This is a genomic window from Arthrobacter sp. 2RAF6, from assembly GCF_052115205.1.
Lineage (GTDB): Bacteria > Actinomycetota > Actinomycetes > Actinomycetales > Micrococcaceae > Arthrobacter.
Map to the genome: position 1 here is coordinate 1 of NZ_JBFRGF010000032.1, position 54,748 is coordinate 54,748.

Here is a 54,748-nt window from a genome sequence, read left to right on the forward strand (position 1 = left end):
GTGGTGCCGGTGCAGGTGTCGTCCGCGGTGTGGGGCTGGTACCAGAAGGACAGCGTGGACGTCCCGGCAGCCGGCATGGTGATGGTCTGGGCCAGGTTGCTGTCCCCGAGCGGTTCGGCCCCCGATGCCAGGCCCAGGAGCGCGGAACCCGTGCCCGTGTGGGCGGCGGTGGAGGGCACGGGTGCCCTGACGCCGCCGGTGGTCCAGGACGCCAGCCCGGATTCGAAGCCGCCGTTGGTGACGCCGGGAGGCGGGGCCGCCGGCGTGACGGGGGCCGACGCCGCAGACGGTGCAGACGTTCCGACGGCGTTGCTCGCCGTCACGGTGAACGTGTAAGCCGTGCCGTTAGTCAATCCGGTGACGGTCGCCGTCGTCGAGGGCGGACTCCCGGAGACCGTCACCGGAGCCAAAGCCGTGCCACCGGACGAAGGCGTCACGGCATACGAAGTGATCGCGGAGCCGCCGTTGGCCGGCGCCGTCCACGACACCACCACCGAGGCGTTGCCCGCCGTCGCACTCACCCCGGTGGGTGCCGCAGGCGCGGTCGGAGCCGTGGGCGTGACCGGAGCCGACGCCGCAGACGGCGCGGACGTCCCGACGGCGTTCGTCGCCGTGACGGTGAACGTGTAGGCGGTGCCGTTGCTGAGCCCGGTGACGGTCGCCGTCGTCGCGGGCGGATTCCCGGACACCGTCACCGGAGCCAGGGTAGTAGTGCCCGCATGCGGCGTCACGGCATAGGAAGTGATCGGGGAACCGCCGTTGGCCGGAGCCGTCCACGACACCACCGCCGAGGTGTTGCCCGCCGTCGCGGTCACCCCGGTGGGAGCGGCAGGCGCCGTCGCGGTCACCGGGGTCACGTCGATCATCGAATAGTCGTCCGTGGTGATCGACCCGTTGGATTGGATGTTCAGTCCGTAGCTGATTCCCGAGGCGCCTGCCGGAAGGGCCGGCGTGGTCCAGGTTATCTGGGTCCAGTTACTGCTGGCGTTGAACAGCGGGCTCGCCGTCCAGTAGGTCCAGTACCCTGTTCCTGTGCGGTAATAGACCTCGAATTGGGTGATGACATTGGATTTATACCAGGCGCTGAGCTGATAGATATGGCCTGGAGTGCCCGTCGGTGAGCAACCGCCAAGGTCCAAGGCGGGCAGGAGCTTCGCGTCACCGCTGACATAACCGCTCATTGTCAGCCGTTCTGCGTTGTTGCCCGTGTGGCCCGGCGAGACCACAGAATAGCTGGGCGTGTTGGTGCCGTATCCACCTGCTGCCCAGCACAGCGGAATTCCGCTGGTGAGCGTCTCCAGGCTCGGGTTCTGGATCATGTTGGTCCCCTGTGGAGGCGGGGGCGGCACCGGCGGGCCGGAGACCAGGGGCTGGACCGCGCCACCGATTACCTGGTCAACCGTCTTCACGACAACGCTGCCCGCCGTCTGTTGTTGCGCTAGCCACGAGGCGAATTGGTTGAACAGACTGGGGCTGATGGTGAGGGTCGGATCGGTCCCCACCGCGATGTGATGGAACGTCAATTGAACCCAGCCACCGCCAGCCGCCTGCGCCCTGGTCACGGAGTTTTCAAGGTTGGACAGCGTCCATGTGCTGTCCACTTCCTCCGGCGCCGCGGTGTCATAGGGGTTGGCGGGCGGGATGGTCTCGGCAGCCGGGAGCCCGGGATCGTCCTTGCTGTAAAGGTCCCCGAGCCCGCGTGCGCTGTTGAAACCGCAATTCTTCACGATGGTCTGAACAGCAGGGTCCAAGGAAGCAAAGGGGTAGGCAAAGCTGGTGACCTTGAAGCCCATGTTTGCCAGTGCGACCCTGCCGTTGCACACCTGCCGCGTCACTTCATCCGAGGTCAGGGTGACCAAATCGGGGTGGGTGACCGTGTGCCCGGCGATCTCATTGCCGTCCGCATAGAGTTGCTGCAGGTTCGCCGACGTGAAATAGCTCGGCTGATCTATCCATCCGGAGGGGACGAAATAGGTGCCGTGAAGTCCGAGGTTCTTCAGCGTGGTTGCGGCCGTCAGCTGGTCGGCGTTGCCGTCATCGAAAGTCAGTGTAATGACGGTGTTTGCAGCCGCATGCGCCGGCAAGGCAAAACCGCTGAGCAATGCCAGGACCATCGCGGCGCACGCTCCGACCGCGGCCCAACGGGTCCCAAAGCGCCGTGTGACCGCCTGCTCATGCGTCGAGAGTTTAGCCACTCCACTCACCGTCCATTCGATGCCTGGGCAACCGTCAAGGATGGGAGCATTCCCACCCTAGGTCTTCGGCCGATGATAGGGCGTTGAAACCGGCCGCGTCTTGAGTGGGCTCACCCGGCTGGGCAGCAGCTGCGGGTCGCGATCCTGAGTGTGCTCACCCGGTTAGGCAGCATGGATACCCGGCGAGCACCCCAGGGTTGGTTAACTAAGCTTGAGCGCCTTGACCGCACTCAACACTTTGCCGAGTGATTCCTTGGCATCGCCAAACAGCAGCGTGGTCTGCGGCTCGTACATGAGTTCGTTCTCTATTCCCGCGAAACCCGGCCGCATGGACCGCTTCAGGAAGACCACCTGACGGGCGTCAGCCACTTCGAGGATGGGCATGCCGTAGATCGGCGAACCCGGAGTGGTTTTCGCGGCTGGATTGACGACGTCGTTCGCGCCGACCACCAGCGCGACGTCGGTCGTCCGGAATTCCGAGTTGATCTCGCCCATTTCCTTGAGGGACTCATAGGGCACATTGGCTTCGGCGAGCAGCACGTTCATGTGCCCGGGCATTCGACCGGCCACCGGGTGGATCGCGAAATCCACGTCGATCCCCCGCGCCTCGAGTGCGAGTGCCAGCTCCGCGGCCGTGTGCTGACCCTGCGCTACCGCGAGCCCGTAACCAGGAACGATGATGACCCGTTGCGCGTAGCCGAGAAGCACGGCGACGTCTTCCGCGCTGGAGGAGCGCACCGGGCGGTCGCTCACCGTCGTCGACCCCGCCGTCGAGCCTCCCTTGAACGCGCCGAAGAGGATACCCGCAACGCTGCGGCCCATGGCCGCGGCCATGGCCCGGGTGAGGATGGTGCCCGAGGCACCTACCAACGTGCCAGCCACCACCAAAAGCACATTGCCGAGCACCAGGCCGGAGGCTGCCACGGCCAGGCCCGTAAAGGCATTCAGCAGCGAGATAACGATCGGCACGTCCGCGCCGCCTACCGGCAGCACCAGCAACACGCCCGCTGCCAGCCCCAGCACCAAGAGCAGCAGCGCGAGCGCTAGGGAACCACTGAAAACGACGGCGACGGCGGCACCCACCGCCGCGAGCAGCACCGCTCCCATGAGGGTCGGCAGGCCAGGGAACACCACCGGGCGCGTGGTCATGAGCTCCTGCAGTTTGGAGAATGTGACGGCGGAACCTGCGAACGACACCGCCCCCACCAGCAGCGTGAAGACAATGGCCACGCGCACCCAGGGGTCCTCAGTGTGCGCGAGTTCCAGGAGTGCAACGAGCGCCGCGGCACCGCCACCCACGCCGTTGAACAGCGCCACGAGCTGTGGCATCTGCGTCATCTTGACCTGGCGCGCGACCGGCACGGCCACGCCCGAACCAACCACCATCGCGCCCAAGATCCAGGGAACGTTGTCCATTTTGACGGACATAAAGACCGTGGCGACGGCGAGCGCCGCGCCGAATGCGCCCACCAGGTTGCCCCGACGGGCGGTACGTGGCGAACTGAGTCCCCTGAGCGCGAGGATGAAACACACGGCAGCCGCGAGGTAGAGGAGCGAGGTCCACACCGGATCGATGAGGGTCATCGCGTGCGCTCCTTGGACTCGGCCTCGACGGCCGCAGATTTCCCGTCTGGGGGCACAATGCGTTTACGGCCGCGGAACATCTCCAACATGCGGTCGGTCACTACGAATCCGCCCACCAAATTGGCGGTGGCGAGGACCACGGCGAGCAAGGCGACAGCGAGGACCCAAGGGTCCGAGGCCTGCCCGGCGACGATGATCGCGCCCACCAGGATGATTCCGTGAATGGCGTTGGCCCCGGACATCAAGGGCGTGTGTAGCGTGCTTGAGACCTTGGAGACAACTTCGAAGCCCACGAAGATCGCCAAGACGGTGATGGTAAGCAGGGCGATGCCGTCCATCAGGAGACCCCCTCGTTCGCGGAGCTCACAGATTCCGCCGTCTCGGCGGAGAGCGCAGCAAGGGCCTCAGCCGTCGGACCGTGCCGCACCTCGCCGTCGTGCGTCAAGCACGCGCCCGCCACCACCTCATCGCCGAAATCCGGGACGACGGCGCCATCACAAGTCATGAGGGCCAGCAAGTTCGCGACGTTCTTCGCGTAGAGGCGCGAGGCGTCCGCTGGCATGGCAGAGGCGACATCCTTCATCCCCACCAGGGTGACCGTGCCCTGGCCGTCCGCCGTCGGTACTTGAAGATCCAGGCCAGGCACCGAGCCTTCCACATTGCCGCCGGACTCCGCGGCGAGGTCGACGACCACCGAGCCCGGGCGCATGTGCTGAACCATTTCGCGGCTCACCAGGAGAGGGGCCCGCCGTCCGGGGACCGCCGCCGTCGTGATGAGCACGTCCGCCTGGGCCACGTGCGGGGCGAGCAGCTCACGCTGCAGGGCGCCGCGGTCGGCGCTGAGCTCGCGCGCGTAACCGCCGGACGATTCCGCCGTCTCCACGTCGAGCTTGATGAAGGTGCCGCCCATGGACGCGACCTCGTCCGCCGACGCCGGCCGGATGTCGTTGGCGGACACGCGTGCACCCAGCCTCTTCGCGGTGCCGATGGCCTGCAGGCCGGCCACGCCCGCACCCAACACCAGCACGCGGGCCGGGGGAATGGTTCCGGCGGCCGTCATGTAGAGCGGGAAGAAGCGCGGGAGGCGCATTGCCGCCTCGAGCACGCAGCGGTATCCGGCCACGAGGGCCTGGGACGTGAGCGCGTCCATGGATTGTGCCCGGGAAATGCGTGGCACCAGCTCCAGTGCGAAGGAGGTCACGCCCGCCTCGGCGAGCGCGCGGACGGTGGGAAGCTCCGACGACGGCGAGGCCAGCCCTACGGTGACGGCGCCCCGGCGCAGCGCGGCCGCCGTCGCGGGTTCGAGGGGGCGGACGTGCGCGTAGACGTCCAGTCTGGCCAGATCCAAGGCGGGGACGATGAGGGCACCGGCCTGGCGGTAGTCCTCGTCGCTGTGGCCCGCGGCGGTTCCAGCTCCGCTTTCGACGACGACTTCCAACCCGAGTCCAGCCAACTGAGTGACGGTCTCCGGCGTCGCAGCCACACGACGTTCACCCTCCACGCGTTCCCGCGCTATGCCAAGTCTCACCCGCGCTCCTTTTCTGAAACCCCGTTGTCCTTCTGAACATCATTGCCCCGAGCCGTTGTTGGCTTGAGTCTAGGACGCGGAAGGCCTTGGCGGGAGTAGGGATGACGCCCCGGGCTCGATGTATGAATATCCAGACTCTGTGCGGTGTTGGCATATCCATGCATCGGAGCCGGCCATTCCCATCTTCGGGCTGCTCTAATAAGCTCGCTGTGGGCTGGGAGCCTCCAGTTGAACGCCCCGGAGGCCTACATCAAATTCAATCCGGTGTCCTATTACGAGGACGGATCGGTCAGGGACGAAGGCACGGCATCCATCCTGCGCCATTATGTGGAGGAATACTGTGCGTTCGTCGAGCGCGTCCTGGCCGCCAACGCTCCCGGGCACATCGGCGACCACCATCCGGACCACGCCAAGCTGACGCGGTAGCGGGGCGGGCGCCGGTTCGCTACGCGGCCGCGGGCTATTCCCCGGTGACCCCGTCCACCGATTCGCGGAGGAGATCTGCGTGGCCGTTGTGTCGCGCGTACTCCTCGATCATGTGCAGGACAATCCATCGCAGGCTGGGTGCCCGGCCATCGGACCAGGTGCGCGCTGCCAGCCGGCCCAGGCCGCCGTCGGCCATTGCCTCCGCGGTCAGCGAGCGGGAGCGGGACACCGTGTCCTGCCAGAGCGCCCGGAGCTGATCGGGTGAGTCCTCGGCGGCCGAGTGCCATTCCCAGTCAGGGTCGGCTTTCCAATCCACCGAGTCCCACGGGGGCTGCCGGTCCCGGTCGTGAAGGCATTGGGAAAACCAGTGCTCCTCAACGTAGGCCAGGTGCTTGAGCAGCCCGCCCAGGGTCATCGATGAGGGACCCACGGTCGTTCTCAAGCCGGGTGCATCCAGGCCCGCACATTTCCACTCGAATGTGGCTCGCTGGTAGTCCAGGAAGCCCAGCAGGGTAGCAGCCTCGTCGGCTGCGAGGGGAGGTTCCGTGCGTCCTTGCTCATCCACGTCGGTCATGGGCCGCGAGCCTACGTGCTTCAACGCGCCGTGGCAACCACGCCGGGATCCCGCAATGTGGTAATTTTCGCGAGGATCAATAGCGGCTTGCCCGTCATCGGGAGCCATGTCCTTCGGAGATTTCATGGGGTCTTTGCGTGCATGGCTGACGCGGGGTGCCACTGGTGTGGCTGGCGCAATGGGCGTCCTGCTGATGTTGTCCGGTCTTGCGGCTCCCGGCGCCGGGGCTGCCGTTACAGGCGGTTCCGCAACAGCGCCGGTCGCCGTCGTAGGGACCTCGGCGAGGCCGACGGCGGCTGGCGCTTTCATTCCGATCTCACCCGCACGGCTGCTGGACACCCGAACCGGCACGCCCGTGGGTCCGGACGGGACCGCGTCCTTCCAAGTCGGCGGGGTCAACGGGATCCCGGCATCGGTTTCGGCGGTCACCTTCAATCTCACTGTCACCGGCCCGCAATCGTTCGGCTTCATCACCGCCTACGCCTCCGGAGCCACTCGGCCGAACTCCTCCAACGTGAACTTCGCTGCCGGCCAGACCGTGCCGAACTCCGTGACAGTGCCTGTCGGCGCCGACGGCAAAGTCACCCTCTTCAACCGCTCCTCCGGCAGCACCCAGCTGATCGCCGACGTGTCCGGGTACTACCTGACTGGGACGCCGACCGTACCCGGCGCCTTCGTCCCGATAACCCCTGCCAGGCTGCTCGACACCCGCGGCAGCACGCCCGCAGGCCCGGACGGGACGGTGTCTTTCCAGGTGGGAGGCGTGGGCGGGATTCCCGCTATGGTCTCCGCGGTGAGTTTCAACCTCACCGTGGCGAATCCGACGTCGTTCGGGTTCGTTACGGCCTACGCCTCCGGAACCACGCGGCCGAACTCTTCAAACATCAACTTCGCCACAGACCAAACGGTTCCGAACTCCGTGACGGTTCCAGTCGGCGTCGACGGCAAAGTCACCCTCTTCAACCGCTCCTCCGGCAGCACCCAACTGATCGCCGACGTCGCCGGCTATTTCCTCGCCGGGACCCCGAGCGCTCCCGGCGCTTTCGTCCCGGTGACGCCGGCGCGACTCTTGGATACACGGGGCAGCTCGCCGGCAGGTCCGGACGGGACGGTGTCCTTCCGGGTGGGGGGCGTGGGCGGGATTCCCGCCAACGCCGCGGCCGCGGTTTTCAACCTCACCGTCACCGGCCCGCAATCGTTCGGGTTCATCACCGCCTACGCCTCGGGGAGCATCCGGCCGAATGCGTCCAATGTGAACTTCGCGAGCGGCCAGACTGTTCCGAGCTCCGTCACCGTCCCCGTGGGGGCCGACGGCAAGATCACCCTCTTCAACCGTTCCGACGGCGCCACCCAGCTGATCGTCGACGTCGCCGGGTACTACCTTCCCGCCGCGTCAAGCAGTTCAGCGGTCACCTGGGGCAATAACCAATCCAGCCAACTAGGCAACGGGACCACCCCTTACCTCGCCAGTCCTGCCGCCGTCGCCGGCCTCTCCGGGGTCAAATCGTTCGCCGGCGATGGATCCACCAGTTACGCCCTGCTGGCCGACGGGACCGTCCGCGCCTGGGGCAGCAACCAGTCCGGCCAGCTCGGCAACGGAACCATCAACGACAGCAGCATTCCTGTGCAAGTCCAGGGCCTCACCGGAGTCACATCGATCACGATCAACGGACGCACAGCGTATGCACTCCTCGGTGACGGGACCGTACGCGCTTGGGGCGAAAGTTCCAGCGGACAACTCGGCGGCGGGATCACCTTCAGCAGCACGCCCATCCAGGTTCAAGGCCTCGCCGGCGTCACTGCGATCACGGCCACTTATTACGGAGCATACGCCTTACTCAAGGACGGAACTGTCCGTGCTTGGGGTTCCAACTTCGTGGGTCAACTCGGCAGCGGCACCACAGGCAGCGGAAGCAGCACACCGGTCCAGGTCATCGGCCTCACGGGGGTCGCCGCCGTCATAGCCAGCGACTTCAGCGCCTACGCACTGTTATCCGATGGGACCGTCCGGACTTGGGGCGACAATTCGAGCGGGCAGCTAGGCAGCGGAACCTCCGCCAACAGCAGCAACACCCCGGTTCAAGTCCAAGGCCTCAACGCCGTCATCTCCATGGTGGCCAGCAACTACAACGGGTACGCGCTGCTGGCCGACCGAACCGTGCGTTCCTGGGGCGCGAACGGGAGCGGCCAGCTCGGAAACGGGACGACATCAGAGAGCTACACCCCGGTCCGCGTCCAGGGCATCAGCAACGTCTCGTCCATCGCGGCTGGCAAAGGCAGCGCCTACGCCGTGCTGGGCGACGGGACAGCCCGGGCGTGGGGCCTCAACCATTCCGGCCAACTCGGCAACGGGACCACCACCAACAGCACCACTGCCGTACAGCTAAGCGGCCTCACCGGAGCTGCCTCCATCACTGCTGACAAAGGGGATTCCAACAATCCGGTGGCCTATGCCGTGCTGCGTGACGGGACGGTCCGTGCCTGGGGCGCCAACCCGACGGGACAACTCGGAAACGGCACTAACGCCAACAGCAACGTCCCTACCCAAGTCACGGGTCTCACTGGAGCCACATCCATCACAACCGCAAGAGGCACCGCGTTCGCAATGCTGGCCGACGGAACCATCCGCGCCTGGGGCGACAACTACAACCACCAACTCGGCGTCACGGGCACAACGTCCTTCAGCAGCTCGCCGGTGGCCATATCGGGCTTGACCGGGGCCTTCATGGGAGCCCAAGGCCCGGGCACCATGTACGCGGCGCTAATCAACGGAACAGTGTGGGCCTGGGGCGGAAACAGTTTTGGCCAGCTCGGGAACGGCACAACAACCGATAGCAGTGTGCCCGTGCAAGTCAGCGGGCTCTCCGGAGTCGTGTCCATCACCGCCAGCGGAGGCACTGCCTACGCCTTGCTGGGCAATGGAACGGTGTGGGCGTGGGGCGACAATTCCTCCGGCCAGCTCGGCAACGCAAGCACCGGCAACAGCAGCATCCCCGTTCAAGTCCAGGGGGTCACCAGGGCCAGCTCAATCACAGCCAATGGGGACTCCGCCTACGCGGTACTGAATGACGGGACAGTCCGCGCCTGGGGCAGCAACCAGTCCGGGCAACTCGGCAACGGCACCAACGCCGACAGCAACACCCCGGTCCAGGTCCAAGGCCTCACCGGCGTCTCCTCCATCACGGCCAGTTACGGCACGGCCTACGCAGTCCTGACTGACGGGACAGTCCGTGCCTGGGGTTACAACGGCTATGGCCAGCTGGGCAACGGCACTCAGGCCAACGGAAACACCCCGGTCCAGGTCCAAGGCCTCACCGGCACCGTGTCCCTCGCAGCCAACGGTGGCACGGCATACGCGGTGATGGGCAACGCGACTGTCTGGGCCTGGGGGTTCGGCGCGTACGGCGAGCTAGGCAACGGCACCACTAGCAACAGCAACACCCCGGTCCAAGTCCAGGGCCTCACCGCAGTCACGAGCGTCACCGCGAGTGAAATCTCGGCGTACGCGGTGCTCAGCGATGGAACGGTCCGCGCCTGGGGTGCCAATTGGTATGGGCAGCTCGGGAACGGCACCACCGACAGCCGCACCCCTGTCCAGGTCCAAGGCCTCACCGGAGTGAGCTCGATGGCGTGCAACATCTACGACGCCTTCGCTGTGCTCAGCGATGGAACGGTCCGCGCGTGGGGTTACAACGCACAGGGTCAGCTCGGAAACGGCACCACCACCGACAGCAACACTCCGGTCCAAGTCCAAGGCCTGACCGGGGTGACGAGCTTGTGGCTCTAGGAGTGCGCTGAAGCCAATCGAGGGCAGCGCTCAGTGCTTAGCGGCGATATCCGCCGAAATCAACCGCGCGGTGTGAATAATTCTTTGCCGGACCGAGTCGATGTATGCCGCGGGATCAGGCTGTGCGGCGACGTTTTGAGCCTGGAGCGAGACGTTGACGGCGGCCACCACCTTGCCGGCAGCGTTGCGGACGGGCGCTGCAACGGACATGAGCCCGAGTTCCAGCTCCTGGTCCAAAACACACCAGTCCTGCCTGCGCACCCGGTCCAGCTCGGCCACCAGCTCTTCGGGGGACGTGATGGTCCGTGGCGTCAGGGCCTTGAACTCCACCGAGGACAGGTACTCATCCAGTTTCTGCTGCGGCAGGCCCGCCAGGAGCACCCTTCCCATGGACGTGGCGTAGGCGGGGAAGCGGGTGCCCACCGAGATGCCGACCGTCATGATCCGGCGCGTGGTCACGCGGGCCACGTAGAAGATGTCCGCCCCGTCCAGCACCGCGGCCGACGTCGACTCCCCCAATTTCAGGGAGAGTTCTTCAAGGTGCGGCTGCGCGAGCTGGGGCAGTGACAACGCCGACAGGTACGAATAGCCAAGTTGCAGCACCATCGCGGTGAGCGCGAAGGTCTTACCGTCCGTGCGGACATACCCCAGCTCCACCAGGGTATGCAGGAACCGACGGGCCGTGGCACGCGTCAGGTTGGTGCGCGCCGCCACTTCGCTGAGCGTCATGACGGGGTTGGCCGCGTCGAAAGCACGGATCACGGACAATCCGCGTGCCAGCGATTGCACGTACTGGTCACTGGCCTGGGGAGTTCCGGCTACTGCTGCGTCGGTCATGGTTACCCATCTTATTGGCGCGAACTGGCAGCAGGTGCCCCGTGGATGGCTTCCGGAGGGCATTTGCTGCCAGTTCGCGCTGCGTTTTAGACGCCGACGACGGCGCCAGCCGCCTTCTCGTCGAACGGCACCAACGGGACGGGGACCATCGCTTGGAGTTCTTCAAAGGTGCCGCCGAACGTCTCACGCACGGTCACGCCGTCGGGCCCTATCAGGAAGACCGCTTTGTCCGTGTACACGCGCGTCACGCAGCCCACGCCGGTGAGCGGGTAGCTGCAGTGCTCCACGAGCTTGGACACGCCCTCGCGGGTCAGGAGCGTCATCATAACGAAAACGTCCTTCGCCCCGGTGGCCAGGTCCATTGCCCCGCCGACGGCCGGGATCGCGTCCGGCGCGCCGGTGTGCCAGTTGGCGAGGTCGCCCGTGGCAGACACCTGGAACGCGCCGAGGACGCAGATATCCAGATGGCCGCCGCGCATGATCGCGAAGGAATCGGCATGGTGGAAATACGAAGCGCCGGGGAGCTCGGTGACGGGGATCTTGCCGGCGTTGATGAGGTCGCCGTCGATCTCCTCGTCCTTGGCCTCCGGGCCCATCCCGAGCATCCCGTTCTCGGTGTGGAGAGTGATGTTCTGCTCTTCTGTGAGGTAGTTGGAAACGAGCGTAGGCTGACCGATGCCGAGGTTCACAAACGAGCCCGGAGCGATGTCCCGCGCCACGAGCCGCGCGAGATCATCACGGCCCAACGGCGTAGCCGAAGTTTGCAGAGAGGTTTGGATGCTCATGTCAGGCCACCTTCACGATGCTGTTGACGTAGATTCCGGGAGTTACCACGTTCTCCGGGTCCAGGGCGCCGGTCGGGACGATCTCCGACACCTGGACGATGGTGTGCTTGGCCGCGGCGGCCATGATGGGGCCGAAGTTGCGCGCGGTCTTGCGGTAGACGAGGTTGCCCTTGCCGTCGGCCTTGAGCGCCTTGATAAGCGCGACGTCGGCGTGGATGGGCGTCTCGAACACTTGCCATTTGCCGTCGAGGAAGCGCGTGTGCTTCCCTTCCGCGAGCATGGTGCCATAGCCCGTGGGTGTGAAGAACCCGCCGATGCCGGCCCCGGCAGCCCGGATGCGCTCGGCCAGGTTGCCTTGCGGCACGAGCTCCAGTTCGATTTCCCCGGCCTTGAACTTGGCGTCGAAGTGCCAGGAATCGGACTGGCGCGGGAAGGAGCAGATCATTTTGCGGACCCGTCCTTCCTTGATGAGCAGGGCCAGGCCCTGGTCGCCCTGCCCGGCGTTGTTGTTCACCACGGTGAGGTCTGTGGCGCCGGAATCGAGCAGCGCGTCAATGAGTTCGAACGGCTGGCCCGCGTTTCCGAAGCCTCCGATCATGACGGTGGAGCCGTCCTTGATGCCGGCGACTGCTTCGCCGACCGTGTCAATGAATTTCAGCATTGCCCTAGCCCTTCACCGATTGTGCCGAAATTCCGGCAGTGACGTTCTCAAGCACCACGGCCAGGCCCTGCCCGACGCCGATGCAGATCGCCGCGACACCCCAACGCTCACCGGAAGCCTGCAGGCTGCGGGCCAAGGTGCCCAGGATCCGGGTGCCGGAAGCGCCCAGCGGGTGGCCCATCGCGATCGCGCCCCCATGCCGGTTCACGATGGAAGGATCGATCCCCCACGCATCGATGCAGGCCAGGGACTGCGCGGCGAAGGCTTCGTTGAGTTCGACGGCGCCCACCTGCTCCCAGCCGATGCCCGCCTTCGCGAGGGCCTTGTTGGCCGCTTCCACCGGCGCGTAGCCGAAGAACTGGGGGTCGTTTCCGTGCGCGCCTCTGCCGGCGATGCGGGCGAGCGGCTCCAGCCCGAGCAGCCCGGCCGCGCTTTCGCTGCCGATCCAGGCCGCGGAGGCGCCGTCGTTCAGCGGGGAAGAGTTACCGGCGGTGACCGTGCCGTTCTCGGGCCGGAACACCGTCTTGAGCCCGGCCAGCTTCTCCGCCGTCGAACCCGCCCGGATGCCTTCGTCACGGACCAACTCCGTGCCGGGAACCTGGCTCACCAACTGGTCGTAGAAGCCTTCGTCCCAGGCGGCCGCGGCGAGGTTGTGCGAGGCCGCCGCGAACTCGTCCTGCCGCTCACGGGTGATCCCGTACTTCTCGCGCAGCCGCTCGGTGGCCTCGCCCAGGGAAATGGTCCAGTCCTTGGGCATGGCCGGGTTCACCAGGCGCCAGCCCAGGGTGGTGGAGGCCAGGGTCATGTCCCCGGCCGGGTACGGCTTGGAGGTCTTGGGCAGCACCCAGGGCGCGCGGGACATGGATTCGGCGCCGCCCACCAGCACCAGCTCGGCGTCGCCGGCGTTGATCTGGCGGGAGGCGATGATCGCCGCGTCCAGGGAAGAGCCGCAGAGACGGTTGACCGTGGTGCCCGGGATCGACGTCGGGAGCCCGGCCAGGAGGGTGGCCATGCGGGCGATGTTGCGGTTCTCTTCGCCGGCGCCGTTGGCGTTGCCGAACACCACCTCGTCAATCCGCTCGACGTCCAAATCCGGCGCGCGCTTGACGGCCTCACGCACTACGTGGGCCGCGAGGTCATCCGGCCGCACCCCGGCAAGACCGGAGCCGAACTTTCCGAAAGGGGTGCGTACGGCGTCGTAAACATATGCCTGGTTCATGGGGTCTCCTCTAGGTTCTGCAGTCCCAACTAGTCCCCACCGCCACCCTTGCCTCGCAAGCTCGGCCAGGGAACCCTGGCGGCGTGGGCCCACGCATTAGATGTCGTTATGAGGGCTCAAAACGACATCTAATGCGAGCTAGTTGGGTGGGGTGGGGGTTTCGTCGAGTTCCGCGAAAACGCCTTGCGCGGTCTTGAATGCGGTGTTGGCGGAGGGGACTCCGCAGTAGATGGCGGTCTGCAGCAGGATTTCCTTGATTTCGTCCCTGCTCAGACCGTTGGTGATGGCTGCGCGGATGTGCATGGCCAGTTCTTCCCAGTGCCCATGCGCCACCATCGCGGTGATAGTGACGGCCGAGCGCATCTGTCGCGTCAGGCCCGGGCGGGTCCAGATGCCGCCCCAGGCGATGCGGGTGATCATGTCCTGGAAGTCACCTGTGAATTCGTCCTTCTTGGCGTTGGCACGGTCCACGTGCGGATCGCCGAGCACTTCGCGGCGGACCACCATGCCGGCGTCGTAGATTTCCTGCGAGGTGGCGTCGCGCTGAACGGCGCCCTGTGAAGAATCAGTGCTCATTTTCCGGCCTCCGTCATGAACGTCCGCATGAGGTCCGCGACGACGGCGGGCGCCTCCGCGGGCGCGAGGTGCCCGACTCCGTCGAGCGCAATAGCGATAGCGGTGCCGCCAGCTGTGTTGAATCTGGAGTTGATGCCCGCGGCAATTTCTTCAGCGAACGACGGCGGCGCAACAGTGTCCTCGACGCCGGCCAGTGCCTGCGTGGGGACGGTGATGCTGCCGAGTTTGGAGCGGACGTCGAATCCGGCGAGGGCCTCGCAGCAGAAGGCGTAGCTGAAGCGGTCTGCGTCCCGCAGTGCGTACAGGAGGCGGCTGCTGACCACGGGTTGGCGATCCATGAAACCGGGAGCGAACCATCGCTGCGCCGAACCCTGGATCATCACCGCGGTACCTTGTGCGCGAACGGTTTCAGCCCGTTCCAGCCACCCCTCGGGAGTACCGAGCTTCGCTCCGGAGCATTGCACGGACAGGGACTTGAGGCGTTCTCCGTGTTTGATGCCGAGCTGCAGTCCTGTGGCGCCGCCCAGGGAATCCCCGGCGTAATGGAAAACGGCGCCGGGCGCGATCGAGTCCACCAGGTCCACCACGGCGGCCGCCAGTTCGGCGACGCTGAACGTTTCGGAAGCTGCGGGCGAGACGCCGTGGCCGGGAAGATCCCAGCCGACGACGTCGAACTCACCGCCGAGCAGGGCTGCCGTCTCGGTCCAGAGCACCGTAGACGTTCCCAGCGATGGCCCCACCACCAGGAGCGGCTTCTCCCCCAAGGTGCGCTGTGGGGACAGCAACACCGCCTTGACGATGGGCTTAGCCACGATCGGCTCCCTTCTGGTTGGTGTGTGTGAATCCCGGGTACGCGGCGAGGATGCGACGGCTGATCTCGGCAGCCTCACCCACGTAGTTCGCAGGGTCCAGAAGTGCATGCAGTTCCTCATCGGACAGCTTGCTGGCCGGGACGACCTCACGAATGAGCTTGGTGTAGATCCGGGCCTGCTCCGCCAACGGAGCTTGCAGGGTCTCGTCGACGACGGCTTGCAGGCGGGCCTTCGCTTCACCCTTGTCCGCGCCGAGGAGCGGAGCAACCGAGGATGCAACGGCTTCGCTGAGCAGCAATGGCCCGGAGATTTCCAGGTTCCCGCGCATCGCCTCGGGGAAGACACGGAGCCCTTCGGCAAGCTCGCGCAGCTGGGTGGCTGCACCAAGGCTCAGGCGGAGCAAACCCCGCAGGGCAGGCCATTCGCTGTGCCAGGCGCCGTCCGGGCGTTCGTCGTTGAAGTTCGCGGCTGCGAGGTGCAGCTGCGCGGCCAAGCCAGGGGCCTGGAGCGCCGCGCTGCGGATCAGCACGGACAACACGGGGTTCTGCTTTTGCGGCATGGCCGAGGAGACACCTCGCCCTGCGGCAAGCGGCTCACCCAACTCAGCAACTTCGGGACGGCTGAGGAACAGCAGGTCCGAGGCGATCTTGCCGAAGGAATCCGTCAATGCCGCGAGGGCGTCACCGAGTCCAGTGACGGCAAGGCGGTTCGTGTGCCAAGGAGCCGGAACGGGAGCGAGGCCCAGCTTCCCGGCCAAAGCATCGGCCAAGTCAAAGGGGCTCGACGGCGAGCCTTCCGTGAGCGCGGTACCGGCGGCCAGGGTGCCACCGGCTCCGCCGAACTGCACCGGCAGCTCCACGGCTTCGAGGCGACGGGCCGCGGCGGCCACTCCATGGAACCACTGCGCCGCCTTGAGCCCGAAGGTGAACGGAAGCGCATGCTGCGTCAGGCTCCTGCCCACGCACAGCGTGTCCGCATGCTGCTCCGCAAGGGCGGCGAGCGCCGTCGTCGCGCCTCTTACTTCGGCAAGAAGCGCGGACACCACGCGGTGCGCGAGCAGCATCAGGGCCGAATCCAAGACGTCTTGGCTGGTCAGGGAGGTATGCACGGCGGCAAGCGCGCCGATGGCCCCGCGGGGATCTCCAGCCTCGAGCTGCCTGACCCTGCCCCTGAGATCGGCCAGCAGCGGAATGACCGGGTTGGCGCCACCTTGTGCGCGTTCGGCGATGGAAGCGGCGTCGTAGGCCCAGGATTCCGCGGCCTCGGCGACGACGGCGGCAGAACCGGCGGGCGCGAAGCCCGCCTCTTCGAGGACGGATGCCCAGGCGGCCTCGACGTCGAGGATGGCCGCGATCACCGCACGGTCACCCGTCAGCGCCACCACAGCGGGAGACGCCGAAACCGGGCTGAGCAGCCCGAAATCGCCGTCGCCACTCACTGGGAGGCGCCTTCGAAGTCGAGAAAGACGGTCTCGTTCCCGCCCTGCAGGCGCAGATCCCAGGTGAGTCCGCCATCCGCGTCGCGGCGTGCGATCAGGGTGCTGCGGCGCTCGGGATCGAGGGAGTTAAGCAGCGGATCGGCCGCGAGCGCTTCCTCGTTTTCCGGCAAGTAGATGCGGGTGAAAAGGCGGTTCATGAGGCCGCGGGCAAAGACGGCGACGGAAATGAACGGTGCCGCTCCCGCTTCGGTGGCTCCTGGGTTGACCGTGGTGAAGGTGAAGACACCGGAGTTGCCTACCGCGGCGCGGCCCCAGCCGGTAAACGTGTAGCCATCGCGGACCAGGGAGCCCGTACGCTGGACCACCTTGCCTTCGGCATCCGGCTGCCAGATCTCCAGGATGGCGTCCGGGATGGCTTCTCCGGCGCCGTCGTACACAGTGCCCTGGAGGCGGATGCTTCCGGCGCTGCCGGGCGCGAGGAGCTCGTTGTCCTTATTAAAGGGGAGGGCATAGCCGTAGAACGGGCCAACAGTCTGGCCGGGCGTGGGGATCAACTTGCTCATCTTCTACTCCTCATCTCCCGCGTCGCCAAAGGCTTCGTTTTCGGTCCAGGTCCGCTTCGACCCGCTCAGCACAATGTCCCAGTTGTAGCCGAGGGCCCACTCGGGGCTTGTCAGCTCGTGGTCGTACTTGGCGACGAGCCGGTCGCGGGCGTCCTGGTCCACGATCGATTGGTAGATGGGGTCCAGCGGGAACAGCTGGTCACCGGGGAAGTACATCTGGGTGACAATGCGCTGCGTGAAATGCGTGCCGAACATCGAGAAGTGGATGTGCGCTGGCCGCCAGGCGTTGAGGTGGTTCTTCCACGGGTAGGCGCCGGGCTTGATGGTGGTGAAGCGGTAGGAGCCGTCCGGTCCGGTGATGCAGCGTCCGACGCCGGTGAAGTTCGGGTCGAGCGGGGCGGGGTGCTGGTCGCGCTTGTGGATGTAGCGGCCGGCGGCGTTGGCCTGCCAGATCTCCACGAGCTGGCCGGCAACCGGGCGGCCGTCGCCGTCGAGCACTTTGCCTTGCACGATGATCCGCTCGCCCTGGGGTTCGCCGTTGTGCTGGATGGTGAGGTCCGATTCCAGGGCGTGCACGTCCTGGTGCCCGAACGCCGGCGAGTACAGCTCGATGGTCTCCGGATCCGCGTGGTGCAGGCTCTTGGTGGGGTGGCGCAGGATGCTGCTGCGGTACGGCGCGAAGTCCAGGCGCGGCTGGGTCTCCGGCGCGCCGCCGTCCTTGAGCGCCTGGGCGTACGCTTTGCCGATGGCCTTGATCTCGGCGCTGAGATCCGCTTGGGTTTCGACGGCGGCGTCCGACGGCGCGTGGGCGGCATGCGGTTCGGCCGCCGGTACGAGCTCGTCGTCGTCTTGGTAGTGCCCGGCATTTGCGTCTAGCAGCACGGCCGGCTCCTTTCGGGTGGTTGCTTTCCTGGTTTCTGCTTGCGATTTTGCTCAGCGGTGCACGTGGCCGGCGTGAAGCGAGTCGTATTGAACGGCGTGCCGCACGGGGGCGTTGGGGGCGCCGTAGCCGTCGTAGTTGCCGCGGCGTTCGACCATTTCGAAGAACACGCTGCCCACGGTGGCGGTGTAGAAGTGGAGGAATTCACCGTTCGCGTCCCTGTCGTAGAGGAGGTTCAGTTCCTTGAGGGTGGCGAGGAAGGCAGGATCCAAGGCGAAGCGCGCATCCAGGTCCTCGTAGTAATTGGCCGGGATCTGCAGGAAGTCGAGCCCGCGTGCCTGGGCCGCCCGGGCCGTGGCCACGAGGTCATCCACCGCGAAGGCGATGTGCTCCTGGTAGCTCTTGAGGGCGCGGTTGCCTTGCTGGATGACTGGAGCAAGGTTCAGCACCAGGCGGACGGCTCGGTTCGACGTCACCATGACCTGCGAGCGCACCAGGCCGCTAGGGCTTGGCACCTCGGCGAACGGCTGCGGTTCCAGCGCAAGTGCACTCGTGTAGAAGAGGACGGCTTCGTCGAAGTGCTGCCAGGGCTGGGCCAGGTTCACGTGGTCGATGACCGCTTGCGCTCCCGCTGAAGGGTGCTCGAGGCCTTCGCCGAATTCCCTGGGCTGCCCGAATTCGCTGGTCCACGCGGCGGTGCCGTCCGGGCTGCCTTGGCACAGGAAGATCTCGGTGGAGTCCGGGGCGGCGATACCTTGGAACACTTCCTCGTCCGCCTGGACTTTGCGTGGCACCACGGGGGCCTTGAGTTGCTGGGCTCGGGCCGAGGCAATCACAGGAGAGTCGACGTCGAACCCCAAGGCCGCGATGGCGGGTTCACTGTGCGACGGCGCCTGTTCGTTGATGATGACGCGTGCCTGCCCCATGGACCATAACTGCACGTCCTTGGTCCGGTGCCGGCCGTCGAATTCGAAGCCGAGCTGGCCCAGCAGCGTCTCGAGCTGCGCGGGCTCATCGGTTTTGACCTCTGCGAAGTTGAAGCCGGCAGGTTCGGCTACCTTGGGCAGCGTGGCCAGTTCCATGGGGTAACGACGCCGGCCGGCAGCGTTGGCGGGCGAGTCACCGCTGGCGGCTCCCGGGGCAAGGGATGCCGCGTTCGCGTCGAGCCACTTGGCGCTTTGTTCCTCAAGCCAGATCAGCGAGCGCATCGCGTCGACGGCGGTGCGCTCCACATCGGATTGGCGGAAGACGTCGTTGAAGACCTCCAGCGAGACCGGGCCGGAGTAGCCCGCGCGGGCCACGTGACCCATGAACTTGGCCAGCTCGAACTGTCCTTCGCCCGGGAATACGCGGTAATGACGGCTCCAGGACAGGACATCCATGGAGAGCTTCGGGGCGTCGGCCACCTGGACGAAGAAGATCTTTTCGGGCTTGATGGCCTCGATGGGTGCGGTGTCCCAGTCGCGGGAAAGGATGTGGAAGGAGTCCAGGCATGTACCGAGGTTGGGGTGGTCCACCGCGTCCACCAAGCGGTGCGCGTGCTCGTAGTCGTTGACGTATTTGCCCCAGGCCAGGGCCTCGTACGCTACCTTGACGCCGTGGTCCCCGGCCAATTCCGCCAGGCGGGAGAGCTGCTCGGTCCGGAGGTCGTCGTCATCGATCGTTGCGGTTCCCACGTTGGTGCACACCAGGATGGTGTCCATGCCGAGGCGGGACATGAGCTTGAACTTGGCGTCCGCCCGGCGGAGGTTTTCCTGCAGGATGTCTTCGGAGACGCTGTCGAAGTCGCGGAACGGCTGGTAGAGATCCAGGCCGAGTCCGAGGTCCGCGGCCATCTTCCGCACATCCTCGGGGCTGAGCGGCGAGGTGACGAGGTCCTGTTCGAAGATCTCGATGCCGTCGAAGCCGGCGATGGCGCAGGCCTGCATCTTTTCCTTGAGCGTGCCGGAGAGGCAGACGGTGGCGATTCCTGTGCGCATCAGTGCCCCGCTCCGGCGAGTGCCTTGTCGGACTTCGACACTTCAGCTTTGGGCTCTTCGGCGCTCACCAACTCCAGGAAATGTGCCCGCATCCGTTCCGGGTCGGCGTCGCGACCGGTGAAGATGCGGAAAGCGTCCGCGGCCTGGCCCACGGCCATGCGTCCGCCGTCGAGCACGCGGCAACCCTTGGCGCGGGCCTCAAGCACCAATTGGGTCTCGATCGGCCGGTAGACGATGTCAGCCACCCAGTGCCGGGGTTCCACGAGGGACATGTCCAGTGGGAGGCCTGGATGAGCGGCCATGCCCACCGGGGTGCAGTGCACCAAACCGTCGGCGAGCGGCATGAGCTGCGGCAGCTCCGCCGTCGTGCGCGCCGTGACGGTGCTGCCAGGGAACAGGGCAGCGAGTTCCGCCGCCCGTTCAGCGCAGCGCGCGGGATCCACGTCCACAAGGTCCAGTTTCTTGACGCCCGCCGAAAGAAGGGCGTACGCGACGGCGGAGCCGGCACCCCCGGCGCCCAACTGGACGACGCGGTCCAAGCCGGCGTCGGGAAGCCCGCTGGCCAAAGCGGAACCGAAACCGGAGAAGTCTGTGTTGTGGCCGATGAAGCGGCCGTCCTGGATCAGCACGGTGTTCACAGCGCCGAGCCGCCGGGCGTCCTCGGAAACCTCGTCGAGGAACGGCAGCACCAGTTGCTTGCACGGATGCGTGATGTTGAGGCCGTTGTAGCCAAGCCGGGAAGCGGCGGTCAGCAAATCGCCCACGGCGGAGCCGGGCAAGGAGAGCTCCAGCAGGTCGATGGGCCGGTACAGGTAGCGCAACCCCTGTACGTCAGCCTCCCTCTCATGCATGGGCGGCGTCAGCGAAGGCGATACGCCTTCACCGATAAGGCCCACCAGGAAGGATTCGGCTCGGTTGCTCATGCTCATTGCTCCTTTGACAACTGCACCCGCAGATTGGCTCCCTCTGGATCCCCTTGAGTCATCCAGAGTCTGCTGCTCCGCCGGGCGGTATGAATCAGACTACACAAAATGTTCACATATTGCACTTGTGTTCTTATCGCGAACAAAAGTGACGGCCGCTGACGCCCTTAGCGCTGCGGCAGGCGGTCGGCGAGCTCGGACGCCGCGCTCTTCAGCAGGGGGACCACCGCCACCAGTTGCTCCACGCTCATCCGGAAAACGGGGACCGCGGTGGCAAGCGAGGCGAAGGCAACGCCCTGGGAATTGAGGACGGGGACGGCGACGGCGCGCATGCCCACCTCGTTTTCCTCGTCCATGATCGCGTAGCCCTGGCGCCGGACCTTCTCGATTTCCAAGCGGAAAGCGTCGCGGTCGGTAATGGAGAACTCCGTGAGTGGCTCCAACTCAAGCTCTTCCACTAACAGCTTCCGCTCCTCATCGTCGGCGAAGGCAACCAGCGCCTTGCCGACGGCCGTGGTGTGCAGCATTCCGAGATGCCCGGGATCACTCGTGACCCGGAACATTTGGGGGCCGTCCACCTTATTGACCGTGAGGTGGTGGTGGCCGTCCCGGACCGAAAGGATGGTGGCCTCGCCCGTCCCCTCCGTCACACGCTGCAGGATTGGCCGCGCGGTACCGGCAAAGCCGTGGTGGTTTGATACCCGTTGACCGAGCTGGAAGACGCGAAGGCCCAGGTGGTAGCGGCGGCCATCGGGCTCGTAGTCGACGAATCCGTCGCGGGTCAGGGATCCGAGCAATCGGTACGTAGTACTGAAGGGCAGCTCCGCCTGGCGGGCGAGTTCGGAAGCGCTGGCCCCCTTAGGCTCATTGCCCAGCAATACGAGGAGGCCCAGGGCCTTTCCGATCATGTCGGTCTTTGTGTCTTCCTTCACATCCATAACTAAAGATTGCCACATCGTGAGAGCTATATCTAGATGGTGAGTAAATATCTTGACAAGTGACTGCGCTCACAGTCATTATTGCTATATCGCACAAGTAGCTCTCACAATGTGGCTACAGTGTGAGGCCGCTGCCGGACCAACATCGACGTTCCAGGTACGCAAATTTCAGCCAGATGCGACATCGCCGTCACACAAAAGGAACACCATGAGTCACACGATCCCGTCTACGACGCCGGGCACTGCCACGGCAGGAACGCCGAAGAAGGCCGCCCTCGCCAGCTTCCTTGGCAGCGCCGTCGAGTACTACGACTTCTTTATCTTCGGTTCGGCCGCGGCCTTGATCTTCCCGCACGTCTTCTTCCCCAGCGCCGACGCCAACGCAGCCATCATGTCCTTCGCGACATTCGGCTTCGCCTACGTGGCAAGGCCAATCGGAGCCATCATCCTGGGGCACTTCGGCGACCGCATCGGCCGCCAGCGCGTGCTGATGTTCACCCTGGTGCTCATGGGCGGCGCGACATTCATCATTGGCTGCCTCCCCGATTTCAAGTCCATCGGATGGTGGGCTCCGGCGCTGCTGGTCTTTGCGCGCCTCTGCCAGGGCCTCTCGGCCGCCGGTGAACAAGCCGGCGCTTCGTCCATGACGCTCGAACACGCTCCGGACAACCGCCGCTCCTTCTTTACTTCCTGGACCCTCACGGGAACCCAGGGCGGCCAGATCCTTGCAGCCTTGGTCTTCATCCCCGTGGTCGCCCTTCCGGACGAGATCAAGTACGGCATCGGGTGGCGCATCCCGTTCTGGCTCAGCGCTGTTGTGGTCCTGGTAGCGTTCTTCATCCGCCGCACCCTGCACGAACCGCCGGCGTTCGCCGAGGCCAAGAAGAACAACCAGATTGCCAAGCTTCCCGTGGCCGACCTCCTCCGGCTGCACTGGGCCGACGTCCTGCGCGTCATCTGCTGCGCCTTCATCTCGGCCGTGAGCACCGTCTTCGGCACCTTGGCCATTGCGTATGCCAAGGACGTGGCCCACGTCAACAGCACGATCACCCTGTGGCTCGTCGTGGCGGCAAACGTCGTCGCGCTCGGCACCCAGCCGGTCTTCGGCCGGATGGCTGACCGGATCGGCCGCAAGCCCGTCTTCATTTACGGCGCCGTAGCCAGCGCCATCATGACGCCGGTATTCCTCTTGACGCTCGAATCCGGAAACGTGCCGCTCATGTTCCTGGTCTCCGTGGTGTACTTCTCCTTCGGATACGCCGCTGCAAACGCAGTGTGGCCCTCCTTCTACGGCGAAATGTTCAGCACGAAGGTCCGCTTCTCCGGCTTGGCCATCGGCACGCAGATCGGTTTCCTCATGGCAGGCTTCGCCCCGACCATCGTCACCGCAATCGGCGGCACCAAGGCCGGCGGGTGGGTCCAGATCAGCATCTTCACCGGGGTCATCTGCGTCATCGCAGCTGTCTCCGCGATGACTGCCCGCGAATCCTTCAAGACCCCGACGGCGGAGCTCGGCCTCAAGTAGGACGCTCCCCCCGAAGACATCCGTTGTTCCCCACCCACCGGCTTGGGCCCACGCCGGCAGGGTTCCCTGGCCGGGGGCCCACACCGGTGAGGGCCCCGGCCTGAGCTTGCGAAGGCTGGGAGCCGGTGGGGACTTGCGAGGCTAGGGGGCCGGTTTGGGCCCACGCCGGCAGGGTTCCCTGGCCGAGCTTGCGAGGCTAGGGGGCCGGTGGGGAGCAATCGTTTTTTGTGCTCACACAAGTCTTACCCACGGCTAACGCTGCCGAAACCACCCCGCAACATTGGCCCGTCACACTGGAATAGCCGGCAAACGCTGGCAGCTCCAGCCAGGGAGGCCACCATGTTGAAGGAAGTATCAACCCGCCCCACAAGAATCCGCGCCCTTGACCAGCTGCACCGTGGCGACCAGATCGAAGCCCGCCTCTCCGTCGGACCCTCCTACGATGACGTGGTCATCCGTAGGGGCAGTGTCCAGGAAACGGCCCCGGGCATCGGCGTCGTCTGGATCATGGATCAGCTGACGGGCCTGCGCAAGGCCATCAATACCGACGAATGCACCGTCTGGCGAGTGGCCTGACCTGGCCCCGAACCGCTCAGCCGCCGGCCACGGACTGGATGATCAAGACCTCCTGGCCGGCTGCAACCTCAGTATCCAGACCCTTCAGACGCCGGACCTCCTCGCCATTCACGTAAATATTCACGTAGCGGCGGAGCGAACCGGTTTCATCCCGGAGCCTCCGGGCCAGCACCGGGTAATCCCCGGTCACGGCATCAAGCAAGCTTTCCACGGTCACAGCTCCGTCGGCGGGCGTAGTCAGGTAGGACTGCCCGCCGGCGAGGGGCTGGAGAATGCTGGGCAAAACCACGGTGATATCGGGCAAGGTCCGTCCTAGGCCGGAAGACCGGATGCTGCGGCGGCAGCGGCCAATTCGGCTGCCGCCTCTGCGGATACAACGCCGGACACAACGGCAGCCCGGACGCACAAAACATCGGGTAGATGCGAGGCAACTTCGATGAAGGACTCGCCTTCGTCGGCGCTGGCGTAGACCGAACCGCCGCGTGTTCCGAAGTACACCCCGGTAGGTTCAGCAGAATCCACCGCGGCTGCGTCACGGAGCACGGCATTGTATTCGTGGTCGGGAAGGCCCACATCCAAGCGCTTCCACGACTCACCGGCGTCGTCCGTGCGGTGCACTGCAAGACGGCCGTCCGGGGGAATCCGCTCACTATCCGCCTTGATCGGGATCACCCACGCGGTCCCTTCGCGGCGGGGATGGGTAAGCATGACGAAGCCGAAATCTGCCGGGAGGCCGTCGGCGATGGAGATCCAGTTCTCACCGTTGTCATCCGTGCGGTACACGCCGTGGTGGTTCTGCGCATACAAACGGCCCTCGACGGCGGCATCGGCGGCGATCTTATGCACGCACTGGCCAAACTCCGGATTGGGATCAGGCATGAAGTAGGCCGAAATCCCCTTGTTGCGGGCCTCCCAGGAGGCTCCGCCGTCGAGCGATCGGTAAACGCCTCCGGTACTCATGGCGACGTGGACGTTCTCCCCGGAAGGGTTGACCACGATCGAGTGGGCGGCAGCACCGCCGTAGCCGGCTCCCCACTCACTGCGATGCGGGTGGTCCCACAGTCCGCGGTTCAGCTCGAAGTGCTCGCCGCCGTCGGTGGATTTCCAGACGGAGATCGGTTCGCAACCCGCCCAGACGACCCCGGGCCGGGATGCTGAGTCGGGATGGATCTGCCAGATGCGTTCCAATGCGGCCTGGGTGTCCTCAGGAAATTTGATGGCGCCTTGCTCGGGCTCGGTCCATGTGGCGCCCAGGTCATCGGAGTGGGCCACGGTGGGACCCCAGTGTTCGGAGCGCACCCCCACCATGATCCGGGGGTTGTCCCCGCGCGTATCGATCCCGATGCTGGGGATCTCGCTCATGAGGAAGTGTGGACCGGAGAGGGACCATTCCTTGCGGTCTGCGCTGCGTGCCAGCCACAGTCCTTTTTTGGTCCCGATCGCCAAGACATAACTCTCTGCGGTAGCCATGAACCCCATGCAACCATCCCCGCGCGGGAGCCGCAACGGTTTTATGAACCGCTTCTAGGAAACCGCCTCAGTCCACGAACTCGGACTGCGTCTCAATGAAGTCCCAGTCGGCGTCGCTCAGCCCACCAGCCAGCTCTTCAAGGCGCAAGCCTCCGACATCCGCAATGCGTTGCAGAACTTCCTCGGGAAGCTCCGTGGCACGAAGGTTTTCGCGCAGCCACTCCTTGCTCTTGAGGTCTATGTCCAGCCACCACATGAAGATCTCCACGTGGACCACCCCTTCCTGTGGAAGTTAACGCTAGGCCTGCGCCGGGTGCACTACAAGGGGCAGGGAACGCTGTTCAAACCATGTCTCCGGGACAACAATTGAGTATGACCCAGGACAGTTTCAGCGGTCGTGTTCCCTTGGTGCTCGGCGTCCTGCCCGGGCAACATCCCCACGTGCTCCAGACGGCCCGGGATCTAGCAGTCAGTCTCGCCGCCCCGTTGGTCTGCGCATACGTGGATGAAGCCAGCTACTTGGTGGAATGGGACTCTGCAAGAGAAACGCACCGAATGTCCCTCCACCCCGGGAAGGCTGACGCGGACATCGCCGCGGTCCGGACCGAATTGCGTTCCCAAATAAGCGAAGCCACAGGCGACGGTGCCGTGGACTGGACCCTGCGCCTACTCGCCGGGGATCCCGCGCGCGCCATCGGACGGCTTGCGGATGATATCCAGGCCTCAATGATCATCCTCGGTTGCCCCGGGCCCGGTCTCGGCCACAGAATATCCGAGGCCCTGAACGGCTCAGTTGCCACATGGCTCATTCACCATCAGAATCGGCCGGTGATGTTAGTCCCGCTCCCCCGGCGTGACCGCGGCAACTCCGGGTACCTCCCGGAACCCGAGACCCGGATTCCGGGAGAGCCGGAATCCGGCCCGGAAAAACTAAAGTGAAAGTAGTTATTCGGATTGGTAGCGGAGGGCCATGGAGGCACGTAAGCTAATTGTCAGCAGGAACCCAAAGAACCTGCTCCAAAGTCCGCTCCGGAGTGCGTATCCCCCAATAACGCACTCCGGAGCTCTTTGTTTAAGCCCGTTTCCGGGCGACGCGACCCAGGCCTCGCGACGCGCAAATTACCCTGGGACGGGCAAAATCCCTGGCGACACCCGAATACCGGTGTCGCCAGGGATTTTGCGTGTCGCTCAGCCCTTTCCGTGTCGCTCAGCCCTTTGCGCGGCGCGGAACCGTGTCCTAGACGAACTGGTACAGCAGGGCCGCCATTCCGAAGCCCACCACTGAGAGCACGGTCTCCAGCACGGTCCACGTCTTCAGGGTGTCCTTGACCGACATGTTGAAGTACTTGGAGATGATCCAGAATCCGCCGTCATTGACGTGGCTGGCGATGATGGAACCGGAGGAGATGGCCATGACGATCAGCGCCAATTGCGGCTGCGAATAATGTCCGGCCGTGAGCGCCGGAGCCAGGATGCCGCCGGTCGTCACGATCGCTACCGTGGCGGAGCCCTGGGCAAGCCGCATGCCGCAGGCAATCACGTAAGCGGACACGATGACCGGTAGCCCCGCCTTGGCCAAGCTGTCCGCCACGGCGTTGCCTACACCGGTTGCCGAGAGCACGGCACCAAAGAATGCGCCCGCTCCAACCACCAGCAGGATCATGCCGACCGGCTTCAGCGAGGCCGAGCTCAGTTCGGAGAGGTCCTTTGCGCTCATGCCGCGGCGGGTGCCTAGAAGCCACATGGACAATGCGACGGCAACGGTGAGCGCAATGGCCGGGTTACCGAAGAACACCAGCGCATCACGGAATCCACCGGCGGGCAGGAAGACGTTGCCAAAGGTGGCGCCAAGGATCAGGAGCATCGGCAGCCCGATGGCAAGGGCAACGACGCTCATGGGGGGCTCGTGGCCCACGGCCTCCTCGGCTTCAGGGATCACGCGGTCCTCCGGAACAGCCACCTGCACGCGCTTGCCGATCCACTGGCCCCAGAGAATACCGGAGGCGAACCAAGCAGGGATGCCGCAAGCCAGGCCCATGATGATGATCCAGCCAAGTTCAACGTGGAACAAACCGGCCGCGGCCACGGGACCCGGGTGCGGCGGCAGGAAGGCGTGGGTCACGGAAAGGCCGGCGAGGAGCGGCAAGGCGTACAAAATCAGGGATTTCCCGCCGCGCACCGCTGCAACGTAGACGAGGGGCGCGAGCACGAAAATGCCGATGTCAAAGAAGACCGGAATCCCCAGGACAAAGCCGGTGACGCCCATGGCCAGCGGCGTGCCTTTTTCGCCGAAGACCTTCACGAGCCTCCCCAGCAGGACCTCCGCGCCACCGGAACGTTCCAGGATGGCCCCGAGCACGGTACCCAGGCCGATGATCAGGGTGATGTGTCCCAGGATCCCGGCGAAACCCTTCTCGATGAGGGCATCGCCGCTCTTGATGGGCGAGCCGACAAGGGCATCGATGCTCACGCCGCCCGCCAACGCCACGAGCACGCTGGTACCCACCAGGGCAATGAACGGTTCTACCTTGACTTTGATGATCAAAAACAGCAGGAGGGCAATGCCCGCACCTGCCAGGAGAAGCAAGCCGGCCGTATCGTGGCGCAGCCAGTTCAGGAATTCATTCATGGAGGTTACTTTCTGGGATTCCTACGCGAAGGTGGCGGTGAAGGCTGCGGCTCTGGCGGAAATGTCCGCCCAGTCGCCTGCGGCCACGGCGGCGGGAGGGACCACGCTGGTTCCACAGCAGACCGCTGCGGCACCGGCGTCGAGATAGCTCTTGGCATTCGATGCATCGATCCCGCCGGAGGGAAGAAGCCGGATACCGGGGTAGGGACCCTGGAGATCCTTCAGGTAGGCAGGGCCGAGCTGCCTGGCCGGGAAGATCTTGACTGCGGCGGAACCGAGGTCAAGGGCCTGTGCAACCTCGGTGGGTGTCATGGCGCCCAAGCTGAAGGGAATACCGGCGGCCGCAGCCACCGCCGCAACCTCAGGACGAAGGCCAGGGGTCACCAGGAACCGGGCACCGGCGTCGATGGCGGCCTTTGCCTGCCCGGCCGTCATCACGGTGCCGATCCCGACGGCGGCCCTGTGCTGCGCGGCGGTATCCGCCGCCCGCCGCACATGCTTCAGCACATCCGGGGTGGTGAACGTCAGTTCGACGCTGCGGATGCCGCCGTCGGCCAATGCCCGGCAGAGCTCGGCGGCGTCAGGGATAAGCGGCGCGCGAACGACGGCGAGGGTGCGGTCTGCTTCAAGCTGTTCGACAAATTCTTCAGGAGTCATGCGATGTCGGTACTTCCTGCTCGGGTGCGTCCGTCGGGGCTGCGGCGCAGGGCACGGCCGGCACGGGCGCCGGTGGGCTTCCCGCCATCGATCGCTGCCGTCCCGTTGACGAACACGTAATGGATTCCAGTGGCTGGCTTGCGGGGGTTTTCAAAGGTGGCTTCGTCACGGACGGTGCGCGGATCGAAGAGGACGACGTCGGCCGCGTATCCTTCGCGGACCAGCCCGCGGCGGTCAAGCTTGAGCCGCTCGGCGGGACGGCCGCTCAAGTGGTGGACCATGTCTTCCAGCGTCAGCAAGCCCAAGTCGCGGCTGTAGTGGCCCAAATAGCGGGGGAATGTTCCCCAGGCGCGCGGGTGCGGCTTGGCTCCGACCAAGAGGCCGTCGCTGCCGCCGGTGTGCGTGCGGTGGACCATGATGGCCTGCACGTTTTCCTCGTGGCCAACGTGCTGCAGGATCCCGGTACCCAGGCGGTCTTCCTGGAGGATTTGCGCGAACACGTCGAACGGCTCTGCGTTGGTTTCCTCGGCGATGCGGGCGATGGTCTTGCCCACATGGCCGGCGAGCGCCGGGTTCTGGACGCCGCTGATTTCCAGGGTGTGCCATTCGGCAACCACTCCGTGGCAGCCGTCGGAGCCGTAGATCTCCACGCTTTCTCGGATTTTCGCCAGCGTATCCGGGTCGGCCAGCCGCGCGAGTGTGGCCTCGGTACCGCCGGAGGACGACCAGCTTGGCAAGAGGGCCGCAAGCGTGGTGGCGCCGGGGAGGTAGGGGTAAGTGTCGAGCGTGACGTCGGCGCCGTCGTCGAGCGCTGCATCGATGAGCTCAAGCAGTTCGGACGCCCGGCCCTTGTTTTCGGCGAAGTTCATGGTGGCGTGGGAAAGGTGCAGCGCGCAGCCCGTGTCGCGGCTCAGCCCGATCATCTCCGCATAGGCGCCGAGAGCGCCCCTCCCGTAGGAGCGGTGGTGCGGGGCGTAGAAACCGCCCAGTTCTCCTACGGTCCGGCAAAGTCCTGCCAGTTCCTCGGTGCTTGCGTACATGCCCGGGGTATAGGTCAGCCCGGAGGACATGCCCACGGCACCTTCCTCCATGGCGGCGCGGACCATGCCCTGCATCCGCTCTTGCTGCTCGGGTGTCGGGTCCCCTTCGGCGAAGCCCATCACCACGGCGCGGACGGTTCCCTGCGGCACGAGGTAGGCGGCGTTCGTGGCGATCCTCTGGCCGTTTTCGGGCGTGTCGAGGCGGTCCAGGTACTCTCCCACGGTTCGCCAATTCCAGTCGAAGTCCTGTGGGTTGTCATTCCAACCGGCGATCTTCTCGCGGACCCCGGCAAGCGTGACGTCGTCCACCGGAGCGTAGGACAGCCCGTCCTGGCCCAGCAGTTCGGTGGTGACGCCTTGGCTGAGCTTGGCGTAGTGGTCCTTGTTGACCAGCAACTGCAGGTCCGAATGGGCGTGCATGTCGATGAAGCCGGGGCTCAGGACGAGTCCCGTGGCGTCGATCGTCCGCTCGGCGCCGGTTCCGCTTGCGGTGAGGGATCCGGCGTCGGCGACGACGGCGATCACCTCGCCGTCCAGCAGGACGTCGGCGGGGCGACGGTCCGCCCCTGTTCCGTCCACCAGAACGGCGTTGCTAATGAGGGTCTTCATGGCGTGTGTCCTAGAAGAAGGTATGGATGAGGTCGACGACGGTTTGGTCACCGTCCGTGTCCGCCAGCACGGGGATGAGCGTCCACTTGTCGAAGGCAGTGCACGGGTGCGAAAGTCCCAGGCGCACGACGTCGCCGGGCCGCACAGTGGTGGTGCCGGCGTCGAACGTCATGAAGCAGTGCTGGTCGTTGACGGCGGTGATCTTGGCACCGGCGAGCGGCAGCATGGGACCGCCGAGGGTGGGCCCGATCAGCTGCGGCCGGGGCAGGCCTTCGTCAACGGGCAAATCGCGTTTGCCGGCGTCGAGGATGGCAAGGCCGGGCTCGGGTTGGGACACGACGCGCGCCCAGCCGTGCATACCTGCCTTGAACGGCTCGCCGCCATCACGGGAAAACGGCGAGATGCCGCGGTAGAAGCCGTCATCGTGGATGATGTAGGCCCCGCTGCGGATCATGAGTTCCACCCGGGGGCCCGCCTCGGAGCCAGCGGTCACCCTCGGCGAAAGGACCTCGACGACGTCGTCGAAGTAGGCGCTGCCGCCTGCCGTGAGGATGACGGCGTCGGATCCGTAGAGACCTTCCTCGAGGAGCCTTTGATGCAGCTCACCCATCTGGCCCAAGTAGCCGCGGACGGCGGCAAGACTGTCGGCGTCGGCCGTGTGGGCGAGCGATCCTTCGTAGCCGCTGACGCCGACCAGCCGCAGGTTCAAGGAGGCAGAGACGGCGCGGGCGACGTCGAGCGCCGCCTCCACGCCCCGGGCGCCCGTGCGGCCACCGATTCCGCCGAGTTCAACGAGGACATCCAGGACGGCGTTGCTTCCTGCGGCTTCCAACGTGCGGCCGATGACATCCACGGTGACGGTGGAGTCCACCCAGGACAGGATCGGCTGATCCGGCCTCGCGGTCGCGGCGACCCATTCGATGGCCTGCGGATCGGTCAGGCTGTTGGCCAATTGCAGGCGCCGCACGCCGAATTCGCGGGCAACGCGGAGCTGGGCGAAGTTCGCCACAGTAATCCCCCAGGCGCCGCGGCTCAGCTGTTCCGCCCAAAGCCGCGGTGCCATGGTGGTCTTTCCGTGCGGGGCCAGCAAGACGCCGTGCTCAGAACACCACGAGGCCAGCCGATCCGCGTTATGGCGGAGGGCCCCGGCGTCGAGCGTCAGCAGCGGGGTCTGGAGATCGGCCAGCGTGTGCTTTTCGGCCAGGAAATCGGTGTGGGTGGTCCCATTTGCGGTAGCGGGCACGGCCTTGTGCCGCCAGTCCAGGCGGCGATCTGCCAAGGCGGCCACGGCGGACGCCGAAATGGCTTCGGAAGTGTTCACGCGTTGATTCCCTTCGCGGTGCTGCGTTTTTGAAGCTGCGGGGCTGTTGGGTGGAGTTTTCGCTTGCGTTGCGTATTTTGCAACGCTTGTTGCAATACTGTTGGTGATATGTCTAACATGGTGCAGGATTGGGAGTCAAGGCCGCGGCGTGCCCGGAGGCCTCGGTTCCAGCCACGGAAATCCCTTCTTCATGGGGGTGTCGAGTGCCGCTAAAAGCGGCAGAGGGAGTGCGGGAGTTTCATGCTTTCAGCTGTATGTGTGGGCGAGACGATGGCCATGCTCACCCCGGGGAAGGCTGTCCCGTTGCACCAAGCCGCTGAGCTGCATTGCGGCGTCGGCGGCGCCGAATCGAACGTTGCGATGGGCCTGGCTGCCATGGGCCTGGACTCGCACTGGGTAGGCCGGGTGGGCCGGGACGGCTTCGGCACGCGGATCCTGGACGAGCTCAGCAGCCACGGCGTAGGGATTTCCGGCGTCGAGGTTGATTCCGGACGGCCCACCGGACTTTACGTCAAGGTCCCCGCCCAGGAATCAGATCCCGACGGCGGCAGTTCAGTTTTGTACTATCGGCAGGGTTCCGCGGCATCGGCCATGGGGCTGGGCACCCTGGCGAGTCCCGCCGTCGCGCGCTTGTTGGAAAAAGCCGCGCTCATCCACCTGAGCGGCATCACCGCAGCCCTTTCGGCCGACTGCCTGGAGATGATGGAGGCGATCCTGGCCTCACCGAGGCAGGGCCGCACCATCAGTTTCGACGTCAACTGGCGCGCCGCACTCTGGGCCGGTCAGGACCGCTCGGTGCTGCGCCGGCTCGCCAACCTCGCCGACATCGTGCTGGTGGGCAAGGACGAGGCCGAGCACGCCTTCGGCACCACAGACGAAACTGAACTCCGGCGCCTCATGCCGGATCCCGCCGTCGTCGTCATCAAGAACGAAGCCATCAGCGCCATCGCCCTGGAACGGGACGGCACGCGATCGGAAGTGCCTGCGTTGTCCGTGGACGTGCTCGAGCCGGTGGGCGCGGGCGATTCTTTTGCTGCCGGTTACCTGAGCGGCGTGCTGTTTGGACTCGAGCAGAAGGCTAGCCTCCGCCGGGGCCATGTCGCGGCCGCCTGCACCCTCACCGTCCACGGCGATCGCGGCCCCCTGCCCGGAGCCGAACAACTCGCGGCCATCCTCAATTCCACCGACGCCGGATGGACAGCGATCCATGTTGCCGGCGGACACTTCGCCAGCGAAAACCGGAGCCTTCAAGATCGGAGCACAGCGCCATGAGCCAAAGCCTGATGCGGGCCATCGACCTGCTTGCCGAACTCGCGGCCAAACCGGCCACCCTGGATGAGCTCGCCTCCAAGGCTTCGGTGCACAAGACCACAGTGATGCGCCTCCTGCATGCCATGGAGGAAAAGCGCTTCGTGGTCCGCGATGAGGACCAGCGGTTCATGCTTGGCTCGAAGCTGTTCGAGCTGTCCTCACTCGCCCTGGAGCAGCGGGACATCCGCAAAGTGGCGCACCCCCACCTGGCCGAACTGAACGGAAAGACGGGGCACACCGTGCACCTTGCCGCATTCGAGGGCAACGACGTGGTGTACATCGACAAGTTCGAGTCGCACCATCCCGTGCGGATGTACTCCAGGATCGGCCTGACCGCGTCCCTGCATTCGGCCGCCGTCGCAAAAGTCCTCCTGGCCGACATGCCGCGCAGCCGCCAGGAACGGATCGCCGCAGGACTGGACTACACAAGAATTACCGACACCACCCTGACCTCACCGGAGGCCTTGCTGGCCGAACTGGAGCAGGTCAGGATCCAGGGCTGGGCCCACGACAACGCCGAGCACGAAGCCTTCGTGCACTGCGTCGCGACTCCCATTCGCGACGCGAGCGGGGCCGTCGTGGCCGCAGCCTCTTGTTCGGTACCGGTGGTGATGCTCAGCTATGAAGGACTGCTTGAGCTGCTGCCCGACCTCAAAGCCAGCACCGAGGCCATTTCCCGCGACCTCGGCTGGATCAGCCACGAAAGGAACTCAGCATGAGTGAAAAGACTGTAGTACTGACCCAAAACGCTCCGGCCCCGGCGCACGTATTCTCCCAAGGCATCCAGAAGGGCGGCTTGTTCCAGGTGTCCGGCCAAGGCCCCATGGATCCGGCCACCAATCAGTACATCGGCGAGGGCGACGTCCGCGTCCAGACCCGCCGCACCCTGGAGAACGTCAAGGCCATCCTCGAGGCCGGCGGCTCCTCCGTGGAGGACGTCATCATGTTCCGTGTCTACCTCACCACGCGCGACGACTTCGCAGCCATGAACGATGTCTACGGCGAGTTCATCACCGAGAACGTCCCCAGCGGCCAACTGCCCAGCCGCACCACGGTGTTCGTCGACCTCCCTCATGAAGTCATGCTGGTTGAGATCGACGCGTTGGCAGTTACGGCATAAGGTCTACCTGATTCACGACGCGCAAACGGACCAGCGACACCCGAATCCAGGCGTCGCTGGTCCGTTTGCGCGTCGCCAGTCCGTTCTTTGGTCAGTCGCGAAGCGGAATTCCCTTAGCGTCCTGCCGAAAGTAACTCGCTCCGGCGAGGATCATGATTCCCTCAATAAGGCCCCATAGGCCGACGAGCCCGAAAGTGAAGATCCCCAGCACCACCGTGAGGACGATCTGGACGATGCCGATCGTGGTGTAACCCAAATAAAAGCGGTGGATACCGAGCCCTCCCAGGAAGATACCTAGGAGACCGGCGGCGAGCCTGGACTTCGGCTGCGGGTAGCCATACGTCGGGTGCGGCAGCGGAGGATGCTGCTGATACTGGGGGTACTGCCCCTGATACTGCTGGGGCGCCGGAGGTTCCTGCTGGTATTGCTGGTAGTGGGCAGGTGGATCGCTCTGGTGTTGAACGAGCGGCGGTACGTGCGGCGCCACCGGTGGGTACCCTGCCGGCTGGTTCGTCTCGTGGTCAGCGGGCTGGGCTGTCGGGGGGAGTGCGTCGTCGGACCGGGGGGCAGGCTGGTCCGCGGGAGGGTGGGTCATGGTGGCGCCTTTCGAGGTAGGAATGATGCAGCCCAAGGCTTCAGGGCGGCAGGTCATAGTCGAAAGACGGCATCCCCAAGAAAATCCATGAGCCGCCTTCATTCTGACCGGTCAAGGCCGGATTTGCCGAGTATTTCGAGGGAACTTTCCAAGCCCGTAACCTAAGGGGGCACAACGGGCCCTGGGCGCTGCGATGGTCGGGTTTTCCTCCGAAATCGGAGCTGCCCTGGTAGCCGAAGGGATCGAAACCGAGGGCGAGCTGGCTGCCGTCACCAAACTCGGGATGGCCGCAGCCTAGGGTTACCTGCTCGGCCGCCCGGTCGTTCATGGCCGGACCGAAGCCAATCAGCTCCCGTCGCAGCAGCGCGACTGCCCGCATAAAGGTCACCGCCCGTCTTGTGTTGTCGAGGTCTGGCAACTCCGGCAGTTCACTGATTTTACCGACATACCCGGTTCGCACATGCTGTGGTTCGGGAAGCTCGACGTCCAGTAGTATCGACAACCACCGGACAAACCGTGACCGCCCCCGGCACGATCAGGAGATGCCCATGCAGGCCCGAATCCATGTGACCAGCGTTTTTGTCGACGATCAAGAGAAGGCCCTGGCCTTCTATACCGGGAAACTGGGATTCGTTACCAAGGCGGATGTGCCGGTCGGGGATTACCGGTGGCTGACGGTTGTTGGCGCCGGGGAACCCGATGGCGTTGAGCTGCTGCTTGAGCCGGACCAGCACCCTGCGGCGAAGGCCTACAAACAGGCGCTCGTCGCCGATGGAATTCCCGCCACCTCGTTCGCGGTGGACGACGTCGCTTCAGCCCACCAGGAACTCGAAGCCCAGGGCGTAATCTTCACGCAACCGCCAACGCCCATGGGTCCCGTGGTGACGGCGGTCCTCGATGACACCTGCGGAAACTTCATCCAGCTTGTGAGCCGGCCTGGAATCTAGACACCCCGATGGACTCAGGACGCGCAAATCCGCTTCTGCGTCGCTAGACCTCCGGCTGGTGCGCCGTGACCAGCCCGTCGAAGTCCCGCACGGCAACACCCTGAGCTGTCTCCACGGGAAGCCCGTTCCGCGCCCAGTACTCAATGCCGCCGATCATTTCGCGCACCGGGTACCCGAGCTCGGCGAAGGCCAGGGCCGCGAAGGTGCTTCCGTTGCAGCCCGGTCCCCACGAATAGACCACTACTGAACTCCCGGCCGGGATTAGTGCGCCTGCCCGGGCGGGTATCTCGGCGGTCGGAAGGTGTACGGCACCCGGGATATGTCCGTGGTCCCACGAAGACCGCCTGCGTGTATCCACGAGCACGAAACTGCCGGGGGCCGCATCGGCAACGTCCATGACGTCGATCTCGAACTGCAGCTTCGCGCGGAAGTAGGCGCCCGCGGCACCTCCGGCAGCGCCCGCGGCACCAGGACCGGCGTCGTTCGTTGGCTTTTCCATCTGCTCTCCTAAGCCGGCTTGGCGAGTCTGGCGTTGGCACCTATCCAGCGGCGATGCGCTGCTCGGCGTCGTAATCGCGTTTCCACCCAACCACGCCGGGCCTCAACTGCCAGGGATGCGGTCCGGACAGCGGCCGGCATTCCACTCCCATGGCCTCCAGGCGTTCCAGATGTGCTTCTTCGAGCCTGGCCAGGAAACCATCGTAGTCCCGGTTTTCGGACTGGGACCAGAGCACCTCCGCCACGGCGCTCAGCCGCGGAAACGCGGCGAAGTGGACCCGCAGAGCGTGCGATTTTCAATGGATCCTCCATGGAGAAAAGGGTTCGGTGCCCGGCGGTCTTCCGCTTCGGGTATGGACCACCCTTCATGACCGCTCGCATACCCCCAGGGGGTACTTGATTTATACCCCTAGGGGGTATACCTTTGCAGCATGAGCACGATCGATGTGAACCCCACTCATTTGGAATCCGCAGATTCGAAGCCGGATTCCCAGCACGGCTACTCTTCCAACAAAGACGCATATTTGCTGCGCCTTAAGCGGATCGAGGGCCAAGTGCGCGGTATTGCGCGCATGGTGGAAGAGGACAAATACTGCATCGACATCCTCACGCAAGTCTCGGCAGTCACGAAGGCGCTGCATGCGGTGAGCCTCGGGCTCGTGGAAGAACACATCGGGCACTGCGTTGTCGGCGCAGCATCCGAGCCCGATCCGGTAGTGCGCGCTGAGCAAATCGACATCAAGGTCAAGGAGGCAGCCGATGCCATCGGGCGCCTGCTGCGGTAACCCCGCAAGCACTCACCACACCATTCAACTCACCACCAAGGAGCACGCCATGGGCCACACCGCTACCATCCAGACGAACGTCAGCGTTTCCGGCATGACCTGCGGGCACTGCGTTTCAGCAGTCAGCGAGGAAATTGAGTCCCTGGCGGGAGTGGAGAATGTCGAGATCGATCTGAATGCCGGCGGAATCTCCACCGTCACCATCACCTCCACCCAGGAATTGTCGCCATCCGAAATCGGCGAAGCCGTCGCCGAAGCCGGCTACCTGGTAGTCGCCAACGAGGCCTAGGGGCCGATGTGAGCAATCATGAGATCCTCCACCAAACGGGCACGCGAATCATCGAACTCGACATCGAGGGTATGACCTGCGCATCCTGCGTGGCCCGCGTAGAGCGGAAACTGGGCAAGCTCGACGGCGTGGAGGCTTCAGTCAATCTCCCCCTCGAATCGGCCCAGGTAACAGTTCCGGACAACGTCACCGACCAACAAATCGTGGACACAGTGAACGCAACGGGCTACAAAGCCTGGATCCGCGAACCGAGGCCAAGCCCCTCCACGGCTCCCGATCGCGAAACCGACATGCTCGGCGCGCTCGAGACCGACACCGAAGGCAGCGCGGGTAAGGTCGGCGCCGCCGAGGCTTCTGGCGACCACAACGACCATGGCGCCGGTACCGGCGCGCAAGGCGACCGCCGTGGCGGCGCGCAAGGGAACCACGGGGCGCACCCGCCGGGAGCCCAAGGCGACCACATGCACCACGGCCCTGCGTCCCGCCAGCTAAGGCCGAGACTAATCGCCGCTGCCATATTGACGGTCCCGGTCTTCGCCATTTCGATGATTCCGGCTTTACAGTTCCCGCAATGGGGCTGGGTGGCCGCCGCACTTGCACTTCCCGTGGTGACGTGGGCCGCCTGGCCCTTCCACCGCGCCGCCGCCATCAACGCGCGCCATTTCGCCTCGACCATGGACACGCTCGTCTCCATTGGTGTCCTGGCCGCATACCTCTACTCTGCGTGGCAGCTCTTTGCCAACCCCATGATGACTGAACACCCCGGCATGGAGACCATGGGAGGCGTGAGCGGTGGGCTGTACTTCGAAGTTGCGGCCGTGGTCACCACCTTCCTGCTTCTGGGCCGCTTCCTTGAGGCCAACGCCAAAGCGAAGGCCGGCGATGCCCTCAAGGCCCTGCTGAATCTCGGAGCCAAGGATGCAACGGTGCTACGCGACGGCGTCGAGCACAAGATCCCGGCCGAGCAACTCGTGGCAGGGGACGTCTTCGTGGTTCGACCGGGAGAGAAGATCGCCACGGACGGTCTGGTGACGAGCGGTTCGTCTGCCGTGGATGCCTCATTGGTCACAGGTGAATCCGTGCCCGTGGAGGTCGGACCGGGAAGCCAGGTCACGGGGGCCACCATCAATACTTCAGGCCGCTTGCTGGTCCGCGCGACCCGAGTGGGTTCCGAGACTACGCTGGCACAAATGGGGCGGTTGGTGAGCCAGGCGCAGACGGGCAAGGCCCCGATTGCACGGCTCGCCGATCGCATCAGCGCCGTCTTCGTTCCGGTCGTGCTGGTCATCGCCGTCGTTACCTTCGTATTCTGGCTCGCCCTGAGCGGGGACCTCAATGCCTCGTTCACGGCTGCTGTGGCGGTGCTCGTGATTGCCTGCCCGTGTGCGCTTGGGCTCGCGACACCCGTTGGCCTCCTGACCGGGACCGGTCGGGGCGCGCAGCTCGGCATCCTCATCAAGGGTCCACAGGTGCTTGAAGATACGCGCACTGTGGACGCCATCCTGCTGGACAAGACCGGAACCGTCACCAGCGGCAAGCTCGCCGTTGGACACACCTTGGCCTTGAACGGCCACTCCCCCGCCGATGTCCTGTCGCTCGCCGGCGCCGTCGAGGCAGCGTCGGAGCACCCCATCGCCCACGCCATTGCCGCTGCTGCCAAGTCCGCAATGCCCGACGCCGGCCCGCTCCCCGCTGTGAAGGACTTCAGTTCCGCCCCGGGCGGCGGAGTCCGGGGGATGGTTGTGCTGAACGGAGCCGGAAATGGCGCCGAGCGAACGGTCGTTGCCGGCAGGACTGGCTGGTTGGAACACAACGGAATCTTCCCTGACGATGCACAGCGCCAGGCACTGGCCTCCGAGGAAGCCGGTGGCGCTACCGCCATCTGGGTTGCCGTGGACGGGAAGCCCGCTGGAATAGTCACGCTAAGGGACACAATCAAACCCGGTTCGGCGGCAGCCATCGCGAAGCTCAAGGAACTCGGGATCCGCCCTCTGCTGCTGACCGGAGACAACGCCGCCGTCGCCGCCCAAGTGGCCACCGCCGTCGGGATCGCCCCGGAAGACGTATTCGCGGGGGTCCTGCCGGAAGGCAAAGTGGACGCGGTACGGAAGCTTCAGTCCGAGGGCTCCACTGTGGCCATGGCCGGGGATGGAGTCAACGACGCCGCAGCCCTGGCGCAAGCCGACCTTGGCATCGCCATGGGATCGGGCACGGATGTGGCCATCGAGGCCTCGGATCTGACCGTGATGGGCAGCGACCTCGGCCAGCTGGTGCAAGCCATCGAGCTGTCCCGGAAGACGCTCACCACCATCAAGACAAACCTGTTCTGGGCGTTCTTCTACAACGCCATCGGCATCCCCGTGGCAGCCCTTGGTTTGCTCAACCCGATGATCGCCGGCGCGGCCATGGCTGCGAGCTCGGTCCTGGTGGTCGCAAATTCGCTCCGGTTGCGCTCGTTCGCAAAGTAGTCCCCACCGCCAACTGGCCACCCAACTAGCTCGCACTTGTTGTCGTTATCCGGCGTGAGAACGACAACAACTGCCAGTCAGATTGGGGAGGTTAGGCCGTTCCGAAACGAACGGCCGCGCGGGCCCTGGCCTTGGCCGCCTCCTCGTCGCGGTTGCGCGCCGGCGCATGGGTCACAAGGGAATCGAGCAGATGCTGCGTGATATGCGCGATCTCATGGACAGCCTCGGCAAAGGCCTCCTCGTTGGCCTTGGACGGCTTGGTGGTGCCACTGATCTTGCGCACGTATTGCAGGGCTGCAGCTTCCACCTCCGCCGAGGTGGCTCGTGGCTCGAAATTGTGGAGGGTGTGGATGTTCCGGCACATATCAATATGCTAGGCCCCGGTCCCCCATCAAGGCTCGGTTTTTAGAGCGCCCTCTCGGAAGGAACCGGCTCGACGTCGTTCGCGTGGTCAAGCTGCCGGGCCGCGTAGTCTTTACCGGGCTCCGCGGCATCACGCTTGTCCGCGCGCAGCTCGTCGATTCGCACCAAGACCACTCCGCACACGATGAGTGCCCCGCCCACGAGCTGGATGGCTCCCGGCAACTCGGCCAACAACAGCCAGGCCCACACCACTGCGAACAACACTTCCGTGAGCGAGACAAAGGATGCCACCTTGGAGCCAAGGCTTCGTGCTGCCATGATCCCCGTGACGTAGGACAGCACGGTGGACAGGATGACGAGGCCGGCGATCGAGACCCACCACGGCGTGGTCCACGGCCCGAGTTGCGTGTCCGTGGTGGCGAAAGTCATGGACAGCAGACCGGTTCCGCCGGCAATCCAGATAAGGATTGAACCTGCCATGAGACCGCCGGAAGCCAGCACGATGGGCGGCAACGTGTCGTTCTGCTTGGCTGTGATGAAGAAGTAGATGACCAGGCAGACGGCCGCGGCCATGCCCCACAGGACGCCGACGAAGTCCACCTTCACGGAGCCGGTGAGATCGAGCACCAGGACGAGTCCGCCGAGGGAAAGCAGCGTTCCAATGGCGGTGAGGGCCCGGGGTCGGCGTCGGCTCGCGGCCCACAGCCACAAGACGATCATGGTTGGCGCGAGGTATTCGAGCAGGAGGGCGACGCCCACGGACAGCCTGGACACCGCGTTGAAGTAGAAAAGCTGGCACCCCGCAACACCGATCACGCCGAACAGCAGGATGGTGAGCCAGTTGTCCTTGAGCTGGTGCCAACGGCCCCGGAGAGCGACGACGGCCGGGATCACCAAGATGAGTGCAGCACCGCTCAATCGGATGGCAACTGCAGCGCCGGGGGTCCACCCGGTTTCCAGGAGGGACTTGGCAAACGAGCCGGACAAACCGAAGACCGCTGAGGAAAAGAGCGCGAGCCCCAGGCCCGACGCCATGAAGCCCACAGCACCAGCCCGGTTTGTTGCAGCTGACACAGCAGCCTCCTGTCAGGAGTAAAATGGGTTACGCTGCTGACAATACTCCCGAGAGATGTAAGGAGTCAAAGTGCTTTTTGCACCTGACACTGAGGTGGCGCTTCGAAGTGTGGTCAATTTGATCAATACGGCCGCCAACGGCACGGAATCGCTTGCGAGTGTCGCCGAGCTCCACGCCTTCCTCGACGCGGAAGAATTCACGGGGACCAGGGAGGGAACCGAGGCCGAATTGCTCAGCGCGAAGCGACTGCGGAGCCAGCTGGCTTCGCTGTGGACGTCCGATGAGGACGCGGCCGCAAAGACCGTCAACGAGCTCCTCACCGACGCACGTGCACTTCCCCAATTGGTCAAGCACGACCACTGGGATTGGCATCTGCACGCCACCACCCCCGAAGCGCCCCTCGCGGAACGCATGGGCACGGAAGCTGCCATGGCACTCGTGGACGTCATCCGCAGCAAGGAAATGGACCGCCTGCGGGTGTGTGCGGCGGACGATTGCGACGCCGTCGTGCTGGACCTGAGCCGCAACCGATCCAAGCTCTACTGCGATACCGGCAACTGCGCCAACCGAACGCACGTGGCAGCCTACCGGGCCCGGAAGGCCTCAGGCACGGAGTGAGCGGGCGCGGGCGTCATGCCGTGCAACTTTTAAGGGCGCACGACGGCGGCCTGCCGCGGGTTTCCGTGGTTGCTGCGTCGGCCAGCTGGCAAAAAGTTGTCTTGCGTGACACAAAACAAGGCCGTGGCACAAAACAAGACCAAGACGGCCTAGTCTGCGTCGGGGGTTTCCGCTTCGCTGCCCGCCTGGGGGGCCGCAGAACCGTGGCCTTGGCCCGGCTTCCTGGAACTCAGGTTGACGCCCGAGCCCTTGCCGAGGTGCTCGGCGTTTTCCTTGTGGCTCATGGAAAGCATCGCAGCGAGTACGAGGCTCACGATGAATGCGATGCCGGCGCCGGTAAAGGCAAGGTCAAAGCGCGGAGTGCGGGCGCTGCCGCCGGAGGCGAAAATCAGCACGGCGAAGAAGATCAAGACGCCCCAGAACGCGGAGAACATCAGCGGTCCCTTCACCGAGGTCCGCATCTTGCGCGGCTCTCCTGGTTTCTGGTCAGCCAAGGTCATTCCTCCAATGTGGGTGCTGGCGCCGTGCGCGCCTTGAGAGTTCTACGCAGGGTAGAACGTACGACTACTAGTTTACGGCCTCGGCGGAGGGCGTTCGCCCATCGTGCCGCAGGCTCAGCCCGGACAGCACCCACAAGACTCCGGAGATGATGGCGCCGCCGCCGGCAACACCGAGAAGCGCGTGCGCTCCAAGGCTGATGAAGAACGGCAAAGCAACGGCGGTGCCAATGCCCACCACACCGGAAATGATCCAGTCGCGGGCAAGCACGTGCCGTCCGCGCTGCCGGAATCCCCGGACCAGCTCAAACGCCCCGAGCACCAGCAATCCTACGAGCGCGGAAACGCCGGCACCCGTGTCGGACTGCGTGATCAAGGCACCCACCCCTGCCAGGCCAACGACGACGGCCGCGGCTGCGGGAACACTCGCGGCCAGGAACGCGGCGCCCGCGGTTGCGAGCAGGTAGAGCCCGGCAGCCCAGGCCAGAACGTGAACGGATGGCGAGCCCCAGAAGACGGTCACGGCTCCAAACACCAGCCCGGCACCGGCGCGGAGAAGTACGGGCTTCCAGAGACCAGCTGCTGTAGGCGTGGATGAAGTCGCTGAAGAGGCGGGGAGAGTCACGAGTCCAGTTTAGTGGGAACCGAGGACCATCCATTTGTCGGAGCGGGCGCGCAGCCCCAGAGTGACCCCGCGGGCCATCATGTAGCCCAGCGCGAACGCGATCCAGAGCCACACGAGCCCCGCCGCGCCGTCGGGCCCGGTCAGGTGGACTGCCGCCAAAAGCGGCAGATATACCGCGAGGTTCACGACGCCGGCAATCGCCAGGTAGCGGGCATCTCCCGCGCCGATCAGCACGCCGTCCAGAACGAAGACGTAACCCGCGAGGGGCTGCCCGACGGCGAGCACCCACAGTGCCCCCGTGAGCGCGGACTGAACGCCGACGTCGGAGGTAAAGAGGAAGCCTGCCCACGGAGCGGCCACCGCGAGGAGCACACCGGTCACCACTCCGAAGCCCACGCCCCAGCGGATCATCGTGCGGGTGAGATCGCGCGCCCGGGCCGGACGGGCGGCGCCGAGTTCCTTGCCGATGAGGGCCTGCGCAGCAATCGCCAAGGCGTCCAGGGCGAAGGCGAGGAAGGAGAAAATGGTCATCGCGAGTTGGTGCGCGGCGAGGTTCACGGACCCTTGGGAAGTGACCACCAGGACCGTGGCCAGGATAGCCAGGCGCAGGCTGAGGGTGCGGAGCATGAGCCATGAACCCACGGTGGTCATCGTGCGGATTCCGCGCCAGTCCGGTCGCAATGAAACCCCGTGGCGCCGGGCATTCCGTCCAACCATCACCAAATAGACGGCAGCCATGGCCCATTGAGCAATGCTGGTACCGATGGCTGACCCCGCCACGGACAAGTGCAGCCCGTAGACGAGGGTCCAGTTCAGGGCGATGTTGATGGCGAAGCCCGCTGTTGCGACCACCAAGGGGGTGCGGGTGTCCTGCAGTCCGCGCAAGACGCCGGTGCCAGCGAAGATCAGCAGCATGGCGACGAGTCCCGGCATGGACCAGCGCAAGTACTCGACGGCGTATGCCCGCACCTCGCCGCTGGCTCCAAGCAACCCGACCAGCGGCTCAGCCGCGAAGAAGCCAGCCACCGCGAGGACGGTACCCAGCAGCAAGGCCAGCCAGACGCCGTCGCGCCCTGCGGCCAGCGCTTTGGTGAGCTTTCCGTCCCCGATGGCCCGCGCCACTGCGGGAGTCGTCGAATATGCCAGAAAGACCATAAGTCCGACGGCGGTGTACAGCAGGGTGGAGGCCAGCCCCACGCCCGCCAGCTGAGGAACGCCAAGGTGCCCCACAATTGCGGAGTCGGCCAAGAGGAAGAGGGGTTCTGCGATGAGCGCCCCAAAGGCGGGGACAGCCAGGCGCAGGATCTCGCGGGCAGTGGAGGGCGCGGTGGGACGAGTCACTGTTTGGGGCACTTTCCCAGCCTAGCGGGGCACAGGCGGGTAGATTGTTGAGGTGTCGCTCGAGCATCCCATCACCGTTTCCGTCGCCCGCACCATCACTCCCGGCTACACCCGCCAAGCCAACGCATGGGCCCACGCGGGCCAGGAACTTGCCCGGGAATGGCCCGGCTACTTGGGTTCAGGGTGGGTGCGGACGGCAGCCGATTCCGATGAATGGCACATGCTCTATCGCTTCGCGGACGCTGAAACCCTGCAGGCTTGGGAGGAATCCGGAGAGCGCCGATGGTGGATCGAAAGCGCCACCGAGCTCATGGAGGTCACACGGGTGGAGCGCCGTTCCGGCATCGAAGGATGGTTCTCACAACCCGGCGACGTGAACCTCGTGGTCCCGGAGACCGTGGTGCCGCCACGATGGAAGCAGGCTGTCAGCATCTTCCTGCCGTTCTTTCCCTTAAGCCTTCTCGCCAATTTCCTGCTGCACCCCCTGGTCCTGGGCTGGCCGCTGGTTCTCCAGGTTCTGTTGAACATCTGCATCCTGACGCCGCTCATGGTCTACATTTTCCTGCCGGTCACCACCCGGCTCCTGAAGCCCTGGCTGGAAGCAAAGCGGAAGGGCCAATAGGATCCGCCGGGACTGCGGAGGCGGCCCGCAGTCCCGCGCTTGTTTGACACTTCAAGCAAAGTTCGAAAAGCTTGAGTTGAAGCTTCAACAAATTCGGCCTTGGCCTTGGGGGCTTCACGACAGCCAACCGCTACCCGAAAACGGTGCAAACACATGAACCAATCCACCCTGACCAACACAGCCCTTACCGTCCTGCGCGTCATCGTCGGCTTCATCTTCGCCGCGCATGGCTGGCAGAAATTCACCGAGTTCAGCATCGCCGGCACACAGGCCGCCTTCGGCAAGATGGGCGTACCCGCCGCCGACGTCGTCGCCCCGATCGTGGCAACCATCGAACTTATTGGAGGCATTGCCCTCATCGCGGGCGTGCTTACCCGCGTCTTCGCCGCCCTCCTTGCACTGGACATGCTCGGCGCCCTGTTCCTGGTCCACGCCCCGGCCGGCCTGTTTGCCGACAAGGGCGGGTTCGAACTTGTCCTGGCCCTCGCTGCGGCAGCGGCGGCCGTGGCCCTGACCGGCGCCGGACGGATCTCCATCGACGCCGCTGTCTTCGGCCGGAAGGGTTCCAAGCTGCGCATTCTCGCCTAGGCCGGCGACACCCAAGTGCGCCCGCGGTGCGCAAACGGGCTGGCGACTCCCGAATCCGGGCGTCGCCAGCCCGTTTGCGTGACACTGGCCAGCTTGGGTGTCGCTGGTCCACTCCGGCGTCGCCAGCCCGTCATACAGCGCATCATGATCCACACCATCGATACACTCACGTCATGAGCGAGCTCCCCTCCCACTCCGTCACGCTGCGGTTCCTTGCTTCCCCCACCGACGTGGGACACAGCGGATCCGTCGACGCCGGCACAGTCCTTGAGTGGGTGGACAAGGCCGCCTACGCGGCAGCTGTCGGCTGGGCGAAGTCCTATTGCGTCACGGCCTATGTGGGCAACATCCATTTCGCCGACCCCGTCAACAGCGGAGACATGGTCGAGGTCGAAGCGACCATCGTCTACACGGGCCGCTCTTCCATGCACATCCGGACCATCGTGTCCTCCGGCGACCCCAAGGGCGGGCCGGCCACGATGCGCAGCCAGTGCCTTGTGATCTTCGTTGCGGTCGGTCCCGACGGGCGCCCGGTTCCAGTCCCCCAGTTCGAGCCCTCGACGCCGGAAGAAATCGAGCAGCGTGACAACGCCCTCGCGCGGATCGCCGTACGGGAAAAAATTGTCGAAGCCATGAACGCACAGGAATATACCGACGCCGGCACGGCCGAGCGCGTCGTTCTCCGCTTCATGGCGGCCCCCACTGACGTGAACTGGGGCGGAAAGGTCCACGGCGGCATCGTCATGAAGTGGATCGATGAGGCCGCCTACGTGTGCGCTTCCCGGTACTGCGGCAAGGACACCGTGGCGGTGTTCTCCGGGGGTGTGCGCTTCTACCGCCCGCTCTTGATCGGCGACGTGGTGGAAGTAGAAGCCCGTCTCGTCTACACAGGCCACAAAGGCATGCATATTGCCGTCCATGTCCGCTCCGGAAACCCCAAGAGCAGTGAGATGAACCTGACCACCTACTGCCTCACGGTCATGGTGGCCAGGGACGAAACCGGCACGTCCGTTCCGATCCCGCCCTGGGTACCGGAAACCGACGAGGATCGGCGCCTTCACGCCCACGCCCGCGAACTGCTGGAGATCCGGGGACGGGCTCCCGGAACCCGGATGCCCGATCATTTGCTCAACGGCGGGTAGGCAGTGCGACGATTGGCGTCCACCCGGTCCGAGATCCACAAGATCATCACGATCAACGCACTGTAGCGCCCGGACCGGATAAACCGACCTCGTCTTCTGGCCGACCGCGACCTCCTAGAATCCGCCGCCTCCGCCAGTCTCGCCCGCCATATTGGCGAAGCGGGAGTAGTGCCCTTGGAAGGCAACCACGATGTCCTTGGTGGGACCGTTACGGTGCTTGGCAATGAGGATGTCAGCCTCGCCGGCGCGCGGGGATTCTTTGTCGTAGACGTCTTCGCGGTGAAGCAGGATGACCATGTCGGCATCCTGCTCGATGGAACCCGATTCACGGAGGTCCGAGACCATGGGCCGCTTGTCCTGGCGCTGTTCGGATCCACGGTTGAGCTGCGAAAGCGCGATGACCGGAACCTGGAGCTCCTTGGCCAACAGCTTGAGGGCACGCGAGAATTCGGAGACTTCCTGCTGGCGGGATTCCACCTTCTTGCCGGAGCTCATGAGCTGGAGGTAGTCGAGGATCACCAGTTTGAGGTCGTGCTGCTGCTTCAGGCGACGGCACTTGGCCCTGATTTCCATGAGGGACATATTGGGGCTGTCATCGATGAACAACGGCGCGTCGTTCATCCGGCCCATGGTGGTGGCGATCTTGGACCACTGCTCGTCCTTGATGGTGCCCTTGCGCAGGTCCTGAAGGCCAATGGTGGCTTCCGCGGACAGCAGGCGCATCGCGATTTCGTTGCGTCCCATTTCCAGGGAGAACATCACCGTGGCGAGGTTGTTCTTGATCGCGGCGGAACGGGCGAAGTCAAGCGCGAACGTGGACTTACCGACGGCGGGGCGCGCGGCGATGACGATCATCTGGCCCGGGTGCAGGCCATGGGTGAGCTCATCGAGTTCGTAGAACCCGGTGGGGACCCCCGTCATGCCCTCTCCGCGGTGGCCGGATGCCTCGATCTCGTCAACGGTGGATTCCATGACGTCCTTGAGCGCCACGTAGTCTTCCGCGGTGCGGCGTTCGGCCACGGCATAGATCTCGGCCTGGGCCTGGTTGACGAGGTCTTCGACCTCGCCGTCCTGGCCGTAGCCCATCTGGACGATCTTGGTGCCGGCGTTGACGAGGCGGCGCAGCACGGCGCGTTCAGCCACGATTTCGGCGTAGTAGCCTGCGTTGGCCGCTGTGGGCACGGTCTGGATCAGCTCGTGCAGGTAGGCAGGGCCGCCGATCCTGTTGATCTCGCCGCGCTTGGTCAGCTCATCGGACACCGTGACGGCATCGGCAGGTTCGCCGCGGCCATAGAGGTCGATGATGGACTCGTAGATGGTCTCGTGGGCCGGGCGGTAGAAGTCATGGCCACGGACGATTTCCACGACGTCGGCGATGGCGTCCTTGGACAGCATCATGCCGCCGAGAACTGATTGCTCAGCGGGAATGTCCTGGGGAGGTTTGCGGCTGGCGTCCGACGTCCGGCCGCCCTCGATCGAATCCAAGTGCGTAACTGACAAAGCCGTCCTCCATTGTGTACCGCGGCAGATAAGTGTTCCCGGCGGTGCGGTAGGCCAATGCCCCGGTGTGGGTTGTTCCGACCGCGCCGTTTATGCCGGCTGGTCCAAACTGTTCCGTAGGGCACCGACAATTTTGGGTTCCCGAGATTTCCACAACTTATCCACAGACAGGTCCGCGGGCGTGCTGCTTTTCGACGGCACCAAGGTGCCGTCCACAAGAAACAGGGGTTTTCCAAGTACCTAAAGCAGGTACTCAGCCACGTTAGCCCTGCTTTTCCTAGGCACCAAGCCGGGCCTGTGGATAAAGTGTGGAATACACACCCCTACTTGTGCACAGTCTGTGCATGACCCTGTGGAAAGAGAAATTCTTTTTACGGCAAATAGCCCCTGAGCTGGGAAGACGTTCTTCATGCCATGTGGATCAAAAGTATTTTCTTCTAGGGATCATCCACAGGCCGATTCGCTCAATCCATGCCCCGCCCCTCCTCCAATGGCCCAAAGAGGGATAAATATGCCAAAAATGTGATACTCCCCACAATATCTCCTGAAATTTGACAGCCGGCTCTCAGAAGCCATGCCGAAGCAGGAATGTGCTGTGGATAACTGCGTTCTGACATAAGCTCTAGGTATGGGTTTCACCGTGGGGGATGTACTGCTGGTCGCAATGCCCGTTATCATCCTTGTGGCTGTGATTTGGGCCCTGACGGCGGCATTCAGGCCACGCAGCTCAGGGCTGTCCGACGCCGAGCGTTATCAACGGGAGCTGGCCGCACGCTCGGCAGCCCACCAGGCCGCCCAAGTGCAGGCGGCGACGGCGGCAAGGGCCCGCATCGATGCATCCACAAGACCGAGCCAGAACGCGCAGCAACAGTCCCAGCAGGACAGCCAGTCGCGGGCCGCGCTGAGGGCTCAAGTCGGGGCCAGCCCGGGGGTCGGCCAGGCCGGCTACAACGGTCCCGTTCTGCCCAATGGGCAGTTGAATCCACAGTTCGCCCTGCAATTGCAGGGCATGGTCCGCAGTGGGCAGAAGATTCAGGCCATCAAGCTCCTGCGCCAGCAAACCCACTCGGACTTGTTGACCGCCAAGAACTACATAGATCGGCTTTAGCGCATGTCATCCCTACTCGTTCCGGTCTTTATCCTGGCGGCCGTCGTCGTCGGCGTGCTGCTGATCAGCCGAGTGCTCTCCCGCCGCTCCGCGGAACGTCGCGACAATGCCGCCACGGGCAACGCGGCCGACCCTGCGGAGCTGGCCCGCGAGGCCGCCGCAAAGCTCAGCGAGGATCAACACCGGCAGCTGTATTCCCTGATCGCCCAAGGTCAGGCAATGGCTGCCATCAAGCTGTACCTCAGCGCCACCGGGGAAGGCCTGCGCGCCTCACGGGACGCCGTCGGCGCCCTTGCAGCGCACCCGCAGCCCTTCCGCAAACCCGAACCCGCCCCGCAGGACCTCATGCCCGACGACGACGAGCCGGAGCGCTTCCCGTACCGCTACCGGGCAATCGCCAGCAAGGGCGACGTCACGCGAGAGGTGAGCAGCAACATGCTCAATGACGAGATCTACGGACGGATCCGCACCCTGGCCAAGAGCGGCGATGTCGAAGCGGCAGCGTTGGCCCTGACCAAGCATTCCGACATCAGCATGAAGCAGGCCCTGGAGTTCATCGAGCTGTTGGACGACTAGTGCCGGGAGCGGGCCGCCGAGGCTCCCCTATCGTCCCGCGGTGATCCCGGCGAGGAGTTGTTCAAAAGGCAGGGATTCCATCGCGTCCGCCTTGCGGTGCGGCTGTTCGCCGCTCAGGAGCCGGGCAAGCTCGCCCGCCGCCCGGTCCACGCGGACCGATAGCGGCGACGCGCCGTCGTCGGTGTTTCCCCAATCCTGGGGTCCGGCGAAAACGGACGTCTGGGTTATCCGGGTACGAAGGTAGGTGAAGAGCGGACGCATGGCGTAGTCGAGCACCATTTGGTGCCGGTCTGTGCCTCCCGTGGCGCCAACAAGAACTGCCTTGCCGTCCAGGGACTTCGGGTCCAGAACGTCGATGAAGGACTTGAACAGCCCGCTGTAGGAGGCGCTGAAGACGGGCGTGACGGCGATGATGCCATCAGAATCCTCGACGCCGGCGATCACCTCCGCGAGGCGCGGTGCTGCATAGCCAGTGACGAAGTTGTTGGCGATATCCACGGCCAGGTCCCGGAGCTCGATAACGTCCACCTGCACCTTGTACCCGGCATCGCCCAGCTGGCGCTTGGTCGACGCAGCGAGCTGGTCTGCAAGAAGCCTGCTCGACGACGGTACGCCAAGTCCGGCGGAAAGGACGGTTATGCGGCGGGTCTCCATGGCGATCTCCTGTTGCTGGGCGGTTCGATGGCTTTAAACCAGAGTACATGCGTTTGCATCTATACTCCCAAACTGCGGCTCCACCCTTTTTATTCCCCTGCTATAGCCGCACTGTTCCCTGGATGCACATCACCGAGCTCCCGCCCACCCAGATGTCGCCGTCTTCGGCCGAGACGTGGATGCGTCCCGCCCGGCCCAGCACCGTACCCTGCGCCGCGACGTATTGCTCCGGTGCCCGGCCGCTGCCGATCAGCCACTGGGCCGCCCCCGCATTGAAGCTTCCCGTCACAGGGTCCTCCACCATGGCGTCTCCGGGAATGAACGTCCGGACTTCGAAATCGACACCGGCACCCGTTTCATGGGGACCGATCACGCCAACCTTCAGATCACCCAATGCCGCAAGGTCCGGCTCGAGCCCAAGAACCTGCTCGGCCGATTCGAGCAGCACACCGATCCATTGCGGGCCATTGACCAGCCACGAGGCATCCAGGAGCGCGGTTCGGGGCAGGCTGAGTCCAGCGGCCAACTGTTCGATGGTTGCCTCGCCGACGGGCCCGAAGCGAGTGAGTGGCGGCGCAGCGAAGGCGAGGCGGCCGCCGTCGAGCTTTACCTTGACCAAGCCTGCGCCACATTCCTGAACCAGCATCCCTTCTTGCTTCGGCACTCCGCCGGCCGCTAGCCACGCATGCGCCGAACCGAGCGTCGGATGTCCCGCGAAAGGAAATTCCTCGCTGCCGGTGAAGATCCGCACGCGGTAATCGGCCGCGGGATTGCTGGGCGGCAGCAGGAAGGTGGTCTCAGACAAGTTGGTCCAGTTGGCGAAGTGCTGCATCTGCTCCGCGCTAAGCCCTTCAGCGTCGACGACCACGGCAAGCGGATTGCCGAGGTACGGGACGTCAGTGAAGACATCCACTTGCGAGAAGGGCCTGGTGCGCATCGTTTCAAAGTTCACCGCTGCAGGGTATCAAGTTCCCCCCACCCAGCCTTCCCTTAGCGCGAACAGGCAGCTACTGCCCTTCACGAAGCCGCCAGAGGGCATCTACTGCCAGTTCGCGGGCCCCGAAACCGCGCAAAGCAAAGGACCCCCGCCTCCGGAAACCGGGGACGAGGGTCCTTCGAGCTGACGCTACTTGCGCTGCGTGATGCCCCCTGGAAGCTTCGCACGCTCAGCTTCCAGGGAACCCTGCATCACTTGCTGGCAACGACCTCGAGGTCGATGACAGCAGAAACGTCCTCGTGCAGGCGGACGTTGGCCTGGTACGAACCAAGAGACTTGATGTGGTTCGGCAGTTCAACGTTGCGCTTGTCGATGGAGCCGAGGCCAGCGGCCTCAACTGCAGCAGCGACATCAGCCGGCTTGACGGTGCCGAAGAGACGACCGGACTCGCCGGCCTTCACTACGAGCTTGACCTTCTTGGAAGAAAGCGCAGAAGCCTGGGCCTGTGCAGCTTCAACCGAAGCGTGGGCACGAGCAGCGCGGGCAGCCTTGATGGACTCAACCTGCTTCTCGCCACCCTTGGTCCAGGTCAGAGCGAAGCCGCGGGGCAGCAGGAAGTTACGTGCGTAACCGTCCTTGACCTCGACAACATCGCCAGCAGCACCGAGACCGGTTACTTCGTGGGTCAGAATGAGCTTTGCCATGTTAGTTAATCCCTTCCTTAGCCGCGGCCAGCGCCGGAGTAAGGCAGCAGAGCAACTTCGCGGGCGTTCTTGATTGCCTGGGCGATTTTGCGCTGTTCCTGCACCGTGACGCCAGTGACGCGACGAGCGCGGATCTTTCCGCGGTCGGAGATGAACTTGCGCAGCAATGCTACGTCCTTGTAGTCGATGACAGTGATGTCAGCGGCCTTCAAGGGGTTGGACTTTGGTTTGGGCTTACGGAGTTCAGCCTTAGCCATCGTGGAGCTCCTTTTCTATGGAGCCCGTGGAATGGATCCACGGGATGGTGGTGCTCGACGGCGGTCGCCACCCGGGTGCCTCGCGGCACGTCCGGCGGATTCCGGCGTCGAGCTTTTATGAGTGTTTAGAAGGGAGGTTCGGAATCCGGGCCGTTGCCCCATCCACCCGCATTGCTGACGCCCGGGGTAGCCCAGGGGTCTTCCTGCGGTGCGGATTGGCCGCCGCCCCACGTTCCGCCGGAGTTGCCGCCCTGGTTTGCACCAGCGCCGCCACCTCCGAAGCCGCCGCTGTTGTTGCCGCCGCCGAAGCCGCCCTGACCACCCTGACCGCCGGAGCGCTGGGTGCGGTTGACCTTGGCGTTGGCGTAACGCAGGCTCGGGCCGATTTCATCGACTTCGAGCTCGATAACGGTGCGCTTCTCGCCTTCCTTGGTTTCGTAGGAACGGCTCTTCAGCCGGCCGGAAACGATCACGCGCATGCCCTTGGTGAGGGATTCGGCGACGTTTTCAGCTGCTTCGCGCCATACCGATGCGCGGAGGAACAGGGTTTCCCCGTCCTTCCATTCATTGGACTGGCGGTCGAAGGTCCGGGGAGTAGACGCGATGGTGAAGTTCGCTACCGCCGAGCCTGACGGTGTGAACCGCAGTTCGGGGTCATTGGTGAGATTACCGATGACCGTAATAGTGGTTTCGCCTGCCATCTACTGCCTCCTTGTTCGTTCCTGCGGGGTAAAGAATGAAAGCCTGGAGCTGAAATTACTCAGCAACGACCTTCTGCTCTTCGGGGCGGGTGATCTTGGTGCGCATGATGGTCTCGTTGAGACTCAGCTGGCGGTCAAGTTCCTTGGCGGTTTCCGGCTTGGCGGTGAAGTTCACCACAGCGTAGATACCTTCGGACTTCTTCTTGATGTCGTAAGCGAGGCGACGGCGGCCCCAGATGTCAACCTTTTCGATGGTTCCACCATCGGTGGTGATGACATTGAGGAACTTCTGAAGCGACGGCTCTACGGTACGCTCTTCGACCTCGGGGTCGATGATTACCATCAATTCGTAAGGACGCATATGTGAACCCACCTCCTTTGGGCTAAGCGGTTACGGCATTTCCGTAACAGGAGGTTCATTTGCGATGAACAGTGCTGCTGACCGCTTCCAGAAGCGGAAGCAGGGCGCAGCACAGACTTCAATATCTTAGTCCATTTCCCGCCTCTAAGCCTATTCGGCGTGTCGGCAAGGTGGAATGCGCGGCGTCGCGTATGTGGATAACCCAGGTAGGTGGATGACCCGCATGGAACCGCTGCGCCAGCCTCAGGCAGACTGAACCCATGACCATCCTCAAATCCACCGCCCTCTTTGTCCTCGCGGCCATCGCCGAGATCGGCGGGGCCTGGCTGGTATGGCAATCGGTCAAGGAGGCCAAGCCATGGTGGTGGGCGGGCATTGGGATCGTCGCCCTCGGCATCTACGGATTCGTGGCGGCTTTCCAGCCGGACGCGCATTTCGGCCGCGTGCTTGCCGCTTACGGCGGTGTGTTCATCGCCGGATCCTTGGCCTGGGGGATGCTACTTGACGGCTTCCGGCCGGACCGTTGGGACATTATCGGAGCCACGATCTGCCTTCTGGGCGTCGCGCTGATCATGTTCGCGCCCAGATCGGGAAGTTGAGCCGTCACGCTGCGCAACTTTCTGGACCGTCCGACGTCGGGATCCCCCGGTTTTCCGGGACGCGGCTCCACGCCGGACGCTAAAAGTATGCGTGGCGTGACGCCGGGGCCGGTCAGCCCCCGTGCCATGATCTGACTATGAACGCCGCAGCAAAGAACCAGCGTCGAAAGTCTGCCCGTGCCAAACGTTCGCAATTGCGATTTTGGCTCATGATCGTTACCGGCATCGCTGCGGCCGTAGCGACCGGAATATGGGGTCAGTGGATCTACGCACCCGCTGCGGGCTGGGCAGTGGCCGCGGCGGTGTACAACGTTTTCGTGTGGACGGTCATCACACCGATGAAAGCGGATCAGACGAGAAGCCACGCCACGGAAGAAGATCCACGGCGCTCCACCGCCGACCTCCTCATCCTGTGTGCCGCCGTCGGTTCGCTCGCCGCCGTCGTGCTGGTGATGATCGGCGCCAAGGACGCGCACGGATTCGACAAATTCATGCTCGCACTGCTTGCCCTCGGCGGTGCGGCGGCGTCGTGGCTCCTAGTGCACACCCTCTTCACCTTGCGCTATGCCGAGGTGTACTACACGTCCGATCCGCCCCGCGGCATCGAATTCAACCAAAAAGAACCGCCGCAATACGCGGACTTCGCCTACATGGCCTTCAGCCTCGGGATGACCTACCAAGTCTCGGACACGTCGATCACCACCAGGGCAATGCGATCCGCTGCTTTGCGGCACAGCCTGCTCGCCTACGTTTTCGGCGTCGGGATCCTGGCGACCACCATCAACCTCGTGGTGAGCCTCGCATCCTGAGCCGAGCCGCCTTAGCCTCGATCCACCGGTCAGGTTTGATGGGGCGGGGTGTTTCTGATCTTGGTCCGGGTTCGGTTGATGGGCATGACTGGGTTGCCGGCCTTGCTGCCGGTGGTGTTCCGTGGT

At 64.7% G+C, this 54,748-nt stretch carries 60 protein-coding genes; 20 read left to right on the forward strand and 40 right to left on the reverse strand.

Annotated features, from left to right (window positions below; translation table 11 throughout):
* The 4 genes from AB4Z38_RS19255 to AB4Z38_RS19270 all read right to left on the reverse strand — a co-directional run.
* Positions 1–2,195, reverse strand: a 2,195-nt coding sequence (locus AB4Z38_RS19255) for a fibronectin type III domain-containing protein (protein ID WP_441431187.1), incomplete at its 3' end; no start/stop codon positions are given.
* Positions 2,196–2,396: 201 nt separating this feature from the next.
* Positions 2,397–3,779 (reverse strand): NAD(P)(+) transhydrogenase (Re/Si-specific) subunit beta, encoded by a 1,383-nt coding sequence (locus tag AB4Z38_RS19260; RefSeq protein WP_441431188.1) that lies wholly within the window; start codon positions 3,777–3,779, stop codon positions 2,397–2,399.
* Positions 3,776–4,117: an NAD(P) transhydrogenase subunit alpha gene (locus AB4Z38_RS19265; RefSeq protein WP_441431189.1), complete on the reverse strand. Its 342-nt coding sequence runs from the start codon at positions 4,115–4,117 to the stop codon at positions 3,776–3,778. The genes AB4Z38_RS19260 and AB4Z38_RS19265 overlap by 4 nt, the downstream gene beginning before the upstream one ends.
* The gene (locus AB4Z38_RS19270) at positions 4,117–5,307 is read right to left on the reverse strand and encodes a Re/Si-specific NAD(P)(+) transhydrogenase subunit alpha (RefSeq protein ID WP_441431190.1); all 1,191 of its coding nucleotides are present in this window, start codon (positions 5,305–5,307) and stop codon (positions 4,117–4,119) included. Before AB4Z38_RS19270 ends, AB4Z38_RS19265 begins: the two co-directional genes overlap by 1 nt.
* A 228-nt stretch (positions 5,308–5,535) precedes the next feature.
* On the opposite strand from AB4Z38_RS19270, the gene AB4Z38_RS19275 reads away from it, so the two are divergent.
* Positions 5,536–5,733: a hypothetical protein gene (locus AB4Z38_RS19275; RefSeq protein WP_441431191.1), complete on the forward strand. Its 198-nt coding sequence runs from the start codon at positions 5,536–5,538 to the stop codon at positions 5,731–5,733.
* Between the two features lie 34 nt (positions 5,734–5,767).
* Here the strand turns inward: AB4Z38_RS19275 and AB4Z38_RS19280 are convergent, their stop codons facing one another.
* Positions 5,768–6,307: a DinB family protein gene (locus AB4Z38_RS19280; protein WP_441431192.1), complete on the reverse strand. Its 540-nt coding sequence runs from the start codon at positions 6,305–6,307 to the stop codon at positions 5,768–5,770.
* 124 nt (positions 6,308–6,431) lie between these two features.
* Here AB4Z38_RS19280 and AB4Z38_RS19285 point away from each other — a divergent pair, with 124 nt between their 5' ends.
* Positions 6,432–10,094 (forward strand): RCC1 domain-containing protein, encoded by a 3,663-nt coding sequence (locus tag AB4Z38_RS19285; protein ID WP_441431193.1) that lies wholly within the window; start codon positions 6,432–6,434, stop codon positions 10,092–10,094.
* Positions 10,095–10,124: 30 nt separating this feature from the next.
* Here the strand turns inward: AB4Z38_RS19285 and AB4Z38_RS19290 are convergent, their stop codons facing one another.
* The 12 genes from AB4Z38_RS19290 to AB4Z38_RS19345 form a co-directional block, all read right to left on the reverse strand.
* Positions 10,125–10,931: an IclR family transcriptional regulator domain-containing protein gene (locus AB4Z38_RS19290; protein ID WP_441431194.1), complete on the reverse strand. Its 807-nt coding sequence runs from the start codon at positions 10,929–10,931 to the stop codon at positions 10,125–10,127.
* An 86-nt stretch (positions 10,932–11,017) separates the two neighbouring features.
* A complete protein-coding gene (locus tag AB4Z38_RS19295) occupies positions 11,018–11,716 on the reverse strand; it encodes a 3-oxoacid CoA-transferase subunit B (protein WP_441431195.1) in 699 nt (232 codons plus the stop codon).
* Between the two features lies 1 nt (position 11,717).
* Complete coding sequence (locus AB4Z38_RS19300; protein WP_441431196.1) at positions 11,718–12,377, reverse strand: 3-oxoacid CoA-transferase subunit A; 660 nt, start codon at positions 12,375–12,377, stop codon at positions 11,718–11,720.
* 4 nt (positions 12,378–12,381) lie between these two features.
* Positions 12,382–13,596 (reverse strand): thiolase family protein, encoded by a 1,215-nt coding sequence (locus AB4Z38_RS19305; protein ID WP_441431197.1) that lies wholly within the window; start codon positions 13,594–13,596, stop codon positions 12,382–12,384.
* Between the two features lie 138 nt (positions 13,597–13,734).
* Entirely contained in the window at positions 13,735–14,172 is a 438-nt protein-coding gene (gene pcaC, locus AB4Z38_RS19310) for a 4-carboxymuconolactone decarboxylase (protein WP_441431198.1), read from the reverse strand.
* The gene (locus AB4Z38_RS19315) at positions 14,169–14,984 is read right to left on the reverse strand and encodes an alpha/beta fold hydrolase (protein ID WP_441431199.1); all 816 of its coding nucleotides are present in this window, start codon (positions 14,982–14,984) and stop codon (positions 14,169–14,171) included. The genes pcaC and AB4Z38_RS19315 overlap by 4 nt, the downstream gene beginning before the upstream one ends.
* Complete coding sequence (locus tag AB4Z38_RS19320) at positions 14,977–16,422, reverse strand: lyase family protein (protein ID WP_441431200.1); 1,446 nt, start codon at positions 16,420–16,422, stop codon at positions 14,977–14,979. Before AB4Z38_RS19320 ends, AB4Z38_RS19315 begins: the two co-directional genes overlap by 8 nt.
* Positions 16,419–16,985 carry a protocatechuate 3,4-dioxygenase subunit alpha gene (pcaG, locus tag AB4Z38_RS19325; protein ID WP_441431201.1) on the reverse strand — a complete coding sequence of 189 codons (567 nt, stop codon included), beginning with the start codon at positions 16,983–16,985 and terminating at the stop codon, positions 16,419–16,421. Before pcaG ends, AB4Z38_RS19320 begins: the two co-directional genes overlap by 4 nt.
* A gap of 3 nt (positions 16,986–16,988) precedes the next feature.
* Positions 16,989–17,864 (reverse strand): protocatechuate 3,4-dioxygenase subunit beta, encoded by an 876-nt coding sequence (gene pcaH / locus AB4Z38_RS19330; RefSeq protein WP_441431236.1) that lies wholly within the window; start codon positions 17,862–17,864, stop codon positions 16,989–16,991.
* Between the two features lie 54 nt (positions 17,865–17,918).
* Positions 17,919–19,844 carry a bifunctional sugar phosphate isomerase/epimerase/4-hydroxyphenylpyruvate dioxygenase family protein gene (locus AB4Z38_RS19335; protein ID WP_441431202.1) on the reverse strand — a complete coding sequence of 642 codons (1,926 nt, stop codon included), beginning with the start codon at positions 19,842–19,844 and terminating at the stop codon, positions 17,919–17,921.
* Positions 19,844–20,767, reverse strand: a complete 924-nt coding sequence (locus tag AB4Z38_RS19340; protein WP_441431203.1) for a shikimate dehydrogenase — start codon at positions 20,765–20,767, stop codon at positions 19,844–19,846. Before AB4Z38_RS19340 ends, AB4Z38_RS19335 begins: the two co-directional genes overlap by 1 nt.
* A 167-nt stretch (positions 20,768–20,934) precedes the next feature.
* Positions 20,935–21,705, reverse strand: a complete 771-nt coding sequence (locus AB4Z38_RS19345) for an IclR family transcriptional regulator (protein ID WP_441431204.1) — start codon at positions 21,703–21,705, stop codon at positions 20,935–20,937.
* Positions 21,706–21,913: 208 nt separating this feature from the next.
* On the opposite strand from AB4Z38_RS19345, the gene AB4Z38_RS19350 reads away from it, so the two are divergent.
* Positions 21,914–23,230, forward strand: a complete 1,317-nt coding sequence (locus AB4Z38_RS19350) for an MFS transporter (RefSeq protein ID WP_441431205.1) — start codon at positions 21,914–21,916, stop codon at positions 23,228–23,230.
* Positions 23,231–23,569: 339 nt separating this feature from the next.
* Positions 23,570–23,806, forward strand: coding sequence for a hypothetical protein (locus AB4Z38_RS19355; RefSeq protein ID WP_265981603.1), 237 nt, complete (start codon positions 23,570–23,572; stop codon positions 23,804–23,806).
* A 16-nt stretch (positions 23,807–23,822) separates the two neighbouring features.
* On the opposite strand, the gene AB4Z38_RS19360 is transcribed toward AB4Z38_RS19355, so the two are convergent.
* The 3 genes from AB4Z38_RS19360 to AB4Z38_RS19370 are packed head-to-tail and all read right to left on the reverse strand — an operon-like array spanning position 23,823 to position 25,544.
* Entirely contained in the window at positions 23,823–24,110 is a 288-nt protein-coding gene (locus AB4Z38_RS19360; RefSeq protein WP_441431206.1) for a MoaD/ThiS family protein, read from the reverse strand.
* An 8-nt stretch (positions 24,111–24,118) separates the two neighbouring features.
* A complete protein-coding gene (locus AB4Z38_RS19365) occupies positions 24,119–25,285 on the reverse strand; it encodes a WD40/YVTN/BNR-like repeat-containing protein (protein ID WP_441431207.1) in 1,167 nt (388 codons plus the stop codon).
* A gap of 58 nt (positions 25,286–25,343) precedes the next feature.
* The gene (locus AB4Z38_RS19370) at positions 25,344–25,544 is read right to left on the reverse strand and encodes a hypothetical protein (RefSeq protein ID WP_441431208.1); all 201 of its coding nucleotides are present in this window, start codon (positions 25,542–25,544) and stop codon (positions 25,344–25,346) included.
* Positions 25,545–25,648: 104 nt separating this feature from the next.
* Here AB4Z38_RS19370 and AB4Z38_RS19375 point away from each other — a divergent pair, with 104 nt between their 5' ends.
* Positions 25,649–26,215, forward strand: a complete 567-nt coding sequence (locus AB4Z38_RS19375) for a universal stress protein (protein WP_441431209.1) — start codon at positions 25,649–25,651, stop codon at positions 26,213–26,215.
* Between the two features lie 298 nt (positions 26,216–26,513).
* Here AB4Z38_RS19375 and AB4Z38_RS19380 read toward each other — a convergent pair whose 3' ends face one another.
* Genes AB4Z38_RS19380 through AB4Z38_RS19395 form a run of 4 tightly spaced genes read right to left on the reverse strand, consistent with a single transcriptional unit; the run spans position 26,514 to position 31,532 of the window.
* The gene (locus AB4Z38_RS19380; protein ID WP_284982692.1) at positions 26,514–27,905 is read right to left on the reverse strand and encodes a GntP family permease; all 1,392 of its coding nucleotides are present in this window, start codon (positions 27,903–27,905) and stop codon (positions 26,514–26,516) included.
* A 21-nt stretch (positions 27,906–27,926) separates the two neighbouring features.
* Positions 27,927–28,562 carry a bifunctional 4-hydroxy-2-oxoglutarate aldolase/2-dehydro-3-deoxy-phosphogluconate aldolase gene (locus tag AB4Z38_RS19385; protein ID WP_441431210.1) on the reverse strand — a complete coding sequence of 212 codons (636 nt, stop codon included), beginning with the start codon at positions 28,560–28,562 and terminating at the stop codon, positions 27,927–27,929.
* On the reverse strand, positions 28,559–30,211 hold the full coding sequence (locus AB4Z38_RS19390) for an N-acyl-D-amino-acid deacylase family protein (RefSeq protein ID WP_441431211.1): 1,653 nt from the start codon (positions 30,209–30,211) through the stop codon (positions 28,559–28,561). The genes AB4Z38_RS19385 and AB4Z38_RS19390 overlap by 4 nt, the downstream gene beginning before the upstream one ends.
* Before the next feature lie 10 nt (positions 30,212–30,221).
* A complete protein-coding gene (locus AB4Z38_RS19395; RefSeq protein ID WP_441431212.1) occupies positions 30,222–31,532 on the reverse strand; it encodes an amino acid deaminase in 1,311 nt (436 codons plus the stop codon).
* 240 nt (positions 31,533–31,772) lie between these two features.
* On the opposite strand from AB4Z38_RS19395, the gene AB4Z38_RS19400 reads away from it, so the two are divergent.
* From AB4Z38_RS19400 to AB4Z38_RS19410, 3 genes are read left to right on the forward strand one after another with little or no spacing between them, the layout of a single operon-like run.
* Entirely contained in the window at positions 31,773–32,804 is a 1,032-nt protein-coding gene (locus AB4Z38_RS19400) for a sugar kinase (RefSeq protein ID WP_441431213.1), read from the forward strand.
* Complete coding sequence (locus AB4Z38_RS19405) at positions 32,801–33,562, forward strand: IclR family transcriptional regulator (RefSeq protein WP_441431214.1); 762 nt, start codon at positions 32,801–32,803, stop codon at positions 33,560–33,562. The genes AB4Z38_RS19400 and AB4Z38_RS19405 overlap by 4 nt, the downstream gene beginning before the upstream one ends.
* Positions 33,559–33,963 carry a RidA family protein gene (locus AB4Z38_RS19410; RefSeq protein ID WP_441431215.1) on the forward strand — a complete coding sequence of 135 codons (405 nt, stop codon included), beginning with the start codon at positions 33,559–33,561 and terminating at the stop codon, positions 33,961–33,963. Before AB4Z38_RS19405 ends, AB4Z38_RS19410 begins: the two co-directional genes overlap by 4 nt.
* A gap of 91 nt (positions 33,964–34,054) precedes the next feature.
* Here AB4Z38_RS19410 and AB4Z38_RS19415 read toward each other — a convergent pair whose 3' ends face one another.
* Complete coding sequence (locus AB4Z38_RS19415) at positions 34,055–34,558, reverse strand: TM2 domain-containing protein (protein WP_441431216.1); 504 nt, start codon at positions 34,556–34,558, stop codon at positions 34,055–34,057.
* A 40-nt stretch (positions 34,559–34,598) separates the two neighbouring features.
* A complete protein-coding gene (locus AB4Z38_RS19420) occupies positions 34,599–35,060 on the reverse strand; it encodes a hypothetical protein (RefSeq protein WP_441431217.1) in 462 nt (153 codons plus the stop codon).
* Positions 35,061–35,106: 46 nt separating this feature from the next.
* On the opposite strand from AB4Z38_RS19420, the gene AB4Z38_RS19425 reads away from it, so the two are divergent.
* Positions 35,107–35,505: a VOC family protein gene (locus AB4Z38_RS19425; protein ID WP_441431218.1), complete on the forward strand. Its 399-nt coding sequence runs from the start codon at positions 35,107–35,109 to the stop codon at positions 35,503–35,505.
* A 43-nt stretch (positions 35,506–35,548) separates the two neighbouring features.
* Here AB4Z38_RS19425 and AB4Z38_RS19430 read toward each other — a convergent pair whose 3' ends face one another.
* Both AB4Z38_RS19430 and AB4Z38_RS19435 read right to left on the reverse strand, forming a co-directional pair.
* Complete coding sequence (locus AB4Z38_RS19430; RefSeq protein ID WP_441431219.1) at positions 35,549–36,004, reverse strand: rhodanese-like domain-containing protein; 456 nt, start codon at positions 36,002–36,004, stop codon at positions 35,549–35,551.
* Positions 36,005–36,044: 40 nt separating this feature from the next.
* On the reverse strand, positions 36,045–36,248 hold the full coding sequence (locus tag AB4Z38_RS19435) for a hypothetical protein (protein ID WP_441431220.1): 204 nt from the start codon (positions 36,246–36,248) through the stop codon (positions 36,045–36,047).
* Positions 36,249–36,434: 186 nt separating this feature from the next.
* On the opposite strand from AB4Z38_RS19435, the gene AB4Z38_RS19440 reads away from it, so the two are divergent.
* Genes AB4Z38_RS19440 through AB4Z38_RS19450 form a run of 3 tightly spaced genes read left to right on the forward strand, consistent with a single transcriptional unit; the run spans position 36,435 to position 39,545 of the window.
* Positions 36,435–36,788, forward strand: coding sequence for a metal-sensitive transcriptional regulator (locus AB4Z38_RS19440; protein WP_441431221.1), 354 nt, complete (start codon positions 36,435–36,437; stop codon positions 36,786–36,788).
* Positions 36,789–36,837: 49 nt separating this feature from the next.
* Positions 36,838–37,077, forward strand: coding sequence for a heavy-metal-associated domain-containing protein (locus tag AB4Z38_RS19445; RefSeq protein WP_059388821.1), 240 nt, complete (start codon positions 36,838–36,840; stop codon positions 37,075–37,077).
* A gap of 8 nt (positions 37,078–37,085) precedes the next feature.
* Positions 37,086–39,545, forward strand: coding sequence for a heavy metal translocating P-type ATPase (locus tag AB4Z38_RS19450; RefSeq protein WP_441431222.1), 2,460 nt, complete (start codon positions 37,086–37,088; stop codon positions 39,543–39,545).
* Between the two features lie 91 nt (positions 39,546–39,636).
* Here AB4Z38_RS19450 and AB4Z38_RS19455 read toward each other — a convergent pair whose 3' ends face one another.
* On the reverse strand, positions 39,637–39,909 hold the full coding sequence (locus AB4Z38_RS19455) for a DUF2277 domain-containing protein (RefSeq protein WP_059388822.1): 273 nt from the start codon (positions 39,907–39,909) through the stop codon (positions 39,637–39,639).
* Between the two features lie 41 nt (positions 39,910–39,950).
* Positions 39,951–40,982: an EamA family transporter gene (locus tag AB4Z38_RS19460; RefSeq protein ID WP_441431223.1), complete on the reverse strand. Its 1,032-nt coding sequence runs from the start codon at positions 40,980–40,982 to the stop codon at positions 39,951–39,953.
* 70 nt (positions 40,983–41,052) lie between these two features.
* Between AB4Z38_RS19460 and AB4Z38_RS19465 the strand changes: the two genes are divergently transcribed.
* On the forward strand, positions 41,053–41,601 hold the full coding sequence (locus tag AB4Z38_RS19465; protein ID WP_441431224.1) for a CGNR zinc finger domain-containing protein: 549 nt from the start codon (positions 41,053–41,055) through the stop codon (positions 41,599–41,601).
* 149 nt (positions 41,602–41,750) lie between these two features.
* Here the strand turns inward: AB4Z38_RS19465 and AB4Z38_RS19470 are convergent, their stop codons facing one another.
* From AB4Z38_RS19470 to AB4Z38_RS19480, 3 genes are all read right to left on the reverse strand, one after another.
* Positions 41,751–42,101 (reverse strand): hypothetical protein, encoded by a 351-nt coding sequence (locus tag AB4Z38_RS19470; protein ID WP_441431225.1) that lies wholly within the window; start codon positions 42,099–42,101, stop codon positions 41,751–41,753.
* A gap of 67 nt (positions 42,102–42,168) precedes the next feature.
* Positions 42,169–42,723 carry a hypothetical protein gene (locus tag AB4Z38_RS19475; RefSeq protein ID WP_441431226.1) on the reverse strand — a complete coding sequence of 185 codons (555 nt, stop codon included), beginning with the start codon at positions 42,721–42,723 and terminating at the stop codon, positions 42,169–42,171.
* Positions 42,724–42,732: 9 nt separating this feature from the next.
* Positions 42,733–44,076: an MATE family efflux transporter gene (locus tag AB4Z38_RS19480; RefSeq protein ID WP_441431227.1), complete on the reverse strand. Its 1,344-nt coding sequence runs from the start codon at positions 44,074–44,076 to the stop codon at positions 42,733–42,735.
* Between the two features lie 40 nt (positions 44,077–44,116).
* Here AB4Z38_RS19480 and AB4Z38_RS19485 point away from each other — a divergent pair, with 40 nt between their 5' ends.
* The 3 genes from AB4Z38_RS19485 (at position 44,117) to AB4Z38_RS19495 (ending at position 46,416) form a co-directional block, all read left to right on the forward strand.
* Entirely contained in the window at positions 44,117–44,686 is a 570-nt protein-coding gene (locus AB4Z38_RS19485; RefSeq protein WP_441431228.1) for an antibiotic biosynthesis monooxygenase, read from the forward strand.
* A gap of 153 nt (positions 44,687–44,839) precedes the next feature.
* Positions 44,840–45,274 carry a DoxX family protein gene (locus AB4Z38_RS19490; protein ID WP_441431229.1) on the forward strand — a complete coding sequence of 145 codons (435 nt, stop codon included), beginning with the start codon at positions 44,840–44,842 and terminating at the stop codon, positions 45,272–45,274.
* Between the two features lie 173 nt (positions 45,275–45,447).
* Positions 45,448–46,416, forward strand: coding sequence for an acyl-CoA thioesterase (locus AB4Z38_RS19495; protein ID WP_441431230.1), 969 nt, complete (start codon positions 45,448–45,450; stop codon positions 46,414–46,416).
* Between the two features lie 114 nt (positions 46,417–46,530).
* Here AB4Z38_RS19495 and dnaB read toward each other — a convergent pair whose 3' ends face one another.
* Positions 46,531–47,916 (reverse strand): replicative DNA helicase, encoded by a 1,386-nt coding sequence (gene dnaB, locus AB4Z38_RS19500; protein ID WP_078107106.1) that lies wholly within the window; start codon positions 47,914–47,916, stop codon positions 46,531–46,533.
* A gap of 628 nt (positions 47,917–48,544) precedes the next feature.
* Here dnaB and AB4Z38_RS19505 point away from each other — a divergent pair.
* Together AB4Z38_RS19505 and AB4Z38_RS19510 are read left to right on the forward strand one after the other, a co-directional pair.
* Positions 48,545–49,024, forward strand: a complete 480-nt coding sequence (locus AB4Z38_RS19505; protein ID WP_441431231.1) for a hypothetical protein — start codon at positions 48,545–48,547, stop codon at positions 49,022–49,024.
* A 3-nt stretch (positions 49,025–49,027) separates the two neighbouring features.
* The gene (locus tag AB4Z38_RS19510) at positions 49,028–49,600 is read left to right on the forward strand and encodes a hypothetical protein (RefSeq protein ID WP_441431232.1); all 573 of its coding nucleotides are present in this window, start codon (positions 49,028–49,030) and stop codon (positions 49,598–49,600) included.
* Positions 49,601–49,627: 27 nt separating this feature from the next.
* On the opposite strand, the gene AB4Z38_RS19515 is transcribed toward AB4Z38_RS19510, so the two are convergent.
* The 6 genes from AB4Z38_RS19515 to rpsF all read right to left on the reverse strand — a co-directional run bounded on the left by AB4Z38_RS19515 (position 49,628) and on the right by rpsF (position 53,214).
* A complete protein-coding gene (locus AB4Z38_RS19515; RefSeq protein ID WP_441431233.1) occupies positions 49,628–50,254 on the reverse strand; it encodes an FMN reductase in 627 nt (208 codons plus the stop codon).
* A gap of 100 nt (positions 50,255–50,354) precedes the next feature.
* Entirely contained in the window at positions 50,355–51,191 is an 837-nt protein-coding gene (locus tag AB4Z38_RS19520) for a PhzF family phenazine biosynthesis protein (RefSeq protein WP_441431237.1), read from the reverse strand.
* A 251-nt stretch (positions 51,192–51,442) separates the two neighbouring features.
* Entirely contained in the window at positions 51,443–51,895 is a 453-nt protein-coding gene (gene rplI / locus AB4Z38_RS19525; protein ID WP_234752901.1) for a 50S ribosomal protein L9, read from the reverse strand.
* A 17-nt stretch (positions 51,896–51,912) separates the two neighbouring features.
* Positions 51,913–52,152 carry a 30S ribosomal protein S18 gene (gene rpsR / locus AB4Z38_RS19530; RefSeq protein WP_003800144.1) on the reverse strand — a complete coding sequence of 80 codons (240 nt, stop codon included), beginning with the start codon at positions 52,150–52,152 and terminating at the stop codon, positions 51,913–51,915.
* 125 nt (positions 52,153–52,277) lie between these two features.
* On the reverse strand, positions 52,278–52,853 hold the full coding sequence (locus tag AB4Z38_RS19535; RefSeq protein WP_078107100.1) for a single-stranded DNA-binding protein: 576 nt from the start codon (positions 52,851–52,853) through the stop codon (positions 52,278–52,280).
* 55 nt (positions 52,854–52,908) lie between these two features.
* On the reverse strand, positions 52,909–53,214 hold the full coding sequence (gene rpsF, locus AB4Z38_RS19540) for a 30S ribosomal protein S6 (protein ID WP_028267876.1): 306 nt from the start codon (positions 53,212–53,214) through the stop codon (positions 52,909–52,911).
* Positions 53,215–53,474: 260 nt separating this feature from the next.
* Here rpsF and AB4Z38_RS19545 point away from each other — a divergent pair, with 260 nt between their 5' ends.
* Both AB4Z38_RS19545 and AB4Z38_RS19550 read left to right on the forward strand, forming a co-directional pair.
* Positions 53,475–53,813, forward strand: coding sequence for a YnfA family protein (locus AB4Z38_RS19545; protein WP_441431234.1), 339 nt, complete (start codon positions 53,475–53,477; stop codon positions 53,811–53,813).
* 137 nt (positions 53,814–53,950) lie between these two features.
* On the forward strand, positions 53,951–54,622 hold the full coding sequence (locus tag AB4Z38_RS19550; RefSeq protein ID WP_441431235.1) for a DUF1345 domain-containing protein: 672 nt from the start codon (positions 53,951–53,953) through the stop codon (positions 54,620–54,622).
* The last annotated feature ends 126 nt before the right edge of the window (positions 54,623–54,748 follow it).

Excerpts from the sequence above, each read along its gene's own strand:
- AB4Z38_RS19455 (WP_059388822.1), bottom strand. The coding sequence starts at position 39,909 with ATGTGCCGGAACATCCACACCCTCCACAATTTCGAGCCACGAGCCACC.
- AB4Z38_RS19515 (WP_441431233.1), bottom strand. The coding sequence starts at position 50,254 with ATGGAGACCCGCCGCATAACCGTCCTTTCCGCCGGACTTGGCGTACCG.
- AB4Z38_RS19495 (WP_441431230.1), top strand. The coding sequence starts at position 45,448 with ATGAGCGAGCTCCCCTCCCACTCCGTCACGCTGCGGTTCCTTGCTTCC.
- AB4Z38_RS19490 (WP_441431229.1), top strand. The coding sequence starts at position 44,840 with ATGAACCAATCCACCCTGACCAACACAGCCCTTACCGTCCTGCGCGTC.
- AB4Z38_RS19440 (WP_441431221.1), top strand. The coding sequence starts at position 36,435 with ATGAGCACGATCGATGTGAACCCCACTCATTTGGAATCCGCAGATTCG.
- AB4Z38_RS19390 (WP_441431211.1), bottom strand. The coding sequence starts at position 30,211 with ATGAAGACCCTCATTAGCAACGCCGTTCTGGTGGACGGAACAGGGGCG.
- AB4Z38_RS19355 (WP_265981603.1), top strand. The coding sequence starts at position 23,570 with ATGTTGAAGGAAGTATCAACCCGCCCCACAAGAATCCGCGCCCTTGAC.
- AB4Z38_RS19345 (WP_441431204.1), bottom strand. The coding sequence starts at position 21,705 with ATGGATGTGAAGGAAGACACAAAGACCGACATGATCGGAAAGGCCCTG.
- AB4Z38_RS19365 (WP_441431207.1), bottom strand. The coding sequence starts at position 25,285 with ATGGGGTTCATGGCTACCGCAGAGAGTTATGTCTTGGCGATCGGGACC.
- AB4Z38_RS19505 (WP_441431231.1), top strand. The coding sequence starts at position 48,545 with ATGGGTTTCACCGTGGGGGATGTACTGCTGGTCGCAATGCCCGTTATC.
- AB4Z38_RS19380 (WP_284982692.1), bottom strand. The coding sequence starts at position 27,905 with ATGAATGAATTCCTGAACTGGCTGCGCCACGATACGGCCGGCTTGCTT.
- AB4Z38_RS19430 (WP_441431219.1), bottom strand. The coding sequence starts at position 36,004 with ATGGAAAAGCCAACGAACGACGCCGGTCCTGGTGCCGCGGGCGCTGCC.
- pcaG (WP_441431201.1), bottom strand. The coding sequence starts at position 16,985 with ATGAGCAAGTTGATCCCCACGCCCGGCCAGACTGTTGGCCCGTTCTAC.
- AB4Z38_RS19425 (WP_441431218.1), top strand. The coding sequence starts at position 35,107 with ATGCAGGCCCGAATCCATGTGACCAGCGTTTTTGTCGACGATCAAGAG.
- AB4Z38_RS19410 (WP_441431215.1), top strand. The coding sequence starts at position 33,559 with ATGAGTGAAAAGACTGTAGTACTGACCCAAAACGCTCCGGCCCCGGCG.
- AB4Z38_RS19550 (WP_441431235.1), top strand. The coding sequence starts at position 53,951 with ATGAACGCCGCAGCAAAGAACCAGCGTCGAAAGTCTGCCCGTGCCAAA.
- AB4Z38_RS19350 (WP_441431205.1), top strand. The coding sequence starts at position 21,914 with ATGAGTCACACGATCCCGTCTACGACGCCGGGCACTGCCACGGCAGGA.
- AB4Z38_RS19415 (WP_441431216.1), bottom strand. The coding sequence starts at position 34,558 with ATGACCCACCCTCCCGCGGACCAGCCTGCCCCCCGGTCCGACGACGCA.
- AB4Z38_RS19375 (WP_441431209.1), top strand. The coding sequence starts at position 25,649 with ATGACCCAGGACAGTTTCAGCGGTCGTGTTCCCTTGGTGCTCGGCGTC.
- AB4Z38_RS19280 (WP_441431192.1), bottom strand. The coding sequence starts at position 6,307 with ATGACCGACGTGGATGAGCAAGGACGCACGGAACCTCCCCTCGCAGCC.
- AB4Z38_RS19335 (WP_441431202.1), bottom strand. The coding sequence starts at position 19,844 with ATGCGCACAGGAATCGCCACCGTCTGCCTCTCCGGCACGCTCAAGGAA.
- AB4Z38_RS19290 (WP_441431194.1), bottom strand. The coding sequence starts at position 10,931 with ATGACCGACGCAGCAGTAGCCGGAACTCCCCAGGCCAGTGACCAGTAC.
- AB4Z38_RS19510 (WP_441431232.1), top strand. The coding sequence starts at position 49,028 with ATGTCATCCCTACTCGTTCCGGTCTTTATCCTGGCGGCCGTCGTCGTC.
- AB4Z38_RS19385 (WP_441431210.1), bottom strand. The coding sequence starts at position 28,562 with ATGACTCCTGAAGAATTTGTCGAACAGCTTGAAGCAGACCGCACCCTC.
- AB4Z38_RS19545 (WP_441431234.1), top strand. The coding sequence starts at position 53,475 with ATGACCATCCTCAAATCCACCGCCCTCTTTGTCCTCGCGGCCATCGCC.
- pcaC (WP_441431198.1), bottom strand. The coding sequence starts at position 14,172 with ATGAGCACTGATTCTTCACAGGGCGCCGTTCAGCGCGACGCCACCTCG.
- AB4Z38_RS19340 (WP_441431203.1), bottom strand. The coding sequence starts at position 20,767 with ATGAGCAACCGAGCCGAATCCTTCCTGGTGGGCCTTATCGGTGAAGGC.
- AB4Z38_RS19305 (WP_441431197.1), bottom strand. The coding sequence starts at position 13,596 with ATGAACCAGGCATATGTTTACGACGCCGTACGCACCCCTTTCGGAAAG.
- AB4Z38_RS19265 (WP_441431189.1), bottom strand. The coding sequence starts at position 4,117 with ATGGACGGCATCGCCCTGCTTACCATCACCGTCTTGGCGATCTTCGTG.
- rpsR (WP_003800144.1), bottom strand. The coding sequence starts at position 52,152 with ATGGCTAAGGCTGAACTCCGTAAGCCCAAACCAAAGTCCAACCCCTTG.
- AB4Z38_RS19285 (WP_441431193.1), top strand. The coding sequence starts at position 6,432 with ATGGGGTCTTTGCGTGCATGGCTGACGCGGGGTGCCACTGGTGTGGCT.
- AB4Z38_RS19445 (WP_059388821.1), top strand. The coding sequence starts at position 36,838 with ATGGGCCACACCGCTACCATCCAGACGAACGTCAGCGTTTCCGGCATG.
- AB4Z38_RS19535 (WP_078107100.1), bottom strand. The coding sequence starts at position 52,853 with ATGGCAGGCGAAACCACTATTACGGTCATCGGTAATCTCACCAATGAC.
- AB4Z38_RS19400 (WP_441431213.1), top strand. The coding sequence starts at position 31,773 with ATGCTTTCAGCTGTATGTGTGGGCGAGACGATGGCCATGCTCACCCCG.
- rpsF (WP_028267876.1), bottom strand. The coding sequence starts at position 53,214 with ATGCGTCCTTACGAATTGATGGTAATCATCGACCCCGAGGTCGAAGAG.
- AB4Z38_RS19260 (WP_441431188.1), bottom strand. The coding sequence starts at position 3,779 with ATGACCCTCATCGATCCGGTGTGGACCTCGCTCCTCTACCTCGCGGCT.
- rplI (WP_234752901.1), bottom strand. The coding sequence starts at position 51,895 with ATGGCAAAGCTCATTCTGACCCACGAAGTAACCGGTCTCGGTGCTGCT.
- AB4Z38_RS19470 (WP_441431225.1), bottom strand. The coding sequence starts at position 42,101 with ATGACCTTGGCTGACCAGAAACCAGGAGAGCCGCGCAAGATGCGGACC.
- AB4Z38_RS19295 (WP_441431195.1), bottom strand. The coding sequence starts at position 11,716 with ATGAGCATCCAAACCTCTCTGCAAACTTCGGCTACGCCGTTGGGCCGT.
- AB4Z38_RS19520 (WP_441431237.1), bottom strand. The coding sequence starts at position 51,191 with ATGCGCACCAGGCCCTTCTCGCAAGTGGATGTCTTCACTGACGTCCCG.
- AB4Z38_RS19405 (WP_441431214.1), top strand. The coding sequence starts at position 32,801 with ATGAGCCAAAGCCTGATGCGGGCCATCGACCTGCTTGCCGAACTCGCG.
- AB4Z38_RS19300 (WP_441431196.1), bottom strand. The coding sequence starts at position 12,377 with ATGCTGAAATTCATTGACACGGTCGGCGAAGCAGTCGCCGGCATCAAG.